A 43509-nucleotide genomic window follows, 5' to 3' on the forward strand; every position below is an offset into this window, starting at 1 on the left:
GTCTTTCTGCCCCGCACCGATTTCGGCGCGCAGGAACAGTGCCGGACCATCGTGGAATCCGAAGTGCTGCGCATGGGTTATTATATCTATGGCTGGCGCCACGTTCCGGTTGATGTCACCTGCCTCGGCGAAAAGGCCAACGCGACCCGGCCCGAGATTGAGCAGATCCTGATCTCGAATTCCAAAGGCGTGGACGAAGAGACATTCGAGCGTGAGCTTTATGTCATCCGTCGTCGCATTGAAAAGGCTGCCGCAGCGGCCGGGATTTCCGGGCTGTATCTGGCGTCACTGTCCTGCCGGTCAATCATCTACAAGGGCATGATGCTGGCCGAGCAGGTTGCGGTTTTCTACCCCGATCTGATGGATGAACGGTTCGAATCCGCCTTTGCCATCTATCACCAGCGCTATTCGACCAACACTTTCCCGCAATGGTGGCTCGCCCAGCCCTTCCGCATGCTGGCCCATAACGGTGAGATCAACACCCTCAGGGGCAACGTCAACTGGATGAAAAGCCATGAAATCCGCATGGCCAGCGGCACCTTTGGCGATTACGCCGAGGATATCAAACCGATCATCGCTGGTGGATCGTCGGATTCTGCCGCATTAGACTCTGTATTCGAAGTTTTGGTGCGCGCAGGCCGCTCGGCCCCGATGGCGAAAACCATGCTGGTGCCCGAAAGCTGGTCCAAGCAAGCGGTGGAACTGCCGCAGGCCTGGCGCGACATGTATTCTTACTGCAACTCGGTGATGGAACCCTGGGATGGCCCTGCCGCGTTGGCCATGACCGATGGCCGCTGGGTCTGTGCCGGTCTTGACCGGAATGGATTGCGTCCGATGCGTTATGTGGTCACTGGAGATGGTCTTGTAATTGCAGGCTCCGAGGCCGGGATGGTCCCGATTGATGAGGCCAGTGTGACCGAAAAAGGCGCGTTGGGCCCGGGCCAAATGCTGGCCGTGGATTTGAAAAAGGGCAAGCTGTATCGCGATACGCAGATCAAGAACAAGCTGGCCCGCGCACTGCCATTCGGCGATTGGGTCGGCAAGATCAACGATTTGGACGAGTCTCTGGCTGGAATCACCGAAGCGCCGATCTATTCGGGCGAGGAGCTGCGCAAGCGTCAGATCGCCGCCGGATATTCGATCGAGGAACTGGAGCAGATTCTGGCGCCAATGGCCGAAGATGGCAAAGAGGCACTGGCTTCGATGGGGGATGACACGCCATCCGCTGTTCTGTCGAAACAGTACCGTCCGCTCAGCCATTTCTTCCGCCAGAACTTCAGCCAGGTGACCAACCCTCCCATCGACTCGTTGCGCGAATATCGTGTGATGTCGCTGAAAACCCGGTTTGGAAACCTGAAAAACGTGCTGGATGAAGACAGCAGCCAAACCGAAATTATTGTGCTGGAAAGCCCGTTTGTGGGCAATGCCCAATGGGAAGCACTGGCTGAAAACTTCAATGCTCCATTGGCAGAAATCGACTGTAGCTTTGAAGCCGGACAAGGGGCGCTGGGCGCAGCTTTGGCCCGTATTAGAGCCGAAGCCGAAGAGGCCGTGCGCTCGGGCGCGGGGCATTTGGTGTTGTCCGACATGAATTCAGGTCAGGGTCGCGTAGCGATGCCGATGATCCTGGCAACAAGCGCGGTGCATTCGCATCTGACCCGCAAGGGTCTGCGCACATTCTGCTCGCTGAACGTGCGGTCGGCGGAATGCGTTGATCCGCATTACTTCGCCGTTCTGATCGGGTGCGGGGCCACTGTGGTCAACGCCTATCTGGCCGAAGATTCTCTGGCCGATCGTATTGATCGCGGGTTGCTGGATGGCAGCCTGACCGAAAATGTCGCGCGGTACCGCGAGGCGATTGACCAGGGCTTGCTGAAAATCATGGCCAAGATGGGGATTTCGGTGATCTCATCCTATCGTGGCGGATTGAACTTTGAGGCTGTGGGCCTCAGCCGTGCCATGGTCGCCGAGTTTTTTCCCGGTATGACCAGCCGGATTTCCGGCATCGGTGTTACCGGCATTCAATCCAAGGCCGAAGAGATCCATGCCAAGGGCTGGGAAAGCGGTCTGGATGTTCTGCCGATCGGTGGTTTCTATAAGGCCCGTAAATCAGGCGAGACCCATGCGTGGGAAGCGACCTCGATGCATATGCTGCAGATGGCCTGCAACAAGGCGTCTTACGAGCTGTGGAAGCAGTATTCGGCCAAGATGCAATCGAACCCGCCGATCCATCTGCGCGACCTGATGGATTTCAAACCGCTGAGCAAGCCGATCCCGATTGAAGAGGTGGAATCTATCACCTCGATCCGCAAACGGTTCGTGACGCCGGGCATGTCGCTGGGGGCGCTGTCGCCCGAGGCGCACAAGACGCTGAACGTTGCGATGAACCGGATCGGGGCGAAATCCGACAGCGGCGAGGGCGGCGAAGATCCGGCGCATTTCGTGCCGGAACCCAATGGTGACAACCCCTCGGCCAAGATCAAACAGGTGGCTTCGGGCCGGTTCGGTGTAACCGCCGAATACCTGAACCAGTGCGAAGAGCTGGAAATCAAGGTTGCCCAGGGTGCCAAACCCGGTGAGGGCGGGCAGTTGCCTGGCATGAAGGTCACCGACCTGATTGCGCGCCTGCGCCATTCGACCAAGGGTGTAACACTGATCTCACCGCCGCCGCACCACGATATCTATTCGATCGAGGATCTGGCGCAGTTGATCTATGATCTGAAACAGATCAACCCGCGCTGTAAGGTGACGGTCAAGCTGGTGGCGTCCTCGGGTGTTGGCACGATTGCTGCAGGTGTAGCCAAGGCAAAAGCGGACATTATCCTTATTTCGGGTCACAATGGCGGCACCGGCGCGTCGCCTGCGACATCCATCAAATATGCTGGTCTGCCGTGGGAGATGGGCCTGACCGAGGCGCATCAGGTTCTGGCGATGAACAACCTGCGGGATCGCGTGACCCTGCGAACCGATGGCGGCTTGCGTACCGGTCGTGACATCGTCATGGCCGCGATGATGGGGGCCGAGGAATACGGTATAGGCACTGCCGCCCTTATCGCGATGGGCTGTATCATGGTGCGTCAGTGCCAGTCCAACACTTGCCCAGTTGGCGTGTGTACTCAGGACGAAAGCCTGCGCGCCAAATTCACCGGTAATGCCGATAAGGTCGTCAACCTGATCACCTTCTACGCGCAAGAAGTGCGCGAGCTGCTGGCCAGCCTGGGTGCGCGCTCGATTGACGAGATCATCGGTCGGGCAGATCTGCTAGCGCAGGTCAGCCGAGGGTCGGCGCATCTGGATGATCTGGACCTCAACCCGCTGCTGATCACCGTCGATGGTGCCCATAACATCGTCTATAATCGCGACAGAGACCGGAACGCGGTGCCCGATACGCTGGATGCGGAAATCGTGCGCGATGCCGCCCGGTTCCTGAAAGACGGCGAGAAAATGCAGCTGTCTTACGCAGTGCAAAACACGCACCGAACCGTTGGGACGCGGGTTTCCAGCCATATCGTGCTAAATTTCGGGATGCGGAACACGTTCCAGTCGGATCACCTGCACGTGAAGCTGCAGGGCTCTGCCGGTCAGTCGCTGGGAGCGTTTGCAGCGCCGGGACTCAAGCTTGAAGTTTCGGGTGATGCCAATGACTATGTCGGAAAGGGCTTGTCTGGTGGTATGATTGTTGTGCGTCCACCGCAGGTCAGCCCGCTGAAGGCGGATGACAACACCATCATTGGCAACACGGTTCTGTATGGGGCCACGGACGGGTATCTGTTTGCAGCAGGCCGCGCCGGGGAACGGTTCGCTGTGCGCAATTCAGGCGCCAAGGTGGTGATCGAAGGCTGCGGCTCGAACGGGTGCGAATACATGACCGGCGGGGTCGCCGTGATCCTGGGCAGTATCGGCGCCAATTTCGGAGCGGGCATGACAGGCGGCATGGCTTACCTGTACGACCCCGACGGCAAGGCGCAGGCGCTGATGAATATGGAAACGCTGGTGACATGCCCCGTGACCATTGGCCATTGGGAAGATCAGCTGAAATCGCTGATCGAAACCCATCAGGCCGAAACCATTAGCCGCAAGGCTGCGGATATCCTGCAGCACTGGGAGGTCGAGAAGGCGAACTTTATCCAGGTCTGCCCGAAAGAGATGCTGAACAAGCTCAGCCATCCGTTGGCGGTCGAGGCAACAGCTGTTCCTGCAGAGTAATCTGAGGGCCAATGAAAATGGCAACCCCGCGTGTCTTTTAAACCACGTGGGGTTTTCTTTTATTGGTCCTAGGTGGTCGTTTGCTTGTCGAAACGGGCCCAATAAGCCTAGATTTCGTCACTTTTTGTTCGGAAGTTGCGGTTAGGCTGCTGTGCAGTCGTGCGAATGCGTAGGAGTCTGTTAGATGCCAACCACCTATCTTGATCAGTTTTATTCGTTTGACCCCGCGAATCCGCCACCGGGCGGTACATCGGTAGTTGTTGATAAATTCAACCTCACCGATGTGGATGACGATGGCGAGATCGACGCGCCCAGCGGGGATACGGTAAACGGCCAGGATGTAACTTCGTCGTGGCCGGGTGATGTTGTTACGATTAACGTGACAGGCGTTGGCAATGTCACCTATACCGGCACGACCTTCTATCTTGCTGACGGAACCCGTGTCTTTACACCAACAGACGGGCAGGTTCTGCAACCGGGCACGTTTGTCTCATCAACATTTGTCAACACGCAGGGGCCGCTAGATGTTGGCAATCTTGGCCCGCCCTGTTTCACCCCCGGAACGCTGATCGAAACGCCTGACGGCGCTTGCTCAGTCGAAGATCTGAAGCCCGGCGATATGGTCATCACATCGGACAACGGTGCGCAGCCGCTGCTTTGGGTGGGGCGGACCACGGTTGAGGCCGAAGGCAAGCTGGCGCCCATTCGGTTTGAGGCTGGCGTGCTAGGGCTGGAACAGCCTTTGATCGTGTCGCCACAGCACCGGATGCTGGTCTCGGACTGGCGGGCGCCGTATTTGTTCGGCCATTCCGAAGTGCTGATCGCAGCGCATTGCCTGGTCAACGGGGATTCTGTTACGCGTGTTGAGGGTGGTCAGATCGACTATATTCATCTTCTCTTTTCGCGCCATGAGATCGTCATTGCAAATGGGGCCAAAAGCGAAAGTTATTACCCGGGGCACGCGCTCTCTCAGTCTGACGCCGAGACAAAGGCTGAAGTTCTGGCCCTGTTTCCCGAATTGCAGACCCGCGACGCGGTCCTGCCAGAAACCGCCCGCCCCGTGATACGCCCGCGCGAGGCGCGCGCTTTGGCGATTTAATCCGTTCCAAACATCGTCGCCGCGTCGTATAGCAACAATATGGCAAAGAAAGCAGCGCGCAAATCGAGCAGTAAGAAAAGCAAGGCGTCGAAGGCAAAGAACCAGACACAATCGCGGATTCGCCGCTGGGTGACCCGCGCAGTATTGGGTCTGGTTGCGTTTGTTGTGGCGCTTGTGGTGCTTTTTTCTGTGGTGAATCCCCCGGTAACCCATACGATCTGGTCTGAATGGCGGCGGCTGGGCAAAGTTCAGCGCGATTGGGTGCCGATTGAACAGATCTCGCCCGTCATGGCGCGATCCGTGGTGGCGGCAGAGGATGCCAATTTCTGCCTGCACTGGGGGTTTGATGTCGATGCCATTCGCGATGCTTTGGAGGAAGGCGGTACACGTGGCGCCTCAACCATCACGCAGCAAGTGGTGAAGAATGTGTTCCTGTGGCAGGGACGCAGTTGGGTGCGTAAGGCGCTTGAGACATCTCTCACCCCCGTGGTCGAGATTTTCTGGAGCAAGCAGCGCATTCTCGAGGTCTATTTGAACGTGGCCGAGACTGGCGAAGGTGTGTTTGGCGTTGAGGCCGCAGCCCAGCGCAACTTCAATGTGACCGCGGCCCAGCTGTCGCCAGTCCAGGCCGCACGTATTGCCGCAATCCTGCCTTCTCCCAAAAACAGGTCCGTTCGGGATCCGTCGGTCCGCACACGCAGACGGGCTGCCTCGATCCTCGATGGGGCGGCCACCATTCGCGCAGATGGTCGCGCGGATTGTTTCGAGGATTGAAACCCAAGGCCCTGCAAGGCTAAAGCTTGAGTGTATTCACTGGTTCGATTGGAAGCCCATGGCGCGTTTGTTTCATGTTCCCTTGTCCCCCTTCTGCCGCAAGGTGCGCCTGTCACTGGCGGAAAAGAAGATTGAGGTTGAGCTGGTCGAGGAGAAATACTGGGAGAAAGACCCGGATTTCCTGCGGCGCAACCCGGCCGGAAAAGTCCCGGTTCTTCGTCTGGACGGAAAGATCATGTCCGAAAGCAACGCGATTTGCGAATATATCGAAGAAACCCGGCCCGATCCTGCGCTGATGCCCCAAACGCCGGAGGCTCGATACGAAGTGCGTCGGCTGGTGGCCTGGTTTGATGACAAGTTCCATCACGAGGTGACATCCAAACTGGTTTATGAGCGCGTGAACAAGAAAGTTACCGGTCAGGGCTATCCCGACAGCAAAAATGTCAAGCAAGGTGCCAAGGCCATCAAGTATCATCTGGATTACATGGCCTGGTTGCTGGATCACCGCCGTTGGCTGGCCGGGGATCAGATGACATTGGCCGATTTTGCGGCTGCGGCGCATCTATCGACGCTGGATTATATCTCAGACGTGGATTGGAATCGGTCTCAGGCGGTTAAAGACTGGTACGCCAAGATCAAATCCCGACCTGCTTTCCGGTCGATCCTGGCGGATCAGGTTCCTGGGTTCAGGCCGCCCACCCATTACGCAGATCTGGATTTCTGATAGGGTCGCACAAGGGGGGCTGTCTGCCCCCCCATCGCGCCTTGGGGCGCGATTCCCCCCGAAGGTATTTAGGGCCAGATGAAGAGCGGATCGGGTTTAAAGGATAGGCTGGCGGCACAGGCGCTGAGCGAGGGCTTTGTGTCTTGTCGCATTTGTCGCCCGTGGGATGTCCCCGAAGTGCCCGCCCGGCTGGAGGCGTTCCTGCAGGCCGAATATCACGGGCAAATGGGATGGATGGCCGAGCGGACCCATTGGCGAGGCGATCCGGCAGCGCTCTGGCCCGAGGCGAAATCGGTGATCATGTTGGCAGAAAGCTATGCGCCCGAACATGATCCAACCGAGATTCTGGACCACCCCGAGAAGGGGGCGATCTCAGTCTATGCGCAGAACAAGGACTATCACGACCTGGTCAAGAAGCGGCTCAAAAGGTTAGCCCGCTGGTTGATAGCCGAGGCTGGTGGCGAGGTGAAGGTCTTTGTCGATACCGCCCCGGTTCCGGAAAAGGCCTTGGGTCATGCTGCGGGGTTGGGATGGCAGGGTAAGCACACCAATCTTGTAAGTCGCGATTGGGGAAATTGGGCCTTTATAGGGTCTGTTTTTACAACTCTGGACCTACCTTCGGATCAAGCAGAGGTGGATCACTGTGGATCCTGCCGGGCCTGTTTGGCCGCCTGTCCGACAGACGCATTCCCGGCGCCTTATCAGTTGGACGCGCGGCGCTGCATTTCTTACCTGACAATCGAACACAAGGGTCCGGTTGATGAAGACCTGCGCGCGAAACTCGGCAATCGGATCTATGGTTGCGATGATTGCCTTGCCGCCTGCCCCTGGAACAAATTCGCAGTCACGGCCAGTGACATGCGCTATGCAGCGCGTGAGGATCTGAAGGCTCCTCGGCTGGCAGAATTGGCTGGCCTGGACGATCCGGAATTTCGAACGAAATTCTCGGGCTCTCCAATTAAGCGGATTGGACGGGACCGGTTTGTGCGAAATGTGCTGTACGCCATTGGCAACTCAGGCCTGCAGGGGTTGATACCGATTGCACAGGATTTGACAGAGGATCCGGATTCAGCCGTGGCAGATGCCGCGCGCTGGGCGGTCAAACAACTCTCCTAGGTGCCGCAAACAGGCTGGACGTGTCGGTGCAAACCGCTAAACCCAATCACAGCGAACAGGAAGGAGAACCCGATGGCGCTGGCTTTGGGGGTTGATACAGGCGGAACCTATACGGATGCGGTGCTGGTCCGGGATGAGACTGAGGTGATTGCTTCAGCCAAATCTCTGACAACACGAGCTGATCTGGCGATTGGCGTTGGCAAGGCGATTTCTGCGGTTCTGACGCAGGCTCAGGTGTCACCGGAGCAGATCTCAATGGCGTCGCTGTCAACGACATTGGCCACGAATGCGCTGGTCGAAGGGCAGGGTGGCCGGGTTGCCCTTGTCTATATCGGGTTCAGGGAAGGAGATCTGGAAAAGCATGGTCTGCGGGATGCTTTGAAAGGGGATCCTGCTTTGGTTGTGGCGGGCGGTCACACGCATGCTGGAACAGAGGCCAGGCCATTGGATGTTCAGGCGATTGAAGCCTTTTTAGACTCTAATTCAGGGGTTTCAGGTTTCGCTGTGGCCGGTCAGTTCGCCACCAGAAACCCGGCGCATGAACTTGAGGTCGCCCGCATTATTACTGATCGGACGGGTGCGCCGGTGACATGTTCGCACCATCTGTCGGCCAAGTTGAATGGCCCAAAACGTGCGGTGACAGCGGTGCTGAATGCGCGGTTGATTGGCATGATCGACCGGTTGATCGGACGGGCACAGGATCAGCTTGTGACGCTAGGTATTTCAGCGCCAATGATGGTGGTTCGAGGCGACGGAGCGTTGATGAGCGCCGAACAGGCGCGGGATCGACCGATTGAAACGATTTTGAGCGGCCCTGCGGCCTCGATCGTCGGGGCGCGCTGGCTAACGGGAGCCGAGAACGCGCTGGTATCAGATATCGGTGGTACCACGACCGATGTCGCCTTGATCCGGGATGGCAAGCCCGCCATTGATCCCGAAGGTGCCAGGGTTGGCGGCTTTCGCACCATGGTGGAGGCCGTCGCAATGCGGACCCACGGGTTGGGCGGGGACAGTCAGGTACATGTTGTAACCGAAGGGCTGGGCGGGGGCATCTTCCTGGGACCGCGCCGTGTTTTGCCCGTATCTCTGATCGCGTCAGAAGCGCCCGACGAGGTTCACACGGCCTTGGATGCGCAGTTGCGGGCCCCAACCGTGGGTGAACATGACACCCGGTTCGCACGTCTGGTACCGGGTGTTCATGCCGAAGGTCTGGGGGCAAGGGAAACCGCCCTAGTGGATCGTTTGGGGCAGAAGGTCCTGCCGCTGTCCGATTTGATTAAAACGCGGATGGAAACAGGCGCACTTACTCGTTTGGTGGATCGTGGAATCGTTCAGGTATCCGGCGTGACACCTTCGGATGCCAGCCATGTTCTGGGCCGTTTGGATGCCTGGGACGCAGAGGCTGCACGCAAAGCGCTGGAACTGGTGGCGCGAAAACGGATTGGCACCGGCGATATGCTGGCTGCAACACCGGATCTGTTGGCGCAGATGATCGTTGATCAGCTGACCGAACAAACCTCTTTGACCTTGTTAGAGACCGCTTTCTCAGAAGAAGCCGAGGAGTTCGGCGTTCCGGCACCCGATCTGGCCCGGCATGTTTTGACGCGGAAAGGTCTGGCCGGGCATCGCGGTTTGGTGGCGCTGGACGCGGCACTGAATGTGGATGTGATTGGTCTTGGGGCGTCGGCCCCCAGCTATTACCCCGCAGTCGGGGAAAGATTGCGATGCCGCATGATTCTGCCGGAACACACGGGCGTGGCCAATGCGATTGGAGCTGTGGTTGGCAGGCTGACACTGCGCCGGGCCGGGACCGTCACCGCGCCATCCGAAGGGCGGTACAGGGTGCATCTTGAAGACGGGCCTCAGGACTTTAGCGATTCTGACGAGGCGATGGCGCTGCTGGAATCCATCCTGAGGGCTGAGGCGGAAGGAGAAGTGCGCGGAGCCGGTGCCGAGGATATCCGAGTGATCGTCGACCGGGATATCCGCACCGCCCGTATCGAAGCGCAGGAGGTCTTTGTTGAGGCAATGATCACCGTCGAGGCCAGTGGACGGCCGCGGGTAGCGTCGGACTAGCCCCTGATCCGGGGCTAATCCTTACTCGGCCGCGTCGCGTTTGGGCAGAACCCAATCCGGGCGCGGGAAATGGCAGGTATAGCCGTTCGGGATGCGTTCAAGATAATCCTGATGCTCGGACTCGGCCTCCCAGAAATCGCCAACGGGTTCCAGTTCGGTCACGACTTTGCCGGGCCAGATGCCACTGGCATTCACATCGGCAATGGTGTCCAGGGCGACCTGTTTCTGGGCGTCATCGACATAATAAATGGCCGAGCGATAGCTCATCCCCATGTCGTTCCCTTGCCGATTCACCGTAGTCGGGTCATGGATCTGAAAGAAAAACTCAAGCAGATCGCGATAGGTGGTCACGGTAGGATCGTAAAAAATCTCGATCCCCTCGGCATGGGTGCCGTGGTTGCGATAAGTGGCGTTGGGCACGTCTCCACCAGTATATCCGACGCGAGTGCGGAAAACGCCCGGGCGTTTGCGGATCAGATCCTGCATGCCCCAAAAGCAGCCCCCGGCAAGAACGGCGCGATGTTCGGTCATTCGATCTCCTCCACATGAATCAGGAATTCGCCATAGCCTTCGGCTTCCATCTGATCGCGATGGACGAACCGTAATGAGGCTGAGTTGATACAGTATCGCAGCCCGCCATGTTCGCGGGGGCCGTCGGGAAATACATGCCCCAAATGGCTATCGCCATGTTTCGAGCGAACTTCGGTCCGGATCATACCCAGCGAGGCATCGCGCAGTTCTTCAACATGCTCATGCACGATTGGTTTGGTGAAACTGGGCCAGCCGCAGCCGGATTCGTACTTGTGCGCCGAGGCGAACAAAGGCTCACCCGAGACGATATCCACGTAGATGCCGGGTTCTTTGTTATTCAGCAGTTTGCCAGTTCCGGGCCGTTCGGTGCCGCTGTTTTGCGTGACGTGGTATTCCTCGGGCGACAATGCGGCGACGGCCTCAGGGGATTTGGTGTAACGGGTCATTGCTCCTCCGGACTTCTGGTGGTTCGCATAATAGATGGGGATTATTGGCGGAAAGCAAAGGGTGTTCTGCCGGGCTCGCGCAGTTGTGCAAGGTCAGGCTGGTTTTCTGCCGGGTTGGCGAGACAGTTGCACCGCCAGAATGCCCAGTGTTGTGATAAGAACCCCGACCGCATCCAGCGGCCCCAGTTTTTCGCCCAACAAGATCGCGGCGATGGTGACACCAAAGACCGGGTTGAGAAAGTGAAACGTGGCCGCCCGGGTTGCGCCGATCCGATCCAGCAGCAGGAACCAGATGAACGTGGCCAGAAGGCCGGGAAACAGAGTTGTATAGGTGAAGGCCAGGACCAGCGGCACCGTCAAGTGGAAATGAATCGTTTCGAATACCGGTGCTGCAACAAACAGAATGGCCGATCCGACCAGCATCTGTAAGCCAACCACCATCATGAAATTCCCGCCCGATGTCGCCCCACGCACTGCGAGCGTGGCAAATGTCAGCGCAAGCGCTCCAATGCCACAAAGCATGACGCCGAACAGATCAACGCCGTCGCCGATCCGACTGCTCATGATCAGAGCAACACCGGCGAACCCGGCACACAGGCCGACAATTCCAACTGGCCGTAATCTGTCGCCCATAAACAGCCAACTGGCCAAGGCAACCAGCAATGGCATGGTCGAGGCGATGATGGCGGCAACAGAGGCCTCGATTGTTTGCATCGCATAGAAGTTTAGGCCCAAATAAAGGGCATTTTGACAAATCCCGAACAAGATGGTGGCATAGCATTGTGACCGCGTCAGCCGCCAGCTTTGACCCATCGCCCGTGCAATCACGACGCCAATCAAACCCGAGATCAGAAACCGCAGAGCCAGGGAAAACAACGGCGATGCGTCCGCCACGATGATCCGGGCCGAGGTGAAGGCCGAAGACCAGATAAACGCAAATGTCAGCCCCATGGCCATTGCGCGAAAATCCATCGCGACCCCCTGTTCAGATTTTCGCGCACTGTTGACCGAATAAGCGCGCGCCGCAAGCAGTGCTGTTTTTATTGATTGATCAGCCAATAAACTATAACAGCGTCATGAACTGACATTAATGGGAGGATTGTCGGTGCTATTGGAGTACATACTATCATTTGGCGTCTTGCTGGCGTTGGGCCTTGTTGCCTTCTTTGTGGTGAAGTGGTGGAATCTGCGGATCGTCGGCGTAACGCCGGTTCATCTGTTCACCTTCATCGCGATTCTGTTCACATCCGGGTTGGATGTCGGCCTGATCATGTTTCCGCTGACCGAATTCGGCGGCTATGCCGAAGACCCCGCCTATGCGTTTGCCAACCCACTGGCGATCGAATTCGGGTTCTGGGGCTTTCTGATCTGGGCGTTCTACTTTCTGACCGCGTTCTATTTCTGTGTCATCGAGCCGCGCGTGAAGTTCTTTGAAATCCCGCTGGTCAAGCTGATCAACAATGTGGTCATCATCGGCACCTGCGCTTTCACCGCCAGCCTGTTCCTGATCTACCTGCCTGGCTACCTGCCCGAGGTCGGAGACGGCGAGTCAGTGGTCACCACCTTCTATGTCATCGTGTTTGTCGTCATTCTGGCAGCGGCCTATTCTTCGACCGACCTGAAATACGTGCGTATCCTGTCGGTGGGCTCGACCTTTTTGTTCCTGGCACTGATCCTGGGCATGTGGGTTGCTGCGGGCATGGGCGTGAATGGCTTTGTGGAAACCGGAAGCAATGTTGGTGCCTATTTCACCAACCTGCACAAGTTTGTCCTGCCGCTGACAGATTATCACGCCTTCTACCTGTTCTGGTGGTTTGCCTGGTCGATCATGATCGGCCAGTTCACATCTCGCTTTGTAGGTGGGCTGAAGACCTGGCAGCTACTGGCTGCTCTGCTGATCTTTCCGTCGATACCTTTGGCGATCTGGTTCACCGTTCTCTACTATTACCACCTGAACGGCATCAGCACCGCAGGCATCACCAACATTGCGATGGTGATTGTGGGCGTGACCTTCGTGATCAACTCACTGGATTCGTTGATCAGGCTCTATACGGACAACCTGAACATGACAGTCGCCCGCTTTGGTAAAGCGATCTATGTGGCGGGCAATGTTGTGCTGCTGTTCGTCCTGACCTTGCTGTTCCAAAGCCAGTGGTTGCAGATCCAGTGGATCGGCGCAGTTGTTGTCGGCCTCTATCTGGCCTGTGTGGTTTATATCCTGATCACCAAACGCAAAGAGGTGCTGAGCATAACTGGGATGCCCGAAGACCGTGATCTGGATTTCCACAAGGTCGAGACGGTTCACTGATCAACATCGAGAAAAAGCTAATACGGGCGCCTTGGTGCCCGTATTTTTTTGGCCGCGACTGTGTAAGCAATGCGGAAAGGGTCAAAAAGGCCAAACAAAGCGACACGTGTGAAATCACAAACTTGCAATATCTTTTACTTATGTTGGCTTAGTTCAATCGTCATTCACTGGAGAGCTCTCTTGAGGTTCCATCTTCCTTGGAGTTGATAACCTCAATGTTCCCTCAGGCGCGTTTTTCACCAATCGTGGCCACACCCAGAACAGACAGGACCTTGGCCTCGATCTGTTCGGCATTCATACCGGCAACCGCATACATATCCGCCGGGTTTGCCTGATCAATGAAGATATCCGGAAACACCATCGAGCGGTATTTAAGGCCCTGATCAAACACACCCTCATCGGCCAGTAGCTGCGCCACATGGCTGCCGAAACCGCCAATCGCACCCTCTTCGATGGTGATCAGCGCCTCATGATCGGAGGCCAGATTCAGGATCAGGTCGCGGTCCAGCGGTTTGGCGAAACGTGCATCGGCGATGGTGGGGGTTATGCCGCGTGCGGATAGGGCCTCGGCGGCTTTTTGTACTTCGGCCAAGCGCGTACCGAAAGACAGCAATGCCACACGCGCGCCCTTCTGAATTATCCGGCCTTTGCCGATTTTAAGCACTTCACCACGCTCGGGCAGGTCCACGCCCACGCCTTCACCGCGGGGATAGCGGAAGGCGATCGGGCCTTCGTCGTGGGCGACGGCGGTGGCCACCATATGCATCAGCTCGGCCTCATCTGCGGCGGCCATCACGACCATGCCCGGCAGGTTGGCCAGATAGGCAATGTCAAACGATCCGGCATGGGTCGCCCCATCAGCGCCCACCAGACCAGCGCGGTCGATGGCAAATCGCACGGGCAGGCGCTGAATGGCCACATCATGCACGACCTGATCATAGCCGCGCTGCAGGAAGGTCGAATACATGGTGCAGAACGGCTTCATCCCGCCCGCAGCCAAAGCCGCCGAGAACGTCACACCATGCTGTTCCGCAATCGCTACATCGAAACAACGTGACGGGTAGCGTTCGGCAAACAGGTTCAACCCGGTTCCATCGGGCATGGCGGCGGTGACGGCGACGATCTTGTCGTCCCGCGCGGCTTCTTCCACCAGCGTCTTGCCAAAAACCGAAGTATAGGACGGTGCGTTAGACGGCGCCTTCTTTTGCTCACCCGTCACAACATCGAATTTCGCGGTCGCGTGACCCTTGTCGCGGGCCTGCTCGGCGGGGGCATAGCCCTTGCCCTTTTTTGTCAGCACATGGATCAGGATCGGGCCGGTGGCCCGCGTCTTGACCGTGCGCAGCACCGGCAACAGCTGATCCATGTCGTGTCCGTCAATCGGGCCGAGATAGGAAAAGCCCAGTTCTTCGAATAAAGTACCCCCTACGGCCATGCCCTTGAGCATTTCCTTGGCGCGTTTGGCGCCTTCGCGGAACGGTTCCGGCAACAAGGACACCGCGCCCTTGGCGGCGGCCTTCAGATCGTGGAACGGTTCTTCGGCATAAATGCGCGACAGATAACTGGACAGGGCGCCAACCGGCGGTGCGATGCTCATTTCATTGTCGTTGAGGATAACGATCAGGCGCTTTTTCAGGTGGCCCGCATTGTTCATCGCCTCAAACGCCATACCCGCCGACATCGAGCCATCGCCGATTACCGCAATCGCATCGCCCAGACCTTCGGGCGTCACGCCACCCAGATCTCGCGCCACGGCAAAGCCAAGGGCCGCACTGATCGAGGTGCTGGAATGCGCCGCGCCAAACGGGTCATAGGGGCTTTCGCTGCGCTTGGTGAACCCGCTCAACCCACCGGGTTGGCGCAGGGTACGGATCCGGTCGCGCCGCCCGGTCAGGATTTTATGCGGATAGCACTGGTGCCCGACATCCCAGATGATTTTGTCACGCGGCGTATCGAATACCGCATGCAGCGCGGTGGTCAGTTCCACCACGCCCAGACCCGCACCCAGATGCCCGCCGGTGACCGACACGGCCGAGATCGTCTCGGCCCGTAATTCCTGCGCCACCTGATGCAGCTGCGCGTCCGAAAACTGCCGCAGGTCGGCCGGGCGGTTCACAAGATCCAGCAGAGGAGTGTTCGGGCGGTCAGACATATGGCGCGTTCCTGGCTTAGCTGTCCCGGGCAATAACGAAGCGGGCGGCGTCCTTCAAGGTTTCAGCCGACGCGCCATAGCCTTCCAACGCGGCGCAGGCCTGTTCCACCAGCTCCGCGGCACGGGTTCTGGCGGCGTCGAGGCCCAGCAGAGACACAAACGTGGCCTTTCCCGCCTCGGCATCCTTCTGAAGGCGCTTGCCCGCAATTTCGGCGTTACCCTCTATATCCAAGATGTCATCTGCGATTTGAAAAGCAAGACCAAGGGATTGGGCATATTGGCGCAAGGGCGCAAGATCAGCTTGGGCCAGACGCGCGCCGGCGCATGCAGACCACTCGATCAGCGCTCCGGTTTTTCCTGCCTGCAAATGGGTGATTTCTTCCAGCGTCAGCGGAGAGTCTGCCGATTCCGCCGCGATATCCAGCGCCTGGCCCAGCACCATGCCCTGCGCTCCGCTTGCCTGCGCCAGAGACAAGGCCAATTCCGCGCGAATTTCGGCGGGGCCAATTTCGGGACGGGTGCAAAGTTCGAATGCCAGCGTCTGCAACGCGTCGCCTGCCAGAACCGCGATGCCCTCATCCCATTTCACATGAACTGTCGGGCGCCCGCGACGCAAATCGTCGTCATCCATGCAGGGCAGGTCATCATGCACCAGAGAATAGGCGTGCAACGCCTCGATCCCCGTGGCAGGCCAGATCGCCCGCGCTGTATCCACATCATGCAGCCGCGCGCTTTCCAGCACCAAAAACCCGCGCAGACCTTTGCCGCCTTGCGTGGCATAGGCCATCGCCTGTGTCACATCCAGATCGTCCAGCGCGCCCAGAACCAGATCAAAATGACCCTGAATCAGCGTCGCATCCTGCACCAGTCTTTCGCGAAACATTTACTGGCCTTCGACAACCGTCGTCCCGGTCGGTTGACCATCGGCGTCCAAGGTGATCGCGGCCACTTTTTCCTCGGCCCGCTTCAGTTCATCCTCGCAGCGTTTCTTCAGCGCTGCACCCCGTTCATACAAGGCGATGGACTGGTCCAGCGCCACATCTCCACGCTCCAGCTGGCCGACAACGGCCTCAAGCTCTTTCATCGCCTGTTCGAATGTCATCTGGTCAACGGGTGTATCTGTCATCGGGCTGCCTTCATCAACTCTTCCACATGGGCACGGGTGGCCTCGGCCAGCGCTTTCAGATCATACCCGCCCTCCAAAGTCGAGACGATACGTCCCGCGCATTGCTCATCGGCAATCTTGCACAATTCGGCAGTGATCCAGGCGAAATCTTCGGTGGCCCAGTTCAGATTGGCCAGCGGATCATCCTGATGGGCGTCAAACCCGGCAGAGATTATGATCAGCTCGGGTTTGAAGGCGCGCAGTCGCGGGAAAGCCAATGTTTCATAGGCGGCGCGCATCTCGGCGCCGCCGGTTCCGGGGGACAGTGGAATATTCAGGACGTTTTCAAAGGCGCCGGTCTCGTCGGCGCGGCCTGATCCCGGCCACAAGGGCATCTGTTGGCTGGTGATCACTAACGCGCGCGGCTCATCCCACAGCAAATCCTGCGTGCCATTGCCGTGATGCACATCGAAATCCACCACAGCGACGCGGCGCAGACCGTGATGATCCAACGCGTGTTTCACCCCCAATGCGGCGTTGCCGAACAGGCAGAACCCCATGGCGGTTTCATTCTCGGCATGATGGCCGGGAGGGCGAATGGCACAGAACGCATTTGGGGCTTCTCCGCCCAGCACTAAATCCACGGCTTTTACCACAGCTCCTGCAGCCCTATAGGCCGCATCTACAGATCCCGGCGACATGAATGTATCGCCGTCCACCTGCCGGAATCCCTCTGTCGGGCGACTTTTGCGGATGTCGCGAATATGGCTTTCGGGGTGAATACGCAGCAGGTCATCATCGGCTGCAAGCGGCGCGGTCACACGATCCAGGTCCAGCCTATCCAGCGCATGAAGGATATGTTCCAGTCGCGCGACTTGTTCCGGATGCCCCTCGGGTGTCACGTGCCCAAGGCAATCCGCATGGGTCAAAAGGGCAGTTTTCATCACAATCCCCTGTTCATCTGGTCAAAATACCTTCGCCGAAGGCAAAGAACCGCCACGCAGCGGTTCAATCAATCCGGAGCCAGCATGTACCCGGCCCCGCGCACGGTTTGCAGGTACCGGGGTTGTTTCGGGTCTTGCTCGATCTTGCGTCTCAGCCGTGTGATCTGCACATCCACGGCACGCTCCTGCGCCTGACCCTTGTCACGGCCCAGATCCTCGACCAGCTTGGCGCGACTGATAGGGGCGCCGGGTTGGGCCGAGAAAATCTTCATCAGCTGGCTTTCCGTTGCGGTTAGGCGGACCGTTTCTTCTCCCCGCCACATCTCACCGCGCTCAACATCATAGCGGATCGGGCCGAGATGCAGAATCTTGGATGCGGCATCCTGTGCCGGGGTTTCCGGCATCCGGCGCAGGATCGCATTGATCCGCAACAAAAGCTCTTTGGGCTCGAACGGTTTGGCCAGATAATCATCGGCCCCCGCCTCAAGCCCGGCGATACGGTGTTCGGTTTCGCCCCGCGCCGTCAGCAACAGGATCGGGGTGGTGTGGGTCTCGCGCAGGGCTCTGGTCAGGCTGACACCATCTTCGCCGGGCATCATCACATCCAGAACGATCATGTCGAAATCCAGCCCCGACAGCACCCGACGTGCATGGGCCGCATCCCGCGCCGCGGTCACCAGAAACCCGTTTCGCATCAGGAATTTCTTGAGCAGATCGCGAATACGCTCGTCATCGTCAACGATCAACAGATGGGCATCCATATCACTCATGAGGTCGTATCCCGCAATTTGGTATAGGCATGACGCATATCAGCATCCATCATTGCTTCAAGCACTTTGCGAAACCCAGACACCGCTTCTGGGCCTGCGTCCTTATAGGCCGCGCGCATCCGTACGCGCTGGGCCTCGGACAGCCTGGTTTCAAGCGCCCTCCCGGCTTCGGTCAGAAACAGGTGCCGTTCGCGCTTGTCCACTGTACCGACCCTGCTTTCGACCAACCCATCGTCAATCAATGTCCGAAGGACCCGGTTCAGAGACTGTTTCGTCACCCCAAGAATAGCAAGCAGGTTATTGACGGTCGTCCCCGGTGCGCGATTTATAAAGTGGATAGCACGGTGGTGTGCCCGCCCATAGGCCAGCTGTGTCAGAATGCGATCCGGGTCCGCCGTGAACCCGCGATAGGCAAAAAACATCGCCTCGATCCCCTGCCGCAGCTGTTCATCCGTAAGAAACAACAGGCTTTCTCCGCCAAAGGCCTGGGCGGGGCGGGTATCTGACATATTCTGCCTCATTCGTTACACAGGTCCGAGTTTATGTCAGCGTTGTTGACATTCCAAGAGCGGACAGGTATCGAATCGCAGTTTTTGCGCAACTTTATGTCCACTTCGGACCTATACTGCGCAATAATCGGAATATTCAACCCAGGCAGGGAGGTTTCGCATGGCGGGGTATGATGATCGTGACGGTGTCATCTGGATGGATGGAGAACTTGTGCCCTGGCGCGAGGCGAATGTCCACATTCTGAGCCATGCGATGCACTATGCGTCTTCGGTCTTTGAGGGCGAGCGGGCCTATAACGGCAAAATTTTCAAAAGTCGGGAGCATTCTGAACGGCTGGTCGCCTCGGCCGAGGCGCTGGACATGCCGATGCCCTATACGATCGACCAGATCGAAGCGGCAAAGGAAGACGCGCTGAAGGCAAGTGGCTTGCAGGACGCCTATGTCCGTGCGCTGGTCTGGCGTGGTTCGGGCGAGGATATGGGTGTGGCTTCGGCCAAGAACCCGGTCCGCATGGCCGTAGCGGTCTGGCCCTGGGGTGCCTATTACGGCGACGCCAAGATGCAGGGCGCCAAGCTGGATATCGCGGAATGGAAACGGCCCAGCCCTGAGACCATCCCGGTCCATGCCAAGGCGGCTGGGCTTTACATGATATGCACCATTTCCAAGCATAAGGCCGAGGCCAAGGGCTGCTCGGATGCGCTGTTCATGGACTGGCGTGGTTATGTTGCCGAGGCGACCGGGGCGAACGTCTTCTTTGTGAAGGACGGCGAAGTTCATACCCCGCTGGCCGATTGCTTTTTGAACGGGATCACCCGCCAGACAGTGATCCAGATGCTAAAAGACAAAGGCATCACGGTGCATGAGCGCCGCATCAAACCTGAAGAGATGGCCGATTTTGAACAATGCTGGCTGACCGGTACTGCGGCCGAGGTCACGCCTGTGGGCCAGATCGGCGACTATACGTTTGAGGTCGGTGACCTGACCCGCGAGATTGCCGCCGATTACGAAAAACTGGTGCGGGCATAACCTGCAACCAAGTTGAAACCCCGCCTTGGCGGGGTTTTTTTGCTTTTGGGCAACCGTCAACAGGTACGGTTAGATGTGTGAGTGCGTAAACTACCTTACAATGACCGAATTGAGCCCAAACTTCCTATGGTCGGATGAGTTCCACGCAATTCATTTCGTAGTACAGATAAGCCCATGAAGAGGCTAGCAGCAAACCGAAACAGGCAGACACGACGGCCAAGCCCTTCTTAGTGTTTTTCCAGATAGTGAGCGAGATAGCCAATGCCACAAGGGCAATTAACCAGCTTTCCCAGTCGAAATATATGGACCGCAAACATTCTTCATAAGTCATTTAGTTTCGGTTCCATGTCGAGTTTACGTCTGGAATTCAAGCTGGCTTTCAAAGTTTTGCCAATGACCGCATAGCCCGGTCATCAGACCTTGCGCTAGCATTCCCTCAACCCGGCCTACCCGCTCTGTAAAACTGACTCTAATCCTAGAAATCGACGCCGCGCTGGGCTTTGATCCCGGCTTGAAACGGGTGCTTTTCCTCGGTCATTTCGGTAACCAGATCGGCATAGTCGCGCAGCGCCTGTGGTGCATCGCGACCAGTCAAGAACACGCTGGTCTTGTCGGACCGCGCCTTGAGCCCGTCGATCACCTGATCGACAGTCAGATATTCATAGCGCAGGGCAATATTGATCTCGTCCAGAACGACCAGATCATACTCACCGCTTTCCATCAGTGCCCGCGCCTTGTCAAAAGCGGCGTTGGCAGCAGCGATATCGCGTTCGCGGTCCTGAGTGTCCCAGGTAAAGCCTTCGCCCATCGTGTGCCAGGTGACCAAGTCGCGCTCTTCAAAGAACCGTCGCTCACCGGTTTTCCACTTGCCCTTGATGAACTGTACGACGGCAACTTTCTGACCCCATCCCAGCGCTCGGATCACGACACCAAACGCGGCCGTGGATTTGCCTTTGCCCTTGCCGGTATTGATCAGCACCAGACCACGGCCCGGGTCGACGGCCTCGGACACTTTTTTGCGGTGCTTGGCCTGCACCTGCTGCATCTTTTCTTTGTGATCCTGCGCTTCGCTCATTCGGGCACCTCTGTGATTGTTGGGCCCAAACTAGGGCAAGATTGAAAAAGGTAAAGTCACGCTTTGTGATCGGTCAGGGACCGGGCCTTGCCGCGTTCCAGTCCCAGCTGGTGTTCGCGCCAGATCACGACCACATTGCCCGCAATCACCAACGCTGCACCCAACAATATCGCAAGCGTCGGCAGCTCATCAAACCAGATATAGCCGATGAATATGGCAAACAGCATGGTGGTATAGTCATAAGGCGCCAGCATTGAGGCTTGGCCAAAGCGATAGGACGAGGTGACCAGAATCTGTGCAACACCGCCGATCAACCCCATTATGATCATAATTAGAGCCTGGTTAAGCGTCGGCATGGTCCAACCCCAAAACGCGGTCAGAGCTGAAAGCAGAGTAGCGGTCATCGAGAAATAGAACACGATCGCGGCCGGGTGATCCACCTTGACCAGCTGCCGGATATGGATCTGAACAAAGGCACGGGCGAGTGTGGCCGCCAGCACGCAAAGCGCGCCGATCGTGGCTGCCATCTCCATCTGGGTGGTTCCAAGCCTGGGCCAGACCATGATCAGCACGCCCAGCAATCCCAGCGCGACGGCGCCGATGCGGATCATGCGAATGCGCTCACCCAGAATCAGCGCGGCTAGAATCAGGGTGAAGATCGGCGTGGCATAGCCTATCGCTGTTACCTCGGGGAGTGGCAACAGGCTGAGACCCGTAAAGGTCAGACCCATGGCGCTGGTGCCCAGAACGCCGCGCCAGAAATGACCCATCGGCTTTTTGACCACAAAGCCTTTGGCCAGCTCTCCGCGCCAGATTAACCAGACGATGATGACCGGAATGGCGAAGAGCGACCGGAAGAACACCAGTTCACCGGGGGGGAAGTCCTCGGACAGTGCTTTGACCAGCGCCGACATTGAGGTGAACAGAACCAGCGCAGCCAGTTTCAGGCCCACGGCAAGCATGGGTCGGTGGGAAGTCAGGGATTGTGCCATTGGCCGAGAACCTGAGCCTTTGACTGCGAAAGATCAACGATTGGATTGTACCAATCAGGCAGATTTCCACGTGTCGGGCAGGGGTTGGCCGATCTCTTCGCTGAACGCCTCAAGAAACCGGATCATCCGTGCCACACGCGCCTGTGCCAATTCGCGCCCGGTGGGCGTCAGCATGTCTGCCGGCAGGCTCAACAGTTTGACCTTCCAGTGATCAATCGAGAATTGCTGATCATTCAGATCGCGGGCAGTGGCAAAAGCATCCTCGGGATCATACAGGTCGCGACCTAGATCACCTGAAACAGCGAAGTTGCGCGCAATGCCGATGGCCCCCAGTGCATCAAGCCGATCTGCATCGCGTAGGATGCGGGCCTCGGGTGTTTCTGGCGGTATCCCGGCCGAGAAACTGTGTGCAGCAATGGCGTGCTGGATGGCGTCGATCTCGGGTCGTGAAAACGTCAATTCCTCCAGAATAGGCACTGACTCGGCAGCAGACCGGCGTGAAGCCAAGTGGCGGTCGGGGTCATCTTTGGGCAAGTTGACCAGGTCATGAAGATAGCTTGCCGCAAGCAGAACCCGAATATCTGCTTGCGTGTCCGCGATGGCCTGTACATTGATCCAAACGCGATCCAGATGCGCCAGATCATGGGCAGGATCTGTTTTCATGCGCTGCGCGACGATGCCGCGCAGCCGGGCGCGCAGCTCAGCCGATATGGCCACGGTTCTCGCCGATCTGACCCCGGTGCAAGAGCAGGTGGTCAAGGATTACGCAAGCCATCATCGCTTCGCCAACCGGAACCGCACGGATGCCGACACAAGGGTCATGGCGGCCTTTGGTGATGATCTCGGTCTCTTCTCCGGATTTGGTGATCGTTTTGCGCGTGGTCAGAATCGACGAGGTCGGTTTGACCGCAAAGCGTACGACTATATCCTGCCCGGTCGAAATCCCGCCCAGTATGCCGCCTGCGTGGTTCGAGCTGTATTGCGGGCCATTCTGCCCCATGAAGATCTCATCGGCATTGGCCTCGCCGGTCAGTTCAGCGGCGGCCATGCCTTCGCCGATCTCAACACCTTTGACTGCGTTGATCGACATCATCGCTGCGGCCAGATCAGTGTCTAACTTGGCATAAACTGGCGCACCAATCCCGGCAGGGACACCACGCGCGACGACCTCAACCACTGCCCCGACTGAATTGCCGGACTTGCGTAATCCGTCCAGATAGGCGGCCCAATCTTCGGCGGCTGTCGCATCGGGTGTCCAGAAGGGGTTCTGTTCAATCTGCGACCAGTCGAAATTGGTGCGGTCGATTTTATGCGGGCCGATCTGGGTCATGTACCCGGTGATCTGCACATTCGGTGCGATCTGCTTGATGGCTTCGCGGGCCAAGCCCCCGGCGGCAACGCGCGAGGCGGTTTCGCGCGCCGAGCTGCGGCCACCACCACGATAATCGCGGATACCGTATTTTTGCCAATAGGTGATATCAGCATGGCCCGGGCGGAACTTTTCCATGATATCGCCGTAGTCTTTTGACCGCTGATCGGTGTTCTCGATCATCAGCTGGACCGGAGTTCCGGTCGTCTGCCCTTCGAACACGCCGGACAGGATTTTCACCTGATCGGGCTCGCGCCGCTGGGTGGTGTATTTATTCTGTCCTGGTTTGCGCTTGTCCAGCCAGTGCTGGATCACTTCTGCGTCGATGGTCACCCCCGGCGGGCAGCCATCAACAGTGGCACCCAAGGCGGGCCCGTGGCTTTCACCCCAAGTGGTGACGCGGAAAAGATGGCCAAAGCTGTTCATCGACATAAGGCGTGCTCCTTCTGAGCATCGTGATTAGCGGGCAAGGCCCGTAGCCTCAAGCGGATTTGCGGTTGGGGCCCAGCACCCCAACCCTTTCCGGTCAGGCCGCCGAGGACAGCTGCGTCCGCATGGCGGTGATTTTCAACGCCGCCTGTGCCGCCTCGCGCCCCTTATCCACGAAATGCGCGCGGTAGATGGCATTGTGGTGGTCCGTCTCTTGATACTGGTGCGGCGTCAGCGAAACAGACAGAACCGGAACACCGGTATCCAGACCTGCGCGCATCAACCCGTCGACCACAGCTTGCGCCACGAAATCATGCCGGTAGATGCCGCCATCCACCACAAAGGCCGCGCAGGTCACAGCTGCATAGCGCCCAATCTGGGCAAGATCGCGGGCCAGCAGGGGCATTTCGAACGCGCCTGGAACGTCGAACACGTCCACCTGATCGGCGGGTATCAATTCCAGAAACCCGTCGAGTGCACGGTCGACAATATCGGCATGCCAGCTGGCCTTAACAAACGCATAGCGGGTGTGTGTCATCAAGATCTCCTTCCGGTTTGGTGGTCTGCTGGCGGTTGCGAAAACCGGTTCCCACTTTTCGCTGCCAGCACGACATGACACGTCACCCAAGGCGATCACGAGCAGGCGCGCGGGGTTACCGGCACACTGCACGTTCTCTTTCATCCGGACTGTAACCGTCGGCTCTGGCCTCTCACCAGATCTGCTGACACCCCGAAAAGGGGCCGCTCGCGGGCTTACGGGTCATCGCCCGCATACCGCCGGTGGGGAATTCCGCCCCGCCCTGAGAACGAGGCGCACCTTGCCAATAGGTGCGCTGTTCTGCAAGAGCTTTTGCAGGAGGACCGCCATGCACCCCAATCCCGCCTTCCGCGCCGAGGATCGTGACCGTCATATTGCTTTTGCGCGCGAGCGCGCATTTGGTGTTTTGGCTTTGTCAGCGGACCAGGGGCCTTTGCTTAGCCATGTGCCGTTTCTGTTGTCAGAAGATGGCGCAGAAGCCTCGCTGCATCTGGTGCGGTCCAATCCGATCGTCCGGGCATTGAACGAACCGCGCACAGTTCGAATCGCTATATCGGGGCCTGACGGATATATCTCGCCCGACTGGTACGGGATTGAGGATCAGGTGCCCACTTGGAACTATGTGGCGGTGCACCTGACCGGAACGCTTTCGCTTCTTCCGCAGGACGCGTTGCGCGATTTACTCGATCGTCAGTCGGATTTTTATGAGCGCCGGTTGAACCCCAAGCCACCCTGGAGCGCCAGCAAGATGAGCGCGGAGGCTCTGGACAAGATGATGCGCATGATTGTGCCCTGCAAATTGCAGGTAGACGACATTCAGGGCACCTGGAAGCTGAACCAGAACAAGCCGGACGATGTCCGTCTAGCCGCCGCAGATCATGTGGCGGCAGACGGGTTCGGAAGCGAGACCACTCACCTGGCCGCGCTCATGCGGTCTAGGTGAGCGGACGGGCTGGTCAGTTGCTGAAGGTCGCCAGATAAGCGGCGACATCCTCAGCCCCTTTTTTCAGTTTGACGCTCATGTTCGGACGGGCGGTTTCGTCATCCAGATAATCCCTCAGGAAAACAATCGGGTCCTGCGAATATTCGACGATGTTTTCCTGTGTCCAGACCAGCCCTTCCTGGCCTGCACGGATCATGTCATCGGTGTACATCCCGATTGGTAGGCGTTCGCTTCCGTTCAGGTAATCGGTTTCTGTTCCGGCCACCCGGCCTACGACCCCATAGAGATTCGGCCCGGTGATGCCGCCTTTGACCAGAACTTTTCCATCTTTGATAATTGCATGGCACGAAGAGCACCGATTGTAGAGACTTTCTCCCTTTGCCGGATCGCCGGCGGCGATGGATTGCGATGAAAGGGTCAGGGCGAAGGTTAGAGTGGCTGTAAAAAACTTTGGCATGGAAAAATCCCGTTAAGGTTGGTCCTGTTACAGGCCCTTGGGACATTCCAGCCAAATGTGCAATCGAATTGAGACTCGTCTAGTGTGTTGAAAAATATCTATTTTTAACTCATTATTTTAGCCGAGGTAGATTCAATCGAAGTGGATTTTTGCGTGGCAAAATCAGGTCAGAATTTTGCAGATTTTCGCCGGTCAACAGTCTCCGGTTCTGTGTTGTGAGGGTGTTTTCGTTGCTTGGTTGCCATCCGAATCACTCCCTGAACCACCCGCGCGGCAGGGCAAACTTTCACGGGTAATCCGGCCCATCCCTTGAAAAAAACGCCTTTCGTTGTGACATGAATGCCAAGATGCGGCGTAGTGCGCGCCTATGACCGCTGGACGAACCGATTTCTCCCGGATAGATAGCCGCGATGAGACGCCGCTTTGATGCGGTGCTGATGCATGTTTGCCCGGTATTGCCGGGCGCCGGAATCGGAGAAAACCTCGTGTCCCACGCAGAAGACCACGAAGGCACCCGCAGAGATTTCCTCTACTACGTCGCAGGCGGCGCAGGTGTCGTTGCGACGGGTGCAGCCGTATGGCCCCTGATCAACCAAATGAACCCCTCGGCAGACGTTCAGGCGCTGTCCTCGATCCGCGTGGATGTGAGCGGTGTCGAGCCCGGAACCCAGCTGACCGTCAAATGGTTGGGCAAACCCGTGTTCATCCGTCACCGCACCGGTGTCGAAATCGACGAAGCGCAGAAGCAGGACGCCGATGGCGTGGATGCCCTGCCTGACCCGCTGGCCCGTAACTTCAATCTGAATGCTGATGCACCGGCCACGGATGCAAACCGCGTGATGCCGTCGCCGGAAGGCGAAGCCGCAGGTGCCTGGATCGTCCAGATGGGCGTCTGTACTCACCTCGGTTGTGTCCCGCTGGGCGATGCTGGTGACTTTGGCGGCTGGTTCTGCCCCTGCCACGGCTCGCATTACGATATGGCTGGACGTATCCGCAAAGGTCCCGCACCTGAAAACCTGCCCGTTCCGCCCGCTGAGTGGACGGACGCCAGCACCATCAAACTCGGCTAAGGGAGACCCAGATGTCCGGAATTCCCCACGATCACTATGAGCCGAAGACAAGTGGCGAGAAGTGGCTGAACAGCCGCCTGCCCATCGTCGGCCTGATCTATGACACCCTGATGATCCCAACCCCCAAGAACCTGAACTGGTGGTGGATCTGGGGCATCGTCCTGGCGTTTTGCCTGGTCCTGCAAATTGTCACCGGTATCGTTCTGGTGATGCACTACACTCCGCATGTTGATCTGGCCTTTGCTAGCATCGAGCACATCATGCGCAACGTGAATGGCGGCTATATGCTGCGGTATCTGCACATGAACGGCGCATCGCTGTTCTTTGTCGCGGTATACATCCACATCTTCCGCGGCCTGTTCTATGGCTCGTACAAAGCCCCGCGCGAGGTTACGTGGATCATTGGGATGCTGATCTATCTCTGTATGATGGGCACTGCCTTTATGGGCTATGTTCTGCCCTGGGGTCAGATGTCCTTCTGGGGTGCGACCGTGATCACCGGCCTGTTTGGTGCGATCCCGTTTGTGGGTGACGCGATCCAGACTTGGCTGCTGGGCGGACCGGCTGTGGACAACGCCACGCTGAACCGCTTCTTCTCGCTGCACTACCTGCTGCCCTTTGTAATTGCGGCGCTTGTCATCGTGCATGTCTGGGCTTTCCACACCACCGGCAACAACAACCCGACAGGTGTTGAGGTTCGCCGCGGTTCGAAAGCCGAGGCTGAGAAAGACACGCTGCCCTTCTGGCCTTACTTCGTGATCAAGGACCTGTTCGCACTGGCGGTCATCCTTGTTGTGTTCTGGGCAATCGTTGGTTTCATGCCGAACTATCTGGGCCACCCGGATAACTACATCGAAGCCAACCCGCTGGTAACACCGGCACATATCGTGCCCGAATGGTACTTCTTGCCGTTCTACGCGATCCTGCGTGCCTTTACCGGCGAGGTCTGGGTTGTTCAATTCGCCAGCTTCATCACCGGCGGCATCATTGACGCCAAGTTTTTTGGTGTTCTGGCGATGTTTGGTGCGATCCTGGCTATGGCTCTGGCGCCATGGCTGGACACGTCAACCGTACGTTCGGGTAAATACCGGCCGATGTTCAAATGGTGGTTCTACCTGCTGATCGTCGACTTCTTTGCCCTGATGTGGCTGGGTGCGATGCCCGCAGAAGAGCCCTATGCGACCTTCTCGTTAATCGCATCGGCCTACTGGTTCGGCTATTTCTTCGTGATCCTGCCGGTGCTGGGTGTCATCGAAAAACCCGATGCACAGCCGGAAACCATCGAAGAAGACTTCAACGCGCATTATGGCAAGGCTGACGCCGATGCCACGCCGGCCGAGTAAGAAGAGGGACCGGAAACATGTTCAAGAAACTTGCAATCGGTGCCGCGTTTGCTATCGCACTTGCTCCTGTCGCGTCTAACGCGGCAGGCGGAGGCGAACAGCATATCGAGGACTTCCAATTCTCATTCGAAGGTCCGTTCGGAACCTGGGATCAACACCAGTTACAGCGCGGCCTGCAGATTTACACCGATGTTTGCGCGGCCTGCCACGGCCTGCGCTATGTGCCTCTGCGTGACCTCGAAGCGCTGGGCTATTCGGAAGACGAAGTCACCGCTTATGCGGCGGGCAACTTTGAAGTGTTCGACCCCGAGCTGGACGATTTCCGCCCGGCTAAACCCGTTGACCATTTCCCCGCCAATGATGGCGTTGGCGCACCCGACCTGAGCCTGATGGCCAAGGCGCGCGCAGGTTTCCACGGCCCTTACGGTCTGGGGATCAACCAGCTGGTCAACGGCATGGGCGGCCCGGAATACATCGCCTCGTTGCTGGATGGTTATACCGGCCACGAAAAGGAAGAAGCGGGAACGATTCTGTACGAAAACACCGCCTTCCCCGGTGGTTGGATTTCGATGGCGCCCCCGCTGTCGGATGAGCAGGTCGAGTTTGCCGATGGCCACGCAAATGACGTCGAGCATATGTCGGAAGACGTTGCAGCCTTCCTGATGTGGACGGCTGAACCGAAGTTGATGGAGCGTAAGTATTCGGGCTTTGTCGGTGTTGTCTTCCTGACGCTTCTGTCGGTCCTGCTGTACCTGGTCAACAAGCGTCTGTGGGCAGGCGTTAAAGGCAAGAAGAAACACTAAGCGCCTTTTCAGAAAAGTTAGAAACCCCCGCGCCATTGGCAGCGGGGGTTTTTTGTTGCAAGCGTGTGGAAGGGGCGGATCAGGCGCTGAGCTGTGTTGCGGAGCGGCCGGTGATGGTGGCGGTCACGACTTGCCCTTCGGATTGAGCGGTTTTGAACGTGACTTCGGTGAACTGCTCGGTGCGGCCCATATGCGGATTTTCCATCAGGATGTGATGTATTTTGCCAACCTGCGCGGTCAGGTGCTTGGCAATCTGCACCTCGCCAGCGGCACGCAGACGGGCGGCGCGGGTTTTGATGACATTGCCGTTGACCTGCTGCGGAATGCGGGCAGCGGGTGTACCTTCGCGTTTGGAGTAGGGGAAGACATGCAGCCATGTCAGATCGCAATCGGCAACCAGCCTTAGCGAATTTTCGAAATGAGCCTCGGTCTCGGTCGGGAAACCGGCGATGATGTCAGCGCCAAAGGTCATCTCGGGGCGCAGCTTGCGGGCCTCTTGGGTAAAGCGGATCGCATCGTCACGCAAATGGCGGCGTTTCATCCGCTTCAGGATCAGATCGTCGCCATGCTGCAGCGACAGATGCAAGTGAGGCATTAGGCGGGGTTCTGTGGCAATGGCCTGCATCAGGTTTTCATCGACCTCGATCGAATCGATCGAGCTGATCCGCAGGCGCGGCAAATCAGGCACCAGCTTGAGGATGCGCATAACCAGATCACCCAGCTTTGGCTGGGCAGGCAGGTCAGCCCCCCATGAGGTCAGGTCGACGCCGGTCAGAACGACCTCATTATAGCCCTTATCGACCAGACGCATGATCTGGTCCACAACAACGCCCGCGGGGACGCTGCGCGAATTACCGCGGCCATATGGGATGATGCAGAAGGTACAGCGGTGGTCACAGCCATTCTGAACCTGTACATAGGCGCGGGAACGAGTGCCAAACCCGTCGATCAGGTGGCCAGCGGTTTCGGTAACCGACATGATGTCATCAACCTGGACGGCCTCGGTTTCACCAATGAAATCCGCCGCCATACCTTTCCAGGTTTCGGGTCGCATCTTTTCCGTGTTGCCAATGACGGCATCGACCTCTTCCATCTGGGAAAAGGTCTGCGGTTCTGTCTGCGCAGCGCAGCCGGTCACAATCAGCCGGGCATTCGGGTTTTCGCGGCGCAGTTTGCGGATTTCCTGCCGGGCCTTGCGCACGGCTTCGGCGGTCACGGCGCAGGTGTTCACCACCACCGCATCGGTCAGACCGGCCTGTTGCGACAGCTCTTTCATCGCCTCGGTCTCATAGGCGTTCAGGCGGCAGCCCAGCGTGGTGAATTTGGGCGGGTTCATCCCAGCGACCTCAGGAATTCCGGCGTCAGCAGGCCTGAGAAGACATGGGCGGTAGGGCCGGTCATCCAGACGCCATCGTCGCGCCAATCAATCCAAATCGTGCCGCCGTCCAGCTCGATCTGAACCTTGCGTCCGGTCAGGCCGCGCCGGGCTGCGGCCACGGCCGTTGCGCAGGACGAAGAGCCAGAGGCCAGGGTGATGCCAACGCCCCGTTCCCATACGCGCATGCGGATATGATCCGGACCGATCAGCTGTGCCACTTGTACATTGGTCCGTTCTGGATAGAGCGGATGATATTCATACCGTGCGCCGAACTCTGCCAGCGGAATCGCCTCGGCATTGTCGACAAAGAAGGTGCAATGCGGGTTTCCCATGCCGGTGGCGGTTGGGGCGCCTTCGATCGGCAGTTCCAAGGTGTCCACGTCTTCGGTCAGTGGAATCTCGTGCCAGTTCAGCTGCGGCAGTCCCATATTAACCGAAGTCAGCCCGTCCCCCGCATCGCTTGCATAGAGCGTTCCCCGCTCGGTGGTCAGGGTCAGGGTCTGTTTGCCGGTTTCCTCCATCAGAAACCGCGCGATACAGCGGGTGGCATTGCCACAGGCGGCCGAGGTCGAGCCATCGGCGTTGTAGAACACCAGATGGGCATCTGATGCGCCGTTTTCGATGACGGCGAGCTGATCAAAGCCGACCCCAAATTGCCGATGCCCAATGGCTTGAGCCAAGGCTGGTGTCACCCCGACCTCATGCGCGCGCGCATCCACAATGACAAAGTCATTGCCCAGCCCATGCATCTTCATAAAGGGCAATCCGGTGTTCTGAATTCCTTGCATGGCGGGCATATAACGTTGCTGCGGATGGGAATCCACCCTGTGGCGCAGATTCGTGAAAAAAGGGGTTGACCCCCTTGCGCCACCTGCCTAAGTAGGCCGCCTATCGGGACGCCGTTTCGAAAGAAACTACAGGCGTAACGAGGTGTGAAATAAGGTCTTGAACCCAGTCGGGAAAATGCCTTACAGAGCGCCACGGATCCAATGGATCCAAACAAAAGAGTGGGCCGTTAGCTCAGTTGGTAGAGCAACTGACTTTTAATCAGTGGGTCGCAGGTTCGAATCCTGCACGGCTCACCACTTTTTACATAGCACCAACGCGTTACGCAGGATCAGATTGATGCGAACGTATAACAACACCGCATGTGCGATGATCTGCCGAAGAGATCCGTGGCGATTGTAGCTGATCGGCGATGGCTTCTTCGATGTCACCTTCGTCCAATAACGGGTGTGAGAAACCAAACGGCAAGTTGACGAGACAAAGCCCTTCGAAGTGCGGAAATCACTTTACGTTCAAGTGGTTGCGATTTCTGCTGACCTCTGAAAGTAAATGGTGCCTCAAGAGGGACTCGAACCCCCGACCTTGTCCTTACGAAGGACCTGCTCTACCAGCTGAGCTATTGAGGCAAGCGAGGCTCGTTTAAACCCTCGTGCAGGTGCTTGCAAGCGGTGAAATCCCGGGTTTCATGACCTTAGAAGCACCTGTTTCCGCATTTCGTTATCACCGTTCTTTGAGGGTCCGGCGCGCACTGGAAATCGGAACCGGGTTGACTGCAGTTATATATTTCGATATTTCATGAAATATGGAAATTACAGCAACAGAACAACTGGCGACTTTGGGTCACCCGCAACGGCTTTCAGTGTTTCGCATGTTGATGCGACGCTTTCCTGACGCTGTCCCGGCCGGAGAGCTTGCCTTGGGGCTGGGGATCAAGCCCAACACATTATCGAACTATCTGAACGCGTTGCGACAGGCAGGGCTGGTCCGGCAGAATCGGTCTGGTACCTCTTTGCTCTACTCGATCGAGATGCAGAATGTGCAGCAGATGCTGGATTACCTACTGAACGATTGCTGCCGCGGACGCCCCGAAATCTGTATCCCGTCAGGCTGGGAAAGCGACAGATCAGCGGACCGAAAATATAACGTTCTTTTCCTGTGCGTTGGCAATTCCGCCCGTTCGATATTTGCTGAATCTATCCTTCGCGCGCTGGCGGGTGAGCGTTTCAACGCATATTCTGCGGGAACGCAGCCTTCATCCGGGCTCAACCCTATAGCGGTGCAGGTCCTTAAGGACAAAGGGCATGACGTTTCGGCTCTGCGCTCGAAACATATGTCAGAATTCGCCACCTCTGACGTGCCCGAGATGGATTTTGTCTTTACCGTCTGCAATCAGGCCGCGAATGAGGAATGCCCGGCCTGGGATGGCCAGCCGATCAGCGGTCACTGGGGCGTGGTCGACCCGGTCATGGCGACAGGCACGAAGGCTGAAAAAAGCCTGGCCTTCCAGAACGCCTATGGTTCGCTCAGGCGCAGGATCGAGGCCTTTACCTCGCTGCCGGTCGAAAGCCTCGACCGGATCGCCTTGCAATCTGCTGTCGACGATATTGCCAGAACATCTGACGAGGACATGACATGACAACCTACGCCGTGAATGGCCTTGGCCGGATGGGCAAGCTGGCCCTGAAACCACTATTGGAGAAAGGCGCAAAGATCGCCTGGATCAATGACGGGATCGGTGATCCTGAAATGCACGCGCATTTGCTGGAATTCGACACGGTTCATGGACGCTGGGAAGCAGATTTTGACTATGACAAAGACAGCGTCACCATAGAGGGTATGCACTTGCCGTTTGTCGGTACCCGCGACCTGAACGCGCTGCCACTGGACGGGGTCGACGTGGTGATTGACTGCACAGGCGCCTTCAAAACCGAGATCAAGCTGGCGCCATATTTTGATGCAGGCGTCAGGAAGGTTGTCGTCTCGGCACCGGTCAAGGATGGCCCGACCGCCAATATCGTGATGGGCGTGAACGAAGGTACATATGATCCGAGCGCGCATCACATCGTGACAGCTGCCTCTTGCACCACCAACTGCCTGGCGCCGGTGGTCAAGGTGATCCATGAGAATATCGGCATTCGCCACGGGTCGATGACCACAATCCACGACGTAACGAACACGCAGACTATCGTGGATCGCCCGGCCAAAGACCTGCGCCGCGCGCGGTCGGCTCTGAACTCACTGATCCCGACCACCACCGGCTCGGCCACGGCAATCACCCTGATTTACCCGGAACTCCAAGGACGGCTGAACGGTCACGCGGTCCGGGTGCCGCTGCTGAATGCCTCGCTGACCGATTGCGTGTTCGAAGTAGAGCGGGAAACAACCGTCGAAGAGGTCAACGCGTTATTCAAAGAAGCCGCCGATGGAGATTTGAAGGGTATTCTGGGCTATGAAACCCGCCCTCTGGTGTCGACCGACTATACCAATGATCAGCGTTCTTCGATCATCGACGCCCCGTCGACGATGGTGGTGAACGGCACCCAGGTAAAGATCTACGCCTGGTATGACAATGAGATGGGATACGCGCACCGTCTGGTCGACGTCGCGCTCATGGTCGGAGCCGCGCTGTGACCCAGAAGCCCGAAGGGTTGTCCGCCTATATCGCGGTCACGGCAGCCTATTGGGCATTCATGCTGACCGACGGCGCGCTTCGTATGCTGGTGCTGCTGCATTTTCATACGATGGGCTTCTCGCCGGTCCAGCTGGCCTATCTGTTTGTTCTGTATGAAATTGCCGGTATCGGCACCAATCTGGCGGCGGGCTGGATTGCGGCTCGGTTCGGGTTGACCTCGACGCTCTATGCGGGGCTTGGCCTGCAGGTGGGGGCGTTGCTGCTGCTGACTCAACTAGACCCTAATTGGGCCATTCCAGCTAAAGTGGCCTTTGTCATGATCGTTCAGGGTGCCAGCGGCGTGGCCAAGGATCTGGCCAAGATGTCTTCGAAATCCGCCGTGAAACTGCTGGCCCCGACCGAGGATGGCGGCCTGTTTCGCTGGGTTGCCCTGCTGACCGGGTCCAAGAACGCGGTCAAAGGGCTGGGCTTTTTGCTGGGCGCAGGTCTGTTGGCAACGTTTGGCTTTAACTGGGCGGTGCTGGCCATGGCTATGGTGCTGGGCGTCATCCTGATCGCGGTCGTTCTATTCATGCCGCCGGGCCTGCCCAAAGGGCGTAAAGGCGCAAAATTCTCTGAGGTTTTTTCGAAATCCCCCAATATCAACTGGCTGTGCTTGTCCCGCATGTTTCTGTTTGGCGCGCGCGATGTGTGGTTTGTGGTCGGGATTCCGATCTATTTCTATGCGGTATTGTCCGACGGGTCCGAAACCGGGAACCGAGCGGCCTTTTTCATGATCGGGACATTCATGGCGGCCTGGATCATCCTATACGGCGCAGTTCAGGCCAGCGCCCCGAAGATCCTGCGCGCCTCTGACCGGTCCGAGCCCCAATTGATCCGCGCCGCGCGCGATTGGGCCGTAACCCTGTTCTGCGTGCCTGCCGCCCTGACCGTCGCTGTAGCCTTATCCTCGGGGCCCGCCACTTGGCTGACCATTACGCTGGTGATCGGCTTGCTGATCTTTGGAGTGATCTTTGCCGTGAACTCTTCGCTGCATTCCTATCTGATCCTGTCCTTTTCTCAGGCCGAGCGGGTCACGATGGATGTCGGTTTCTATTACATGGCCAACGCGGCTGGCCGATTGCTGGGCACAGTGCTGTCTGGCCTCACTTACCAGATCGGTGGTTTGGCAATGGTTCTGGGAACAGCCGCAACAATGGTCGCTCTGTCCGCCATGGCCTCGGACAGGATGCAGGACCGTTTGGCGGTGGGTTAGCATTCTCACCAAGCTTGCTCGCGAATGCGGCATGGACGTCATTATTTTTGCCGATGAATTCTGTGACGGGACAAATGGAATTAGCCCCTACATGTTACGCTATCCGGCAGAAACGCTTTATTGGCGATGCCGCAGGGCATTTCAGCGGATCCAATTTGTTGTTTCGAAATCTCAGTGGCACACTCGGGAAGCGCGCAAAGCAACGCGTTCGAAAGCTCACTGAAGCAAAAGATTTTTTTTTGGTACCCAAGCAATAAGGCTTGCAGTGGTTCGTGGCCGACCGCTCAGCCTTAACATTCCAATGTCACTGCCCAGAGGCATTTGACTTGGAATGCCACCACTCGAGTTGCATGAGGTCCGAGCATCAGCATTCCTTGGTCGGGTAGAAGTTGATGTCAGACCACCGTCGCTATTCTGCAGCGTTCGGAACCGTCGCTTCTGCGTACATTCCCTTCACACGTTCCTTTGTTGGATCGAAATGCGGGAATGGCACGATCTTGGCTTTCAACCGCTTTTGTTGGCCGTCCAGCTGCCCGATTTCGATGTCCGCTCCAACGATGGCATGGGTAACAGAAACCCGACCCAAAGCGATGACCTTGCCGAGGATGGGTGATTTCATCGCGCTGGTAATCTCTCCGACCTGCGCTTTCCCAACGCGCACGCAGTCACCGGGTGAGGGGACCGTACCCCCTTCGATCTCAAATCCAACCAGTTTGCGGTGTGGGTGGGCCTTGCGCTCCTCTATCGCCGCCCGCCCAATGAAGTCGTCGGTCTTTGATTTCAGCGGCACAGTAAAGCCGATGCCGGCCTCGAACGGATCGGTCTGATCGTCGAATTCTGACCCGGCAAAGATCAGACCGCCCTCGATCCGCAACATGTCCAATGCGCCCAGGCCCAGAGGCGCAATGCCATACTCTTGGCCCACCTCCCAGACACGATCAAAGATTTCGACGGCATCCTTGGGGTGGCAGAAGATTTCATACCCAAGCTCTCCGGAATAGCCGGTCCGAGAAATTACAACAGAAGTCCCCTGCACATCACCAACCCGCGCGACCGAAAGCCGGAACCACGGCAGTTCGTCGATCGTTGGTTGCTGAGGCGGTGTCCAGAATATCTTGGAAAGTATGTCGCGGCTATGCCGCCCCTGAACTGCAATGTTGTGCAACTGGTCCGTAGAGTTGCGCACCCAGACATTCATATTGCGTTTGAGCGCCTGTTCCTGCAGCCACAACCCGCTGGTGTCATTCCCACCGATCCAGCGGAAGTTCGTCTCACCCAACCGGTAGACGGTGCCATCGTCGATCATACCGCCGTGCTCATAGCACATGGCCGTATAAACGACCTGACCAACGCTCAGCTTTTTCATGTTGCGGGTCACGCAAAGCTGCATCAGTTCTTCGGCGTCAGGTCCCACGACTTCGTATTTGCGCAGCGGGCTGAGGTCCATGACAGCAACCTTGTCCCGGCAAGCCCAATATTCGGCAATCGCGCCATGATTGGTCATCGTGTTGGGCAGCCAATAGCCATTGTATTCGACGAAATCACGGGTGTGCCGTGCAAAGCAGTCGTGAAATGCTGTTTTCTTAGTTTCTTCCACATCCGCCTCCGCAGATTTTCTATAGCCATAGGACCGCTTGAAATCCTCAGTCGCCTTATAGGTTCGCACTTGAATGTCTGTTGGATTCCAGCCATTTGCCGGGTCGATATCGCAGGGACAGCCGGTGCTGACGCAAACCAGATCGGTCAGGGCGCGCAGCAGGACGAAGTCACCGGGTCGCGACCACGGATCGTCCATGCCAATGGCGTTGGTGTCATCCAGCATCGTGTTGAAAAAGAAGTTGATCGCTGGCCAGCCACCGCGCGGCTTGATGCCATATTGGTCCAGATCCTTGTTGATATTGTCCGAACAATTCACATGGCCGGGATAGCCAAGGTCTTCATAATATCGCGCCGTACAGGCCAGACCGAACGTGTCATGGCGCCCACAGGTATCTTGAACGATTTCGATCAAAGGCTCTTGATCTACTGACCAGTACTTTGAGAAAATCCCGGGTTGAGGATACAAGCTGCCCATCAGGCTGCGTGTTGTTGTCGGGTCGATTTCACGCTCGATCCCCTGATCCAGTGCGCGGCGGCTGAAGGCCTGAAAATCGGAACACTCTCGGCCACGAATATCGACGATCTGGATGAATTCACCGGCCTTCACTTCATATGAGTGCGCATTTCCCGGCTGAATATTGAAATCCTTAAGCGGATCGGCCAGCGGATCGGGCGGTCCGACATCGGGCTTTTCCAATCCGGGCGCTGAGCGCTGGATGTACAAGATGATATCCGTAGGAGGGTTGTTGTCCTCAGGGCGCATAGCCTTGCCTGGTGCAGCGACAATCAAAAGACCATCGCTTTCCGCCACGAAATGCACCATGTCGCCCGGGCGTGAACCGCCAGCGAATGCCCGGATTGCGTCGCCTTTTCCGATGTCGAAGCCCGCGATTTCCAATGCACGCAGAACTTTTTTGCCAGATGCTGATCCATTTGCGAGGGTTGCGATCAAACCTTCGGGCCGTCCATGCCCCTGTGTGCCCAGCATGGCTGCATCGGAGCTTCGGTCAGGAGAAAAGAAGACCATCTCAGCCGGTTGCATCCCATCGCGGTCCAGCAGCGTGATGGTATCGCCCTTGGACACCGGTACCGCGCGCGACCCCATTCCGGGGATCGGGTGGCGTTCCGTTCCATGCGGCAGGATCGGAAGGCCGGGGGCCAGAACCCCACTGCGTTCGAATGGAACTTCGAAGACCGGCTTCACATTCATAGTGTGTTTTCCTGAATGGCTTCGGTTGCACCACGATGGGTAACCACCAAGAGGCATCCCGCCTCGGTTCGCGAATAGTGGCTGAACCCGGCAGCAAGGCTGACAAAATCGCCGCTGCGATATCGAAACCCGTCGTGGTCGGTCAGATCGCCCTCAAGCACAAAGAACTCTTCCGGCCCGTAATGGACATGAGGGTTCGAACGTGTGCCTGGCGCCATCTTCATCAGATAGCTGCCTTGTCCGGTTTCTTCATCGAAACTGATATTCTTCCACCAGACCTGCGCATCGGGCAGGCCGTCCATCCGCATCCGGACAAATCCGGGGTCATCGAAGCGGATAACGGTGCGTGCGCTCTGCTGTTGTGCCATCTTAGTCGAGCCCCAACCGCTTTTTGCGCTGATCAGCCCAACTGCTGATCGCCATGTCGAAGGTAAGCGCCATCAGCGAGACATTCATGCCGAGCACAAAGTTCTTGCCCAGTTCGGTACCTGCCAGAGTTCGTTGAAGTTCCTGCCCCAGGTCCTGCGTTCCAATGAAGGCCGCGATAATGACCATGAAGAAGGCGAACATGATGGCTTGATTAAACCCGACCGCCATAGTTGGCAGCGCCAGAGGGAACTGAACCGACATAAGCTTTTGCCGGCGGGTCGAGCCGGACATATCTGCTGCCTCGGTCATTTCCGGCGGCACGTTGCTGAGGCCAATAATAGTGTACCGGATCAGCGGGACGGCGGCGAAGATCAGAATCGAGAACACAACCGCGACATCATTGACCCCGAACAACATGATCGCAGGGATCAAGTAAATGAAGCTGGGGAAGGTTTGCGCAGTGTCGCAAGCCAGCAAAATGCTCTTGGACCAACGCGCGGACCGCGCAGCGACAACGCCCAGGGGGATACCGATCATGGTTGCCAGCGCAACGGCCGAGATCACGGTATACAAAGTAATAACCGACCGATCCCACCAGCCCGAGAACGCGACAATCGTAAAGAAGACTGCTGCGTAGATGCCCGGCTTTCGGCCACCAACCCAATAAGCAAAGGAAACAACCAGCAGGATGAACGCGGGAGTTGGAATGGCGAGTAGCGTATTCCGGAATGGAATCAGAACCTTGACGTTCAGAAACCAGCGTAACCATTCGGTTGTCCCTTTGATCATGTCGATGGCCAGGAACGACTTGATAACCACGTCGATTTCTTTGCCTTGGCTGAGATGCTGCTTGCGGCCAATTTCGGCCAGGATCGGGAAGACCTGAGACAGCAGAGTGAACCCAACAAACAGACCCAGTGCGACCAGCGAAATCTGGTGGCGCTTCCACCACGGGGTGCCGCGTTCGAAGTGCACTGGCTGTTTGACGACCCAGGCCTTTGACATCCGATCCAACGTGACAGCCAGAAGGACGATGGTTACGCCAATCTCGAAAGAACGGCCCAGCTTGAAACTACCCATCATCGCCAGCAGTTTCGCGCCAAGACCGGGCATTCCGATAAAGGCGGTCAGAACAACCATCGCAAGACACAACATGATCACCTGATTGACGCCGACCAGAACCTCGGTCCGCGCGGCTGGAACGTAGACGTGGCGCAACATCTGCCATTTGGTACATCCAGACATCTGGCCTGCTTCGATCACTTCGGGGCTGACTTTTTTCAAGCCCAGAGTGGTCATCAGGATCATCGGCGGGATGGCAAAAGTAATTGTTGCGACGGCCCCAGCTGTCGGTCCGACCTTAAAAAAGATCACTGCTGGCAAGAGATACGTAAAGAAGGGCAGGGTTTGCAGCACGGACAGCATGGGTTTCAGCATCCGCTCGAACCAGCTGTATTTCCAGGCGGCGATGCCTAGTATCAAGCCCAAAAGAAACGCCAGCGGTGCGGCAACCACGATGACAGACATCGTCTGCATGGCGATCTTCCACTGCCCGATCGCGGCCGTCCAGATGAAGGTTCCCGCGCCTAATGCGGCCAGACGCCAACCACCTACGGCGTAGCCGACGACGGCTGCCACTGCGGCGATTGCGGACCATGGGATCGGACCTAGATTGGGCCAACGGCGCTTGCCTTCCAGAAGGTTCGCTGACGTATCCAGCAGGAACTCAAGCGGACCTTCGGCGATAAATCGTGTGACATAGATCAGGCCAAGATCATTTTGGATAAAGTAGAAGACTGCATCCAGAACCTGCGCCGTCGGCGGAATCGCGGCTTCGGGGATGCGGTTTAGCCATTCGGGAAGAACTCCGACAGCTTTGGCAACGATCAGCACGAAGGCGGCGGCCAGAAGTGTAGTCAGGACTCTGGTTTTTCCCCACGTCCCGTCTGAAGTGTCCGGTACTTCGGTGGACAGCGCCGCCATCATTCAGCTCCAAGCAGAACATTCAATGCGGCGTCACGTTCCAGAACACCGGTGACAACGCCATTGTCATCCGCCACCGGCAAAAGAATGCGGTTATCGTTGACAAGAACCCGCGCCAGTTCGTGAATGGTTGATCCACCATTGATTGGTGCGCCCTCCAAGGCATGACCGTTCACAGGTTTTGCCAGGCCTTTGGCATGTACGACCCGGGCCTTGTCGACATCTTCGGTAAACTTGGCCACGTACTCGGTGGCAGGGTTCATCACAATCTTGTCGGGGGTGTCACATTGTTCGACCGCGCCGTTGCGCATGATTGCAATCCGGTCTGCCAGACGTAGCGCTTCGTCAAAATCATGCGTGATGAAAACGATGGTTTTGCCCAGCATCTCTTGCAATCGCAGGAATTCATCCTGCATTTCGCGGCGGATCAGTGGATCAAGCGCCGAGAATGGCTCGTCCAGAAACCAGATATCGGGTTCAATGGCGAGCGACCGGGCGATTCCGACTCTTTGCTGTTGGCCGCCGCTCAATTCCCGTGGGAAGTATTCTTCCCGACCTTCAAGGCCCACCAACTTGATGACTTCCAGCGCGCGTTCGCGCCGATCATGACGATCTTGTCCGCGCATTTCCAACGGAAAGGCCACGTTGTCCAAAACCGTGCGATGTGGCAGCAGTCCGAAAGACTGAAACACCATGCCCATCTTGTTTCTGCGCAATTCAATCAGATCGCGCTCGCTCAGGCTCATGATGTCCTGACCGTCAACCTCAATCGTTCCGCCTGTAATGTCGTGCAGGCGCGAAAAACAACGTACCAGCGTCGACTTGCCTGACCCTGACAAACCCATGATGACCAGCATTTCGCCACGGCCAACCTCAATCGAGACATCCTTGACACCGGCGATATACCCATCTGCACGGATTTCATCAAAACCGCGGCCAGCGGGCATGGACTTCAGGTAGCTCTCTGGCGAGGGCCCAAACAGTTTCCATACATTTTTGGCTGAGATGACAGGCGCTGTGGCGGACATGGCTGCCTAACTTTCTTGTTGAGCGCGGCCTTGCATCGATCAGATGGTCAAGGCCGCGCCAGTTTCGGTGGATGTAGCCGGATTATGAGCTGCAGGAACTGATCCAAGGATCGACGACAGCGCGGTTGGCGTCCAGCCATTCTTCGGCGGCTTCTTCCGGTTCAAGCTCATCAGTATCGACCAGCTTCGCCATCTCAGCAATCTGCGGATTGGTGAAAGAAATCTCTGTCAGGGCGCAATACGCGGCCGGCCATTTGTCTTTCATACCATCCCAGGCTGCCTTTTTCAGGTAACCTTCGGCGGGGTTGCCGCAATCATACAACGCATTCGGGTTAGGACCCTTGGCTGGGTCTTTGTCGCATCCGTCTTCCCATGCTGGGAACTCAACGAACTCACCAGGCCAGACGGCTTCGGCAAAGTTTGGCGTCCAGTTAAAAACCAGTACCGGTGTTTTGTCGGCCTCAGCCGCGCCTATCTCGGCCCAAAGGGCTGCGGCGGAACCCGCATTGATCACGGTAAAGTTCAGATCAAGTGCTTCGGCGCGTTCTTTACCATGCTTCAACCAGTCAACTGGACCATCCAGATACCGACCCTTGTCGCCGGTTTCGGCTGTCGCGAACAGGTGTGCGCAGTCGTTCAATGCATTCCAATCTGGCAGGCCCGGGCAGGATTCCTTGGTCCACATGGGATACCACCAATCCTCACGTGTAACGGCGTCATGATCGCCTGCGTCATGCAGGCCACCTTTTTCCAATGCCGCCCTGTAGGACGCGCCAAACGCGCCTTCCCAGACTTCCATCTCCAACGCCACATCGCCCAGGCGCACCGATTCATAGACCGCCTGGCTGTCGGTGGTGACGTATTCGACGTTGTTGCCCATCTCTTCAAAGATCAGGCCGACAACGTTCGACATCACGATCTGGCTGGACCAATTGTGAATTGGGATCACGATCGGGTCGCTGCTGTCTTCTGCAGTCGCCCCTGTTCCCGCAACTGCTGCCAAAGTTGCAGCAGAAAGGAGGTTTGTAAGTTTCATGTTTGCTCCCTGAGTGATGTTCATTTTTTAGGTTGTGGACTCTTCCGGCCCCGAATTTGTGCATTCTGCGCAGAATCGCCCCAGACGCAGAACAGAAATTTGAGGGTCTTTGACCATAAATTCTTGAGGCTAACCCGACTTTTTGCTATCTTAACAATTAGTTGCCTGATCGATTGCCCGCAGATGAGGCCAAATGTTTTTCGATCGCTATAACGTCCAGTTCGGGAATCCGCTCTGAAATGCCAAAGAAAACTTCAGTCACAGGGAAAGTCCTTCCGCCGCTCGACTATTTGTTGGCGTTTGAAGCTGCCGCAAAGGCGCAGAGCTTTGCGCAGGCCAGTAAGGTTCTGAACATCTCTGAAACGGCGATCAGCCGCAAAGTGCGGTTGCTAGAGCAACACTATGATGTGCCGTTGTTTGTGCGAGGGCACCGATCTGTTTCGCTTACCCAACAAGGGGCCATCCTGCTGGCAACCGTGGAGAAGTCGCTGGACCTGATGCGGGATGTCAGCCGGGATATGCTGGCCAAACATCAGGCCAACACGGTATCGATCTCCGCCACCAACTCTGTCGCGTCTCTTTGGCTGATGCCGCAACTTCGCAAGTTCAACAAATCAAATGGCCGCATCCGTATTTCGCTGGTCTCTTCTGACAGCGACGCAGAGTGCCTGTCGGATTCGATGGACTTGACGATCCTGCGTGGAGATGGCGATTGGCCGGGATACGAGGCACAGCTTTTGTTCGGAGAAACCGTATTTCCGGTCTGCAGCCCAGAGTATCTCAAGAGCAACCCCAAAGCGGCAGATATATCTGCGCTGCCGGAACTGGAACTTATCGAAGTCGCCAGTGGTCATGCAGAGTGGATGACATGGCGCACTTGGTTCAGTGGCAATGGGGTATCGACGTCCTCGATGGAACAGGCAGTGGAGTTCAATACCTATCCGTTGTCAGTGCAAGCAGCTGTCGATGGACTGGGAATTGCATTGGGTTGGGCCCATCTTGTTGACCCATTGCTTGAAAGCGGCACTTTGGTCAGACCGGTTCAGGGCGCATCAGTGCGAACACAGTCCGGATACTACCTGTTAAAAAGGCCTCTTCACAAAGCTTTCCCAGAGCAGCGCATCGTTGAAGATTGGTTGCTTGGTCTCAGCGCGGGTCGGAAAAGATACGCCTGATCGCTGTGGCCAGCCTCTGTTTCCTAATGATGAATCGAGTAGCACTTTCAGGGAGTGTTAAACTCGCATATTGACCCTAGGGAATAAATATTTACTTTAAAGAAAAATATATGCGAATCTGGTTCGGCTCCTTGCCGTTCTGGTTGGAACACTATTGGCCTATTTTATGCAGGGAGACCGAAACCCAATGAGCTATAAATCTGACATCGAAATTGCGCGTGAGGCGAAGAAGAAGCCGATTCAGGAGATTGG

The 43509-nt window shown here is 57.3% G+C and carries 38 protein-coding genes, 2 tRNA genes and 1 riboswitch (1 of these 41 cut by a window edge); of the genes, 17 read left to right on the top strand and 23 right to left on the bottom strand.

Annotated features, from left to right (window positions below):
- The 6 genes from gltB to AC2FFB_RS16235 form a co-directional block, all read left to right on the top strand.
- On the top strand, positions 1-4206 hold the 3' portion of the coding sequence (gene gltB / locus AC2FFB_RS16210; RefSeq protein ID WP_496875189.1) for a glutamate synthase large subunit. It extends 327 nt beyond the left edge of the window; only the last 4206 of its 4533 coding nucleotides appear in the window; the start codon falls outside the window, past its left edge; its stop codon occupies positions 4204-4206.
- A gap of 184 nt (positions 4207-4390) precedes the next feature.
- Entirely contained in the window at positions 4391-5305 is a 915-nt protein-coding gene (locus AC2FFB_RS16215; RefSeq protein WP_142640281.1) for a Hint domain-containing protein, read from the top strand.
- A 39-nt stretch (positions 5306-5344) separates the two neighbouring features.
- Positions 5345-6079 carry a monofunctional biosynthetic peptidoglycan transglycosylase gene (gene mtgA, locus AC2FFB_RS16220; protein ID WP_142640279.1) on the top strand — a complete coding sequence of 245 codons (735 nt, stop codon included), beginning with the start codon at positions 5345-5347 and terminating at the stop codon, positions 6077-6079.
- Between the two features lie 58 nt (positions 6080-6137).
- Positions 6138-6803 carry an FtsZ-binding protein FzlA gene (gene fzlA, locus AC2FFB_RS16225; protein ID WP_142640277.1) on the top strand — a complete coding sequence of 222 codons (666 nt, stop codon included), beginning with the start codon at positions 6138-6140 and terminating at the stop codon, positions 6801-6803.
- A 78-nt stretch (positions 6804-6881) separates the two neighbouring features.
- Positions 6882-7919 (top strand): tRNA epoxyqueuosine(34) reductase QueG, encoded by a 1038-nt coding sequence (gene queG, locus AC2FFB_RS16230; RefSeq protein WP_281995945.1) that lies wholly within the window; start codon positions 6882-6884, stop codon positions 7917-7919.
- A 72-nt stretch (positions 7920-7991) separates the two neighbouring features.
- Positions 7992-9995 carry a hydantoinase/oxoprolinase N-terminal domain-containing protein gene (locus AC2FFB_RS16235; RefSeq protein ID WP_496875190.1) on the top strand — a complete coding sequence of 668 codons (2004 nt, stop codon included), beginning with the start codon at positions 7992-7994 and terminating at the stop codon, positions 9993-9995.
- Between the two features lie 21 nt (positions 9996-10016).
- Here the strand turns inward: AC2FFB_RS16235 and msrA are convergent, their stop codons facing one another.
- The 3 genes from msrA to AC2FFB_RS16250 form a co-directional block, all read right to left on the bottom strand.
- Complete coding sequence (msrA, locus tag AC2FFB_RS16240) at positions 10017-10526, bottom strand: peptide-methionine (S)-S-oxide reductase MsrA (protein ID WP_282022325.1); 510 nt, start codon at positions 10524-10526, stop codon at positions 10017-10019.
- Entirely contained in the window at positions 10523-10972 is a 450-nt protein-coding gene (msrB, locus tag AC2FFB_RS16245) for a peptide-methionine (R)-S-oxide reductase MsrB (protein ID WP_142640268.1), read from the bottom strand. The genes msrA and msrB overlap by 4 nt, the downstream gene beginning before the upstream one ends.
- Positions 10973-11065: 93 nt before the next feature.
- The gene (locus AC2FFB_RS16250) at positions 11066-11944 is read right to left on the bottom strand and encodes a DMT family transporter (RefSeq protein WP_496875191.1); all 879 of its coding nucleotides are present in this window, start codon (positions 11942-11944) and stop codon (positions 11066-11068) included.
- Between the two features lie 139 nt (positions 11945-12083).
- Between AC2FFB_RS16250 and AC2FFB_RS16255 the strand changes: the two genes are divergently transcribed.
- Positions 12084-13280 carry a BCCT family transporter gene (locus AC2FFB_RS16255; protein WP_142640264.1) on the top strand — a complete coding sequence of 399 codons (1197 nt, stop codon included), beginning with the start codon at positions 12084-12086 and terminating at the stop codon, positions 13278-13280.
- Positions 13281-13503: 223 nt separating this feature from the next.
- Here AC2FFB_RS16255 and dxs read toward each other — a convergent pair whose 3' ends face one another.
- The 6 genes from dxs to AC2FFB_RS16285 form a co-directional block, all read right to left on the bottom strand.
- On the bottom strand, positions 13504-15432 hold the full coding sequence (gene dxs / locus AC2FFB_RS16260) for a 1-deoxy-D-xylulose-5-phosphate synthase (protein ID WP_496714193.1): 1929 nt from the start codon (positions 15430-15432) through the stop codon (positions 13504-13506).
- 16 nt (positions 15433-15448) lie between these two features.
- Positions 15449-16315: a polyprenyl synthetase family protein gene (locus AC2FFB_RS16265; RefSeq protein WP_496824582.1), complete on the bottom strand. Its 867-nt coding sequence runs from the start codon at positions 16313-16315 to the stop codon at positions 15449-15451.
- Positions 16316-16558, bottom strand: coding sequence for an exodeoxyribonuclease VII small subunit (locus tag AC2FFB_RS16270; RefSeq protein ID WP_142640258.1), 243 nt, complete (start codon positions 16556-16558; stop codon positions 16316-16318). It abuts the gene before it with no gap.
- A complete protein-coding gene (locus AC2FFB_RS16275; protein WP_496824580.1) occupies positions 16555-17481 on the bottom strand; it encodes a histone deacetylase family protein in 927 nt (308 codons plus the stop codon). Before AC2FFB_RS16275 ends, AC2FFB_RS16270 begins: the two co-directional genes overlap by 4 nt.
- A gap of 68 nt (positions 17482-17549) precedes the next feature.
- Entirely contained in the window at positions 17550-18251 is a 702-nt protein-coding gene (locus tag AC2FFB_RS16280) for a response regulator (RefSeq protein WP_496694621.1), read from the bottom strand.
- Positions 18248-18760: a MarR family winged helix-turn-helix transcriptional regulator gene (locus tag AC2FFB_RS16285; RefSeq protein WP_142640252.1), complete on the bottom strand. Its 513-nt coding sequence runs from the start codon at positions 18758-18760 to the stop codon at positions 18248-18250. Before AC2FFB_RS16285 ends, AC2FFB_RS16280 begins: the two co-directional genes overlap by 4 nt.
- A gap of 160 nt (positions 18761-18920) precedes the next feature.
- On the opposite strand from AC2FFB_RS16285, the gene AC2FFB_RS16290 reads away from it, so the two are divergent.
- Positions 18921-19787, top strand: coding sequence for a branched-chain amino acid aminotransferase (locus tag AC2FFB_RS16290; protein WP_271951706.1), 867 nt, complete (start codon positions 18921-18923; stop codon positions 19785-19787).
- Between the two features lie 475 nt (positions 19788-20262).
- On the opposite strand, the gene cobO is transcribed toward AC2FFB_RS16290, so the two are convergent.
- The 5 genes from cobO to AC2FFB_RS16315 all read right to left on the bottom strand — a co-directional run bounded on the left by cobO (position 20263) and on the right by AC2FFB_RS16315 (position 24190).
- Positions 20263-20862, bottom strand: a complete 600-nt coding sequence (cobO, locus tag AC2FFB_RS16295; RefSeq protein WP_496875192.1) for a cob(I)yrinic acid a,c-diamide adenosyltransferase — start codon at positions 20860-20862, stop codon at positions 20263-20265.
- A 56-nt stretch (positions 20863-20918) separates the two neighbouring features.
- Positions 20919-21854: a DMT family transporter gene (locus AC2FFB_RS16300; protein ID WP_496787160.1), complete on the bottom strand. Its 936-nt coding sequence runs from the start codon at positions 21852-21854 to the stop codon at positions 20919-20921.
- A 54-nt stretch (positions 21855-21908) separates the two neighbouring features.
- Positions 21909-22571 (bottom strand): HD domain-containing protein, encoded by a 663-nt coding sequence (locus AC2FFB_RS16305; RefSeq protein WP_142640240.1) that lies wholly within the window; start codon positions 22569-22571, stop codon positions 21909-21911.
- Positions 22555-23655 (bottom strand): chorismate synthase, encoded by a 1101-nt coding sequence (gene aroC, locus AC2FFB_RS16310; protein WP_271951712.1) that lies wholly within the window; start codon positions 23653-23655, stop codon positions 22555-22557. The genes AC2FFB_RS16305 and aroC overlap by 17 nt, the downstream gene beginning before the upstream one ends.
- Before the next feature lie 94 nt (positions 23656-23749).
- Complete coding sequence (locus AC2FFB_RS16315) at positions 23750-24190, bottom strand: 6,7-dimethyl-8-ribityllumazine synthase (RefSeq protein WP_496690454.1); 441 nt, start codon at positions 24188-24190, stop codon at positions 23750-23752.
- A gap of 128 nt (positions 24191-24318) precedes the next feature.
- A riboswitch (FMN riboswitch) is annotated at positions 24319-24464 on the bottom strand.
- A gap of 54 nt (positions 24465-24518) precedes the next feature.
- Between AC2FFB_RS16315 and AC2FFB_RS16320 the strand changes: the two genes are divergently transcribed.
- Complete coding sequence (locus AC2FFB_RS16320) at positions 24519-25133, top strand: FMN-binding negative transcriptional regulator (protein ID WP_496875193.1); 615 nt, start codon at positions 24519-24521, stop codon at positions 25131-25133.
- A gap of 13 nt (positions 25134-25146) precedes the next feature.
- On the opposite strand, the gene AC2FFB_RS16325 is transcribed toward AC2FFB_RS16320, so the two are convergent.
- Positions 25147-25590 carry a c-type cytochrome gene (locus tag AC2FFB_RS16325; RefSeq protein WP_496875194.1) on the bottom strand — a complete coding sequence of 148 codons (444 nt, stop codon included), beginning with the start codon at positions 25588-25590 and terminating at the stop codon, positions 25147-25149.
- 485 nt (positions 25591-26075) lie between these two features.
- On the opposite strand from AC2FFB_RS16325, the gene petA reads away from it, so the two are divergent.
- Genes petA through AC2FFB_RS16340 form a run of 3 tightly spaced genes read left to right on the top strand, consistent with a single transcriptional unit; the run spans position 26076 to position 28806 of the window.
- Positions 26076-26660: a ubiquinol-cytochrome c reductase iron-sulfur subunit gene (gene petA, locus AC2FFB_RS16330; protein ID WP_142640296.1), complete on the top strand. Its 585-nt coding sequence runs from the start codon at positions 26076-26078 to the stop codon at positions 26658-26660.
- Positions 26661-26671: 11 nt separating this feature from the next.
- On the top strand, positions 26672-28003 hold the full coding sequence (gene petB, locus AC2FFB_RS16335) for a cytochrome b (protein WP_142640230.1): 1332 nt from the start codon (positions 26672-26674) through the stop codon (positions 28001-28003).
- 17 nt (positions 28004-28020) lie between these two features.
- Positions 28021-28806, top strand: coding sequence for a cytochrome c1 (locus tag AC2FFB_RS16340; protein WP_496875195.1), 786 nt, complete (start codon positions 28021-28023; stop codon positions 28804-28806).
- A 79-nt stretch (positions 28807-28885) separates the two neighbouring features.
- Here the strand turns inward: AC2FFB_RS16340 and mtaB are convergent, their stop codons facing one another.
- Complete coding sequence (gene mtaB, locus AC2FFB_RS16345) at positions 28886-30142, bottom strand: tRNA (N(6)-L-threonylcarbamoyladenosine(37)-C(2))-methylthiotransferase MtaB (RefSeq protein WP_496875196.1); 1257 nt, start codon at positions 30140-30142, stop codon at positions 28886-28888.
- Positions 30139-30981, bottom strand: a complete 843-nt coding sequence (gene dapF / locus AC2FFB_RS16350) for a diaminopimelate epimerase (RefSeq protein ID WP_271951728.1) — start codon at positions 30979-30981, stop codon at positions 30139-30141. The genes mtaB and dapF overlap by 4 nt, the downstream gene beginning before the upstream one ends.
- Positions 30982-31193: 212 nt before the next feature.
- On the opposite strand from dapF, the gene AC2FFB_RS16355 reads away from it, so the two are divergent.
- Positions 31194-31269, top strand: a tRNA-Lys gene (locus AC2FFB_RS16355).
- A gap of 251 nt (positions 31270-31520) precedes the next feature.
- Here the strand turns inward: AC2FFB_RS16355 and AC2FFB_RS16360 are convergent.
- Positions 31521-31596, bottom strand: a tRNA-Thr gene (locus AC2FFB_RS16360).
- Positions 31597-31772: 176 nt separating this feature from the next.
- On the opposite strand from AC2FFB_RS16360, the gene AC2FFB_RS16365 reads away from it, so the two are divergent.
- The 3 genes from AC2FFB_RS16365 to arsJ are packed head-to-tail and all read left to right on the top strand — an operon-like array spanning position 31773 to position 34857.
- Complete coding sequence (locus AC2FFB_RS16365; RefSeq protein ID WP_496694614.1) at positions 31773-32606, top strand: arsenate reductase/protein-tyrosine-phosphatase family protein; 834 nt, start codon at positions 31773-31775, stop codon at positions 32604-32606.
- Positions 32603-33601 (top strand): ArsJ-associated glyceraldehyde-3-phosphate dehydrogenase, encoded by a 999-nt coding sequence (locus AC2FFB_RS16370; protein ID WP_496690451.1) that lies wholly within the window; start codon positions 32603-32605, stop codon positions 33599-33601. Before AC2FFB_RS16365 ends, AC2FFB_RS16370 begins: the two co-directional genes overlap by 4 nt.
- Positions 33598-34857, top strand: coding sequence for an organoarsenical effux MFS transporter ArsJ (gene arsJ / locus AC2FFB_RS16375; RefSeq protein WP_496690450.1), 1260 nt, complete (start codon positions 33598-33600; stop codon positions 34855-34857). The genes AC2FFB_RS16370 and arsJ overlap by 4 nt, the downstream gene beginning before the upstream one ends.
- Positions 34858-35266: 409 nt before the next feature.
- Here arsJ and AC2FFB_RS16380 read toward each other — a convergent pair whose 3' ends face one another.
- From AC2FFB_RS16380 to AC2FFB_RS16400, 5 genes are all read right to left on the bottom strand, one after another.
- Positions 35267-37666 carry a trimethylamine N-oxide demethylase gene (locus AC2FFB_RS16380; RefSeq protein WP_496690449.1) on the bottom strand — a complete coding sequence of 800 codons (2400 nt, stop codon included), beginning with the start codon at positions 37664-37666 and terminating at the stop codon, positions 35267-35269.
- Positions 37663-38034, bottom strand: a complete 372-nt coding sequence (locus AC2FFB_RS16385; protein WP_142640214.1) for a cupin domain-containing protein — start codon at positions 38032-38034, stop codon at positions 37663-37665. Before AC2FFB_RS16385 ends, AC2FFB_RS16380 begins: the two co-directional genes overlap by 4 nt.
- Before the next feature lies 1 nt (position 38035).
- Complete coding sequence (locus AC2FFB_RS16390) at positions 38036-40018, bottom strand: ABC transporter permease (protein WP_496751131.1); 1983 nt, start codon at positions 40016-40018, stop codon at positions 38036-38038.
- Positions 40018-41046: a quaternary amine ABC transporter ATP-binding protein gene (locus AC2FFB_RS16395; protein WP_271951750.1), complete on the bottom strand. Its 1029-nt coding sequence runs from the start codon at positions 41044-41046 to the stop codon at positions 40018-40020. Before AC2FFB_RS16395 ends, AC2FFB_RS16390 begins: the two co-directional genes overlap by 1 nt.
- Before the next feature lie 82 nt (positions 41047-41128).
- Positions 41129-42082 carry an ABC transporter substrate-binding protein gene (locus tag AC2FFB_RS16400; RefSeq protein WP_281973700.1) on the bottom strand — a complete coding sequence of 318 codons (954 nt, stop codon included), beginning with the start codon at positions 42080-42082 and terminating at the stop codon, positions 41129-41131.
- 239 nt (positions 42083-42321) lie between these two features.
- Between AC2FFB_RS16400 and AC2FFB_RS16405 the strand changes: the two genes are divergently transcribed.
- Positions 42322-43257, top strand: a complete 936-nt coding sequence (locus AC2FFB_RS16405) for a LysR substrate-binding domain-containing protein (protein WP_496714206.1) — start codon at positions 42322-42324, stop codon at positions 43255-43257.
- The last annotated feature ends 252 nt before the right edge of the window (positions 43258-43509 follow it).

The organism is Ruegeria sp. YTSA219, assembly GCF_059609985.1.

Coding starts and splice junctions, on each gene's coding strand:
- AC2FFB_RS16215 (WP_142640281.1), top strand. CDS start 4,391: ATGCCAACCACCTATCTTGATCAGTTTTATTCGTTTGACCCCGCGAAT.
- mtgA (WP_142640279.1), top strand. CDS start 5,345: ATGGCAAAGAAAGCAGCGCGCAAATCGAGCAGTAAGAAAAGCAAGGCG.
- fzlA (WP_142640277.1), top strand. CDS start 6,138: ATGGCGCGTTTGTTTCATGTTCCCTTGTCCCCCTTCTGCCGCAAGGTG.
- queG (WP_281995945.1), top strand. CDS start 6,882: ATGAAGAGCGGATCGGGTTTAAAGGATAGGCTGGCGGCACAGGCGCTG.
- AC2FFB_RS16235 (WP_496875190.1), top strand. CDS start 7,992: ATGGCGCTGGCTTTGGGGGTTGATACAGGCGGAACCTATACGGATGCG.
- msrA (WP_282022325.1), bottom strand. CDS start 10,526: ATGACCGAACATCGCGCCGTTCTTGCCGGGGGCTGCTTTTGGGGCATG.
- msrB (WP_142640268.1), bottom strand. CDS start 10,972: ATGACCCGTTACACCAAATCCCCTGAGGCCGTCGCCGCATTGTCGCCC.
- AC2FFB_RS16250 (WP_496875191.1), bottom strand. CDS start 11,944: ATGGATTTTCGCGCAATGGCCATGGGGCTGACATTTGCGTTTATCTGG.
- dxs (WP_496714193.1), bottom strand. CDS start 15,432: ATGTCTGACCGCCCGAACACTCCTCTGCTGGATCTTGTGAACCGCCCG.
- AC2FFB_RS16265 (WP_496824582.1), bottom strand. CDS start 16,315: ATGTTTCGCGAAAGACTGGTGCAGGATGCGACGCTGATTCAGGGTCAT.
- AC2FFB_RS16270 (WP_142640258.1), bottom strand. CDS start 16,558: ATGACAGATACACCCGTTGACCAGATGACATTCGAACAGGCGATGAAA.
- AC2FFB_RS16275 (WP_496824580.1), bottom strand. CDS start 17,481: ATGAAAACTGCCCTTTTGACCCATGCGGATTGCCTTGGGCACGTGACA.
- AC2FFB_RS16280 (WP_496694621.1), bottom strand. CDS start 18,251: ATGAGTGATATGGATGCCCATCTGTTGATCGTTGACGATGACGAGCGT.
- AC2FFB_RS16285 (WP_142640252.1), bottom strand. CDS start 18,760: ATGTCAGATACCCGCCCCGCCCAGGCCTTTGGCGGAGAAAGCCTGTTG.
- AC2FFB_RS16290 (WP_271951706.1), top strand. CDS start 18,921: ATGGCGGGGTATGATGATCGTGACGGTGTCATCTGGATGGATGGAGAA.
- cobO (WP_496875192.1), bottom strand. CDS start 20,862: ATGAGCGAAGCGCAGGATCACAAAGAAAAGATGCAGCAGGTGCAGGCC.
- AC2FFB_RS16300 (WP_496787160.1), bottom strand. CDS start 21,854: ATGGCACAATCCCTGACTTCCCACCGACCCATGCTTGCCGTGGGCCTG.
- aroC (WP_271951712.1), bottom strand. CDS start 23,655: ATGTCGATGAACAGCTTTGGCCATCTTTTCCGCGTCACCACTTGGGGT.
- AC2FFB_RS16315 (WP_496690454.1), bottom strand. CDS start 24,190: ATGACACACACCCGCTATGCGTTTGTTAAGGCCAGCTGGCATGCCGAT.
- AC2FFB_RS16320 (WP_496875193.1), top strand. CDS start 24,519: ATGCACCCCAATCCCGCCTTCCGCGCCGAGGATCGTGACCGTCATATT.
- AC2FFB_RS16325 (WP_496875194.1), bottom strand. CDS start 25,590: ATGCCAAAGTTTTTTACAGCCACTCTAACCTTCGCCCTGACCCTTTCA.
- petB (WP_142640230.1), top strand. CDS start 26,672: ATGTCCGGAATTCCCCACGATCACTATGAGCCGAAGACAAGTGGCGAG.
- AC2FFB_RS16340 (WP_496875195.1), top strand. CDS start 28,021: ATGTTCAAGAAACTTGCAATCGGTGCCGCGTTTGCTATCGCACTTGCT.
- mtaB (WP_496875196.1), bottom strand. CDS start 30,142: ATGAACCCGCCCAAATTCACCACGCTGGGCTGCCGCCTGAACGCCTAT.
- dapF (WP_271951728.1), bottom strand. CDS start 30,981: ATGCCCGCCATGCAAGGAATTCAGAACACCGGATTGCCCTTTATGAAG.
- AC2FFB_RS16365 (WP_496694614.1), top strand. CDS start 31,773: ATGGAAATTACAGCAACAGAACAACTGGCGACTTTGGGTCACCCGCAA.
- AC2FFB_RS16370 (WP_496690451.1), top strand. CDS start 32,603: ATGACAACCTACGCCGTGAATGGCCTTGGCCGGATGGGCAAGCTGGCC.
- AC2FFB_RS16380 (WP_496690449.1), bottom strand. CDS start 37,666: ATGAATGTGAAGCCGGTCTTCGAAGTTCCATTCGAACGCAGTGGGGTT.
- AC2FFB_RS16385 (WP_142640214.1), bottom strand. CDS start 38,034: ATGGCACAACAGCAGAGCGCACGCACCGTTATCCGCTTCGATGACCCC.
- AC2FFB_RS16390 (WP_496751131.1), bottom strand. CDS start 40,018: ATGGCGGCGCTGTCCACCGAAGTACCGGACACTTCAGACGGGACGTGG.
- AC2FFB_RS16395 (WP_271951750.1), bottom strand. CDS start 41,046: ATGTCCGCCACAGCGCCTGTCATCTCAGCCAAAAATGTATGGAAACTG.
- AC2FFB_RS16400 (WP_281973700.1), bottom strand. CDS start 42,082: ATGAAACTTACAAACCTCCTTTCTGCTGCAACTTTGGCAGCAGTTGCG.
- AC2FFB_RS16405 (WP_496714206.1), top strand. CDS start 42,322: ATGCCAAAGAAAACTTCAGTCACAGGGAAAGTCCTTCCGCCGCTCGAC.